We start from the raw sequence: 56,973 nt of genomic DNA, 5'->3' as shown, positions 1-56,973 counted from the left end.
GGTCATTTACTACCTCCCTTCCGTTACCAACGTAGTCGCGGTAGCTGTCGTCTGGAGCTATTTGTACAACCCGGCGTTCGGTCTGTTCAACTACGTGCTGGAATCGGCCGGTTTCGATAAGGTTCCGTGGCTGACCGATCCCCTGATCGCGAAAATCTCCCTGATCCTCCTCGCCTTGTGGCGGGCCGTGGGTCTGAACATGATTATTTTCGTCGCCGCTCTCCAGGGCATTCCGAAAACGTATTACGAAGCCGCACAGCTCGACGGAGCCAGCACATGGAAGCAAATGATCCATATTACGGTTCCCATGCTGCGTTTCGCCATTTTCTTCGTGTCCATCACGACTATGATCGGCTGGCTGCAATTCTTCGAAGAGCCGTTCGTCATGACGCAAGGCGGACCGCTGGACGGCACTACGTCCGTGGCCCTGTTCATTTACAACAACGGCTTCAAGCTGAGCAACTTCGGTTACGCCGCGGCGGGTTCGTTTATCCTGTTCGTCGCCATCATCATTATTACGCTCATTCAATTCCGGTTTCAGAATAAAGATACGGACATGTAAAAAGAACGGAGGAAAAGCTTATGGCTGCAAAAGCTGCAAAATTACGTCCGGCTGGCGCAGGGACATCGGGATCGAGCCCCTTTTTCCAAGGACTCGTGTTTGTCCTGCTCGCCTTGGGCGGCATCGTCTTCCTCATTCCGTTCGTTTGGATGATTCTGTCGGCGTTCAAACCGGAAAGTGAAGTGCTGCGTATCCCGCCCACCCTGTTTCCCGAGACGTTTACGATGGAAAATTTCAAAAACCTGTTCGAACGGATGAATTTCGGCGTCTACCTGAAAAACACTCTGATCGTCGTGCTGTTCTCTTTCGTCGGCCTGTTCCTGAACGCGATGGCGGGCTTCGGCTTCGCCAAATACCGCTTCAAGGGACGCGAGGGTCTTTTCTACCTCGTGCTCGCCACGATGATGATCCCCGGACAGGTCACGATGATTCCCGTGTATCTGATCCTGAACTCCATCGAGCTGACGAACACGCTGGTCGGCGTCGTGCTGCCCGGCCTCGTCGGAGCGTTCGGCGTCTTCCTGTTCCGCCAGTTCATGTCCACGATTCCGGACGAACTGCTGGAAGCGACCCGGCTCGACGGCGCCAGCGAGCTGCGCACCTTCGCTCAGATCGTGCTGCCGATCTCCAAGCCGATCCTGTCGGTGCAGGCGATCCTAACCTTCATCGCGGGCTGGAACAGCTTCCTCTGGCCGCTCATTATCGCCAACGATGAGAAGCTGTACACGCTGTCCGTCGGCTTGTCGCTGCTGAAAGGCCAGTATGACAGCAACTTCGCCTTGCAGATGGCCGGTTCGGCCTTCATGGTCGTACCGATTCTGATCATCTTCGCGATCTTCCAGAAGTACATCATCGACAATTATTCGATTTCGGGGATGAAATAAGCAGAACGATTGAAAAATCATATAGGTTCGAGGATATAGCCGGTACTGCTTGCAGTATCGGTTTTTCTTTTACCATTTTAATGGTTAATTTCGTAAAATTAGGTATCACTATTTACGGAAAAGCGAGAACCGAAATGAAATTAATGAAATGGGGCATCTTATCCCTCCTTTTATTGATCATTTCCTGTTCAACTGTAGAGAAGCAGTTATGTTACTGCCTCTAACGGCATACATTAATTTCCAGGACCATACTTAAAGATAAAAGGAGATGGACAGTTTGAAAAACATCATTAAAAAGGTTTCAACGTCTTTGTTAGCAATAGGATTATCTCTAACCATGTTAACTACAGGCGCATTAGCTTCTGAGAATCAAAAGCTCAACAGTATCACCTCCCAAGATGAGGTTAATCCCCTCGTCGGAGTAGACTATTCAAACTTAAAAAAGGGACATTCAAAACTTCTTGGCGGTTCTTCATTTTCAATTGTTTATGGCTCAAATTATGTTTCAGTTTCTCCAACTGGCTGGACTACAGGTTTGGCAGTTGGAGACGCAAGAGTTGACGCTTACGATGCAAATGGAAATCATTATTGGACATTTTATATTCATGTAACTAATTAACAATTGAATAATAAGCCTGGGAAATAGCCTGAACAGCACAGTCGTGATCAAAGAGGTTCAAGGCATAGACGCTGACGGTAAAGTCATTTACCGCAGAGGCTGGTGAATCTTCAACTTCATCTTAACCGACAAAAAGGCCAGAACCGGGGGAGCTTATGCCCGCGGTTCTGGCCTTTTTTCTTGCTTCATTAAGACGGCTAACAGATTGGCTTTCTTTACCTTACCTTGCCGGATCGGAAGCTCAACACTGCGTGTCCAAGCTCCTTCGCCAGCCTCTTTACACAGAGCTTTTATGGATAGAGATTCCCGAACCGCGTCCGCTGCGCTCTTGTTCCTTGCCCAGTTCCTCCTGCTCCCCGTCTTCCTGCTTCATTTCCCGCTCCAGCAGCAGGAGGAAGTACATCGCAAGCGTCATAAGCAGCCCGATCACCGCATGCCCGTGGAGAGGCAATTGAACCGGAGCATGAAACACCGCGCTCAAGCAGGCCGTACCGGCCGCCGTTAGCAGGGCGTACAACAGTGCGCAGCCTATCCGCTGAGCGGCTTCCTCTCCGTACACCGCCCTCCTGATCAAAGGACTAAGAAGCACCGTGATTCCGATCGATACGGAACCGTACCAGACGAGAGCTTCTTTGGATTCGGGCAAGCCCAGCACCGGAAACGATTTGGCTAGAATAGTCCCGACGAATAGGAACTTGCCCAGCACGACCGCTACCGACAAAAGAGCGATCCCTGCCGCCTTTGCCGTTTGCATAAGCGGATGCGGCCCTTCCTCCCGCAAACTCCCTTTTTTCCAGGCTTCCACTAACTCGCCCAGCATAACCAATACAACAGCCGTTCCTATCCAAATCAAAGTACCGGCGGGCATTTCCCCGCGTACCAAACTCACAAAAAAAGCTCCTACTGTTCCTATCGCTGCACTTAACATACTTCATTCCCCCTTAAACTGTAACCGGATCGTATCGGGTGAACTCAGTATACCAAGGGAGACAGGACGAGTTTTGACCGTTCTTGCTTTTTCGGGGATTTCAGCGCCAAACACGACAGCGGAACCAGCAGTACAGCCGGTTGTGCAATTGCCTAAGCAAGTCCGGGTCCGCTATTTCGTCACTTCCTCCACGTCCTTCGCGCTCACCTTTTCGCCGCCTTTATCGAAGCGCGCCACATATTTTACATAGCTGTTCTTGTGTTTCTCCCCCTTGTCATCCATCAGGTTCGCGTTAATCGTGACGCGCCCGTAATCGTACCCTCCGGCATCCAGAACGGCCGCGATCTCACCCGCCGCTTCGGCGATCTGCTGCTTGGAAGCGCCCGCCGCATCCGTCACCACGTGGATGTACAAAGGTTCATCCAGCTTCAGGGACGGAGTCCAGGCGGTATTCTCCGCCAGTTGTCCTTTGACGACCTCAAGCTGGACAGTGACCTCGCGGACAGCAGGAACCCGCCGCGCAAAAGCGGCCTGAAGCTCCGCCTCCGCTTCCCCGCTCAGCCGCTCCATCAAAACCATATCGAGATTGGCGGACCGGATGCCGTCCACCTTCACCCGGGGAATCCAGCCTCCTACGGAAAATTCGTATTCCGGCGGCTCCCCTTTGTCCGCTTCCGCTCTGATTTCCTTCACCCGAAATTCATAATGCTTGAATTTAAAGTTATAAAACTCTTTCTCAATCCTCAGACGCTTCTCCGGATAATGCTCCACCATAAACTGCTGCAACTCGCGCTGAGCCAGCCATTTGCTGAGCGGATTCCCGTTCAGCGAGTTATACAGCGAACCGACAAGCAGACCAAGCAGACCAAGCAGCACCAGCAGGGCGATATACATGCCCTTTTTCTTCTTACGTGTCTTCATTCGGACTCTTCCCCTATCTTTCTGATCTTTAATGCCAACAGCCCCATCAAACTTCCGATAAAGGCAAACAAACAATGAATGGAGGCCATCACAACGGCTGCCAATACAGGCGAAAAGACGATCACGCCCATTCCCCCGTCCCCCGAACCGTTTACGATCTCATAAATGCTGTCTCCTATAGACCATAAAAAAACAGGCGCAAACGAGAGGAAAAACACAATCTTCATCTGCTTATAAAACAAATACGTGACGAAGCCGAGCACGGCATACCACAAAACAAACTCGAAGCTTTCGTTAAGCAGCGACGTGCGGATGGCCAGCACAAACGAAATCGCCATAAACAGCAGTTGATAAAGAGACAGCTTCCGGTTGATCTTCGCCATCATCTTCGCATAGTCTTCGGTCGGCTCCGGCAGCTCCGGCTTGGGCAGGCTCTGTCCCGACAAGCGGACGAGCTTCTCGTAATCGGCGTCGTCCGCGGTCTGCGCTTCCAGCCACCTGGCCGTCTCTTCGCTCAGCAGGCCTTCCTCGTAAAGCGGCAGCAAATCCTCGATAATGTGCCGTACCGTATGTTTATCGTTCATAATATCCCTCCAGCTCTTTGTGCAGTTGGAGCTTGATCCGGTGGAATCTGACCCGGACGCTGTTTTCCGTAGCGCCGATAATGTGTCCGATCTCCCGGAAAGACAACTCGGCATACATGCGCAGCGTGACGATTTCCTGGGAAACCTCATCCAGCCGGAAAATCCGTTCCAGCAAAATATCGCGGTCCTCGCGGTCCAGCACCTGCTTCTCCGGCGTGACGGATTCGCGGCTTTCCGCCGCAAGCTTCGCCGCCAGTTCCTGCCCGTATTTTTTGGACCGGTAATATTTGCCCAGCTTATACTTCGCGATTCCGAACAACCAGGTCCGGACCGTCGAATCTCCCCGGAAGGAGCCGTGCCCTTTGACCGCTTCGTAGAAAACCTCCTGGGTCAGGTCTTCGGCCGCCTCTCTGCTTTGCGTTTTCACATAGAAAAATGCGTACATTTGCGGTTGAATCTCTCGATAAAGCTCTTCAAGCCCCATGCGCCCTCCCTTATCCGAAGCCTCATCCGATGGGCGTGCTTTTGTCGTTCTTCTTATTTGTACCAGACAGCGTCCGTTCGTTACAGGATTCAGGAAATTTTTTTCGTTTTTGCGCAAAAAAAAGCCCCGGGGTCCGAATCGAAATTCGGTCCCTGAGGCTTTTAAAGAAAGTTATTTGCCGCCGGTAAACGTGACGCCTTTGATGAAAAAGCGGTTGAACACCGCGTAAATCAGCAGGGCCGGAAGCGTGAAAACCATAGAGGCGGCCATGATGTAGTTCCAGTTGCTGATGTATTGGCCCTTGAACGTGTTCAGACCCAGCGTCAACGTGAACATCTTCGCATCCGAGATGAACATGAGCGGCTTCAAGAATTCGTTCCAGGCGCCCATGAAGACGAAGATCGTCTGGGCGGCCAGGGCCGGAAGGGCCAGCGGAAGCGCGATCCGGAAGAAGATGCCGAACCGGCTGAGACCGTCGAGCTGCGCCGCCTCTTCCAGTTCCTTCGGAAAGCTGACGAAGAACTGGCGCATCATGAAGATGAACGTGGCGTTCGCCATCATCGGCAGCGTGAGCGACGAATAGGTGTTGAGCAGGTTCAGGTTCTTCATGATCAGATACGCCGGGACGATCGTCAGCTGCGCCGGAATCATCTGGACGGCCAGAATGAGCACGAACATCAGCTTGTTCCCGAAGAAATCGATCCGCGCCAGCGAGTAGCCGGCCATGGAATTGAACAGGATGTTGCAGACCGTGGCAATGACGGCGACGAGCGCACTGTTTAACATCCACCGGCCGAACAAAGGCTCTTTGACGAAGATGTCGTAATAATTTTGCAGGGTAAAATTTTTCGGTATGAAGTTAATGCTGCCCGACACGATCTCGCCCAGTGTCTTGAAGGACGAAGAGAGCGCCCATAGAAACGGAATGAGCGTAATGCACGCGTAGACGAACAAGATGGCGTACAGCAGCACCTTCACGAATTTGGATGATGAAGTCGTCATGAGTACGCCTCCCTAGTTTTTGTCTTCGGTGAACAGCCTGCGCTGGATCAGCGTAACGATCAGGATGACGGCCGCCAGGACGACCGCAAGCGCGGAGGCGTAGCCGAAGTCCAGATTTTTGAACGCGTACTGGTAAATGAGAAGCGCAACCGTCAGCGTGGAGTTATTCGGGCCTCCCGAACCGGCCGAGAAAATGTACGACTGGTCGAAAAGCTGGAACGTCCCGATAATGCCCATCACCACGGTAAAAAAGGTCGCCGGTTTCAGCAGCGGCAGCGTAATGGACCAGAACTGGCGCCATTTGCCCGCGCCGTCAAGCATCGCGGATTCATACAGCGCGTCGGGAATGTCCTGAAGCGCCGCCAGGAACACGACCATAAAGAACGGGGCCGTGGACCAGATGTTCATCATCATGATCGCTTTAAGCGCTACGGCGGGGTCCCCCAACCAGTTGTAGCCGTGCAGGCCGACAGCCTCCAGGATTTTGTTCAGCAGGCCGTTCGTATTGAAAATCCACATGAAAATCAGCGTCAGAACCGCTGAGGATGTAACGGTCGGCACGAAAAATACGACCCGGAAGAAGTTCTTAAACTTGAGTTTGGCGTTCAGCACAACGGCAAGCAGGATCGCGAAAGCCGTCTGGACCGGCACGACGAAAAGCACGAACGAAGCCGTATTTTTCAAAGCGATCCAGGCCCGCTCGTCGTGAGCCATACGCGTGAAATTATCGAGCCCCACCCACTTGTAGCTGACCTGGCCGAGCAGGCTGACTTTGTGGACAGATAAATACATCGAATAAAAGACCGGCAAAAATAAAAAGGTTCCCAGCACGAGCAGAGTGGGAAGCAGAAACAGATAACCGGTCACCGTGTTGCGGAGTTTCCGTTTCCAGGCCGCGTGAACGGTCATGAGCCTTACCTTCCTTTCGCGGAAAAGTTAAAGGGCGGCAAGGAGGAGCATCACCGCTCCTCCTCTCTTCCCTTCTTGCTTTACTTGGCGGCCGAGATTTCCTTGTTGGCCGTATCCTGGGCTTTCTTCATCGCGTCCTCCAGCTTCGCCTTGCCCGAATACGCTTCGATGAACTGGTTGTTAAAGTTGTTCATGATCGTCGGCAGGGTCGCTTTATCCACCCAAGGCGTAGCGTAAGAGGCGCCCGCCACGATAGCCGCGCGGAGCGGGTCCTTGTCGTAGCCGAGCTCGGCCGCGACAGACTTGCGCGTCGGAAGCGCAAATCCTTTGCTGGTCCAGGTTTTCATGCCTTCTTTTCCCGTCAGGTAGGAGAGCAGCTTCCAGGAAGCGTCCTTCTGCTTGGAATCCTTGTTCATCACGTAAGCAACCGGGAACGCCATCGTGCCTTTTTTGCCGTTTACCGTCGGAAGCTCTGCCGTGCCGTATTCAAGGTCCTTGTAGTTGGTTTGCAGGAACGGAATCGCCCAGTTGCCTTCGAATACGATAGACGCTTTGCCCTGGCCGAACATTTCGCCGGTCCAGCCTGCGCCGACTTCCTTCGGCTCGCCGGACGTTTTGTCGACATTGTGCATATCGGTTACGAGCTGGAGACCTTTGAGCGCTTCGGGGGAAGCGAACGTTGCGCTGCCTTTGTCGTCCGAGACTTGGCCGCCGAACGCTTTCATCATGTACATTTGGCGGGCGATTTCCGGAGCGGCTCCGAAACCGTAACGGACCACTTTGCCGTTTTCGGTTTTGGTCAGCTTTTTGGCGGCGTCCTGAAGCTCTTCCCACGTCTTCGGCGGGTTCACTATGCCCGCTTCTTTAAAATCTTTTTTGTTGTAAAACATCGCCAGCGTCGAGAAATCCTTCGGGAAGCCGTACGTTTTGCCGCCGTTCTGGAAAGCCGCGAGAAGCGGCTGCTCGAAGTCGGCCGTATCGAAATCGGCCGTTACGTAGCCGTCCAGCGGTTCGACGACACCGGTCTGGATCAGGCCGGGCGCTTCGAAAGCGTCCAGATAGAACACGTCCGGTCCGTTTCCGCCGATCAGCCGGGTTTTCATGACGTCCATATACTGGTCCGCGATAACCTCGTAGTTGACTTTGATGTTCGGATTTTTCTTTTCGAACTCATTTAGAGTCTGCTGCAAAAGCTCTTTCTCGTCCGCGCTGGACGTCCAGCCGGCCAAGGTAACGGTTACTTTCTCGCCGGAAGCGCCGCCGGACGGCGTTCCGCCCGGAGCGGGCGTTCCCGTGGAAGAATCGCCGCTGCCGCAGGCGGAAAGCACGACGACGGAGCCGAGGAGCACGGACGTTAAGGTTGCGAAAGATTTTTTCATCATAAACAATAAACCTCCCTAAAAATATCTGTAGGCATATATTCATTCGGATTTATTCAATCGAAGGGAGCTGCCCGCAAAAGGTTTCGTTACAGCGCTTCTTCGTGCCGCTGAAGCCGCTCTGTCGTGCAGGACATTCCCTTCGGCAGTTGCCGGTCCTATTCGTTTCACAAGATTTCCAGCTCGTAGCCCGTATCGTTGCCCAGCACGCTCACATCCACGCGGCCTGTTCTCGCATCCCGCTTCAGCAGCAGGTGCAGGCGACCGCCGCCGATTCGCAGCCGGTCCACCTCCAGCTCGCTCATGTCCGGCAGAAGCGCCGGTTTCAGCGTCACGCGCCGTTTCAGCGCATCCGGCACGATACCGAGCATCGCCTGCACGAACGTCAGCGAGGTGCCCGCTGCCCAGGCCTGCGGCGAACAGGCGACCGGATACTTCACCGGGTATCCGAGCGAATCGTCATAGCCGCAGAACAGCTCCGGCAGGCGGGCGTACTCGAAAGCCTGCGAGGCTTTCAGCAGCCCCTGCATGACGGTGAGCGCTTCCTCCCGATAGCCGCTTCGGCTCATGCCGAGCAGGCAGAGGGAGTTATCGTGCGGCCAGACGCTGCCGTCATGATAGCTCATCGGGTTGTAGCCCGCCGCCCCCGTGCTCATCGTGCGGATGCCGTAGCCGCTGAACATGTCGGCCGCCACAAGCCGCTTCGCAACCGCTGCCGCTCTTGCTTCCGAAGCTATGCCGCTCATCAGGATGTGACCGGCATTGGAAGTCACGGAGTGCACCCGGCTCTTCGCTCCGTCCAGCGCAATCGCGTAGAACTGCTCGTCGTCCATCCAGAAATCGCGCTCGAAGCGCTCTTTAAGCTCAGCGGCCTGCGCTTCCAACCGCTCCGCCCCGGCCTCCCGGCCAAGCGCGCGGAACAAAGGAGCCAGACGCGTCTTTGCCTGGTACACATACCCCTGTACCTCCACCAGCGCAATCGGAGCCTTCGCATACTCCCCGTCGGCATGGACCACGGAATCCGCCGAGTCTTTCCAGCCTTGATTCGCTATGCCTTTGGACGATTTCTGGACGTATTCGACGAAGCCGTCGCCGTCCTCGTCCCCATAGGAGTCCACCCATTCCAGCGCCGCCTCGATATGCGGCATTAGCTCTTCGATGAGCGGCGTATCTTCGGTCCAGTGGAAGTATTCCGCCGCAAGCAGCAGAAACAGGGGCGTGGCGTCGATCGTGCCGTAATACGGCGTAAACGGTACTTGGTTCGTTCCCGCCAGCTCGCCGTAGCGGATCTCGTGCATGATTTTGCCCGGCTGCTCGTCACGCCATTCATCTTCCTTCGTCCCCTGGTAGGAAGCCATCGTCAGCAGCGTTCCTTTCGCGATGGCCGGATTAAGCGGCAGCATCTGAAGCGCCGCGATTAAGCTGTCGCGTCCGAACGGAACCGCGAACAGCGGCAGGCCCGCCACCGGAAACGGCCCGTGGCCCACGTCCGTCAGCAGGACGCGCAGGTCCTGGACACTCCGGCCGTACAGCTTGTCGAAGGCCGGAAGGTCGCTGCGCACGCCGGTGCTTCCGCCGTTCCACTCCGCATAAGACGCGTCCAGCTTCGCCATCGCTTCCAGCGGATCGTGGAGCCGGGGCTGTTCGCCTTTAATCGAAGGACTCACGGTAAAGGCGATTTCACAGGATTCCCCGTGGTTAAGCTTGACGGGAAAATGCACACGTCCATCGCCATCCACCGTATGGACCGGACCCTGCCAGCGAATACGGGTTTCCCGGTCCACATTGTCTGCCCCGCGGTATTTGATGACCCGGCCGTTCGAAGAGAAACTGTCACCGGTTTTGTGCCCGATTTCTCCGTATTGGAAGCCGCGGACCACAAACATGTCTGTAAAATCGGCGTCCATCGCCACGGAAAAAACAAATTCAACAGCCTTAGGATAGTAACTGGTAATCCGAAACGTTTCGTATAGAGATCCATCGTATATAAAGCGCTTTCTTTCAATTTCGACCGATTCTCTCCATAAAATAAGCTCTCCGTCCCGCTCCATATGCGGATTCGTAAGCCGGATGACCGCAATGTAATTTTCATCCGCGACCGACGAAAGCAGGATGGGCTTCTCCCCGTTGATTCCGATCTCGAAACGGCTTAAAAACCGCGTGTCGGAAGTATACAAGCCGTTTCCCGTCTCGGGGTTTATATCTCCGTTTACATCGGTAATCAGAAACAAATTGTTCTCTTTAATCACACGGTAATCCAAAATATGACCTCATTTCTCTCGTTGACTTCATGCCGATTCATTTATCCGAAGCGTTTCGGATAACGAGCAAAAAAATACGAGACCGAAGCCTCTTTTTCCCAATCAGCCCTTTCCAAAACGTTTCGGATGAACTATAATTGCATTATAAGCGAACGTGTAAGCATTTACAACCCCAATTTTAGACACCGGTTATAACCAGTCGTTCGATAACGCCCAAAACGTTTCTGAATAAAAGGAGAACAACCATTGGTCACTATCAAAGATATTGCCAAAGCCGCGCAGGTTTCCGTCACCACCGTATCTCGCGCGTTAAACGGGTATGACGATGTAAACGAAGAGACACGCAAGAAAATCAAGCGTTTCGCCGACCAGCTCGGCTACAGCCCCAACATGGCGGCCCGCTCCCTCGTATCCAAGAAAACCAAAACGCTCGGCCTTCTGCTTTCCAACGTCACACGCGCGAGTTCCAAAGATAATATCGCCTTCGAAGTGCTCTGCGGAATGAACGACCGGGCCGGAGAGCTGGATTACGATCTCGTGCTGTTCAGCACGACTCCCCAGAAGCAGAAAATCAAATCCTACAAGAACTTGTGCCAGGAACGGGGCGTCGACGGCGTCATTATTATGGGCATCCGGCTGGACGATCCCTATTTGGAGGAGATCGTTTCCTCGGACATCCCGTGCGTTCTGATCGATATTCCGCTCCAGGGTCCGAATGTCGGCTATGTTACCTCGGACAATATCAAAGGCGCCTATACCGCCGTAAATCATCTGATCGAGAACGGCCACAGCCGCATCGGCATGATCAACGGCCACGCCCAGGCGGACGTCAGCATCCAGCGGTTGAAAGGCTACACGGACGCGCTGAATAACAGCGGCATTCCGTTCGATCCGACCCGCGTCCTGGACGGCTCTTTCTCCGAATCCGGCGGCAAAGAAGCGATGTACAGGCTGCTGTCGCTGCATCCGGAAACAACCGCCGTGTTCTGCTCCAGCGACCTTATGGCGCTGGGAGCCGTGCAGGCGGTCAAAGGGCTGGGGCGGCGTGTGCCTGACGATATTTCGATCATCGGCTTCGACAATATCGATCTGACCGCGTACACCTCGCCATCCCTTACTACCGTCAACCAGCACAAGTACGAGTCCGGCTATCAGGCCGCGCAGCTCCTGGTCGATTTGCTGGAAGGCCGGAATGTAAGCCATCATATCGTCCTGAATACGGAGCTGGTAAAACGGGAGAGCGTTAATCGCCTGCCGCTCTGAGGCAAAAATAAAATCCCCTTAGGGACCGGGGAAGCATGAAGCTTCCATCGGTCCTCAAGGGGATTTTTGCGGCAGCCCGCCGGCATTCTTCCGTGCTATGCGCACCTCGCAAGGCATCGGCGCCGGGGTACCGAGCCGTATGACGGGCGACCCGCCGTCCGGCCGCTTGCAGCCGCACTCGCGAGACCACGCAAATGCAGACGCAGGCGCAGGCATTCAGCGGCCGGTCATGCGCCGGATGATCTCGCGGCTTTTTTCCAGATAGCCCACGGATTTGTCGTATTCCCGGCTGGCTACGCCCAGATACAAAATATCAATGACATTCAGCTGCGTCATCCGCGATGACATGGCTCCGCTGCGGATTTCGTTCTCCGTCGAGGAGGTATACAGCGGATAATCCGCATGCGAGCTGACCGAATTGTTGCCGTATTTCGTGATGGAAATCGTTTTTGCCCCGCATAGACGCGCTTCTTTCAAACATTCGATGACATGATCCGTTTCGCCGGAATAAGAAATGCCGACAGCCACGTCGTCCTCGTTCAGCATAACGGCGGAAGTCAGCTCAAGATGCGGATCGGTAAACGAATAGCTGGTCTTGTTGATCCGCAAAAACTTATGCTGGGCATCCTGAGCGATCAGATTCGAAGCGCCGAGGCCGTAGAAGTACGTCCGGTTCGCCCGGCTGAGGGCCTCGACCGCTCTTCTCACCGTATCCGCATCCAGAATGGTCACCGTATCTCGAATGGACTGGATATTATTGGCCGATACCGTGTGGATAATCCGGTCGATGGAATCGTTCGGACGAATTTCCCGGTACTCGTATCTTTCCTCGCTCTGGTTCAAGTCACCGGCTACTTTGAGCTTCAGCTCCGGGTAGCCTTTCACGCCCATCGACTTGCACAAACGGATAATCGCCGCCTGGCTGCCGCCGCTTTCGGCCGCTAATTGCGCTACGGACATTTCCAGCATTCGATGCGGATGACTGAGCACAAATTCCGCCACCTTGCGTTCCGATGGCGTGATATCGTCCAGAATCTCGCGCAGCCTGACTAATCCTCCGTTCATAATTCCTCTCCTTTGCCTGCGTGCCGCGCTTTAGAAAAATTGTACGCGTTTCGAAAGCGCGCCCGTCGGTACCGCGAACGCTTGAGCCCGCTTGAAGTTAGCCGGTGCGCCGCGCACGATCGTCAACGCTTTATAGTATTCGATGAACGGAAATCCGTAAGTTTCACCGCGTGCGTAGGCATACACATTCATCGCTTTAACCCAAGTCTCGTATGCTTCATCGGGAATGTCAATAAAAATTTCAGGGTTGAAATCGTACGGATCTTCCCAGTTATCCGCGTAGTAGAGATGGTTCGCATAGTGGGACGGAAGCTCGCGCTCGATCGTCTTCAATCCGGCGTAAAAACGCGCGTCATTGACAATATAATGCGTATTCGCGTGGTCTTTATGAATGCTGCCTTTCCAGTGGGTAAGAATGATATCCGGTTTCACCTCGCGGATCACATCGGCGACCTGGTATTTCACTTCTTCGTCGACCGGAAGTTCGGCGTCTTTGTAAGCCAGAAACTTGACGTCGGCTCCGACGATATCGGCGAATTTATGGGCTTCTTCGATTTTCTGCTTCGCATATTCTTCCGGAGTCAGACGGGGATGCCCTTTCTCTCCCGGCGTCAGATGCAGGAAGGTAGCTTTATGGCCGGCCTGCGTATATTTCGCGATAACGGCGCCCGCCGTCAGATCCAAGTCGCCGGCGTGACCGCCGATCGCCAAAATATGATGCTTTTGCTCTGTCATGTGAAATCGCTCCTTTGGGTTGGATTACTCGATTTACCGTCCAATCAAAATCTTTGATTCGTCACGACCGCTGCCGCAAGCGCGTTATGCACGCAAGCGCGAAGCACCTTCACCGTTTTGCCCCGTCCGTAGTAGACCCGGTTCGTCAGCAGCACGACGGCCAGATCCCGCTCGGGGTCCAGCCACAGGCTGGTGCCCGTGAAGCCCGTATGGCCGAAGCTGCGCGGCCCCATCCAGTCGCCCGAGGCATCCAGCGGGTCGCCCTTGAGCGCCCAGCCGAGGCCGCGGCTCGCGCCGGGGATGCTCTCCGTGAAGCTGCGCACGGAGGCAAGGGCCGCCGCCCGCGAGAGGAGACGCGGCCGGGGCGTTTCCGCTCCCGCCGCGTCATGACGCGCACCGGCGGCCGGGGCGGGGACGAGCCCGCAGCCCAGCCACATGCGGGCATAGCGGACCAGGTCGCCGGCCGCCGCGCACAGCCCGGCGTGGCCGCTTACGCCCCCGAGGGCGCGGGCGTTCTCGTCGTGGACGACGCCGTGCAGGCGGACTCCTGCGGAGGCGTCGTACTCCGTCGGCGCTATGTCCGCCGCCCGCCCGGCAGGCGGGCAGAACAGGGCGCTGTCCATGCCCAGCGGCCCGAAGATTTTGTCGCGCGCCGCCTCGTCCAGCGGTACGCCCAGCATCTCCTCGGCTATGCGCCCGAGGGTCATGTAGCCGACGTCGCTGTATGCCATCCGCGTGCCGGGTTTGGCCTGCAGCGGGGTGCGGTACACCGTCTGCCACATCTCTTCCCGCGTCAGATGAGACGAGTACAGATTGACGAGCGGCGGCAGTCCCGACGTATGCGTCAGAAGCTGGCCTACCGTGACTTCTTCTTTGCCTCCGCTTGCAAACTCAGGCAGCAGGGAAGCCGCCGGTGTATCCAGGGTCAGCCTGCCCTCGTCAATGAGCCCGAGCACCAGCGGCAGCGTTACGGTCACCTTGGTGAGCGAGGCGCAGTCGTACAGGGTGCCGGCATGTACGGCCGCCGGTTCGGAGGCGTCCGGATCGGCAACCCCCGCCGCGTATACGAGTTCCTCGTCTCCGCGTACGACGGCCAGCACCGCTCCGGGAGTAACGCCTGCCGCGATCTCGCGGTCAACAGCCCGGCAGGCGGCGATTACCCCTTCCGGCGAAAGGCCCAGTGCCGAAGCCCCGGAAGCGGCCGCCTCATACCCCATTGCCACGGGCCTCCGTGGCGGAAGCCCCCGCTGCCGCTTCCGGTCCATAGAGCAGATACTTGCTGCGAATGCCGGCCCATTCCTTCCCGTCGCGTTCCCAAGAAGCGATAATCGCTTCCAGAGCGCCGGGCTCGTGCAGGGTCAGGCGAATCCGGTCGCTGCCGCTCAGCAGGTCGATGAAGGTGGACTGGCCTACCTTGAAAGGCGCCAGCCATTCGAACTCATCGGGATGAAGCCTTTGGATCCTACTCAACAAGTGAAGGCCGGTGACGGCCGATTTGTACACTTTCGGGTCCGTAACGAACGTCATCACGCCGTTGCACAACTGACCGGCATGCTTCGAGAAGGTCGGCGTAAACGTGACCGGGTGGAACCGGACGCCGGGAAGATTCAAGGCATTCAGCTCACGGCAGGTTTCCTCCGCCTTAAGCCAAGGCGCTCCCACCTGCTCGAAAGGCTTGGTCGTACCGCGTCCTTCCGACAGGTTCGTTCCTTCGAACAGACAGTGCCCCGCGTAGATCCGAACCGTATCCATGGTCGGCATGTTCGGGGACGGCGGAAGCCACGGCAGCCCGGTATCGGGAAATTCCATCTCCCGGTCCCAGCCCTCCATTTTAACGACATACAGCTCGCAAGGCGTCTTCATTTGATCGGCCGCCAGCAGAGCGAATTCGCCGATGGTCATACCGGTACGGGCGGGCATTCTCCACGCGCCTACCATCGACAGCAGGCTTTCGTCCAGCAGGCCGCCTTCCCACTCAAGTCCGCCCAGCGGATTGGGACGGTCCAGCACAATCACGCGGACACCGGCTTCGGCGCAGGCTTCGAGCGTATAGATCAGCGTGCTGAGATACGTGTAAAACCGGACGCCGAGATCCTGGATGTCGAAAACCATCGCCTGAAGCCCCGAAAGCATGTCGGCCGTCGGTTTTTTATGCTTGCCGTACAGGCTGTAAACCGGAATCCCGAGCTCCGGGTCGATTTCATCTTCGAACCGGACGCCTGCCTGGCGCTCCCCCCGGATACCGTGCTCGCAAGCGAACAAAGCGCCGAGCTCCGCTTCTTCCAATGAAGCGCAAACCTGAATGGTGGACTGAAAGTCGCGGTTGATCCCCGTCGGGTTCGTCAGCAGTCCGAATTTACGGCCTTTGAGCAGCGCGGGCGCCATTTCCGGAAACCGGTCGGCTCCCGTTTTCACCTTCCCTTGCATGAGGTTCCCTCCCCTGTTGGATAATAAAATCGGGTCTTCTTTTTCCAATTATCTGTAACCGCTTTCTATGTGTCATTATACCGTTTACGAAATTTTATTTCAATTATTTTTTACAATATAAAATTTTGTTTCCTGTACGTTTTAAAGAAACTTCCCTTTGTTAAGCGACGATTTAGGGCCTCCGGAAAATGACCTGCCGGCCTCTTTTCAATCAAAATTTTATTTCAGAAATTTTAAAAATATATAAACTTTTATTTTACAACTTTCCTGTGCTTCCGCTATACTATTGTCAGGGACTTCAACTGCATTCCCCTTTTTTTCCTCCAGTTTCCACGCCACACTTTTCTTTGACGGCCTGGAACTTCTTTTTATGTTTGCCTTACAGCCGTTCTCAACAGCGAATATCCCGAACCCGCCCGGCTCTGACCGCGGCAGGCAATCGGGCTGAGTTTTATACATCATGCTGGCATTCTTTCAGTTTCTACAAAAATAACGGAAGAAAAGGTGACTCCCATGGATTATGTCATCGGCCTTGACGGCGGCGGCACCAAAACCGAAGCCCTCGCAATCGACTTGAGCGGCGCAGAGCTCGGCACTTGGACGGGCGGCCCGGGAAATCCTCACGCCGTTACTTTCGCAACCGCTTCGACGGAACTCGGCCGGCTTCTCGCCACGGTCAAAGATGCTCTGCCGGGACGCAGATGCCTGGCCGTTTGCGCCGGCCTTGCCGGAGTAGACACCGCCGAGGAACGGAGCACAATGGAGCGGTATCTGACCCAAACGCTTACGGGAAGTGCTTACGAGGGTGTATCTCTTCTGATTAAAAACGACGCCGAAATTGCGCTGAAAGCCGCCCTTGGCTCCAGCAAAGGCATCATCGCCATTGCAGGCACCGGTTCCATCATTTACGCCTTCGATTCCGAAGGGAACAAGTACCGTGCCGGAGGCTGGGGGCATTTGCTCGGCGATCAAGGCAGCGGCTACGACATCGGGCTCTCCGTTCTTCAAACCGTCATGAAAAGCTACGACGGCGTACTTCCCGCGACCGTGCTTACAGAAGCCGTCCTTCAAAAACACGGCATCCGGGACGCGGCGGAGCTGCGCGGAATCGTTTATCGGCCCGGCGTGCAGAAGGCGCAGATTGCCGAGCACGCGGAGCTCGCTGTCCGTGCAGCGGCGGCGGGAGATATGCTCGCCCGCCAAATCATCGTGCGCTCAGCCGAAGATCTCGCCGACCTCGTCGTTGCGCTCCGGAACCGCCACTCTGGGCTTGACCGTCTGAAAATTGGCGCGGCCGGGTCGATTTTCGCGCACTGTACGCTCTTCTACGATACTTTCCGGGTGAACGTATCGCAGGAAGACGATTTATCGGACGTCGTCTTGTCCGGACGTCGCTCATCTGCAGGTGCCGCCGATTATGCCAGGGAGCTTGCGGCCTCCCAAGGGGTGAAGTAAGCGGCCGCCTAGTATGCCGCATTGCGACTGCCTTTATATCCCTTTTCAACTACCGGAGGTACCTTATGAAAGAAAATATACACAGTCTCACGACCGAGCAGCAAAATCCCCGGACCCGCCAGTTGGACCAGAGATCTGCTTTGGATATCGTCACGCTGATCAACCAGGAGGATTTAACCGTCGCGGAAACGGTCCGGCAGGTGCTTCCAGCCGTGGCCGAAGCGGTTGATTGGATCACACAGCGGCTTTCCGCGGGCGGCAGACTCTTTTACTTCGGGGCGGGAACAAGCGGCAGGCTCGGAATTCTTGACGCATCCGAATGCCCGCCTACTTACGGAACCGATCCCAAGCTGATTCAAGGAATCATTGCCGGGGGACCCGATGCGATTTTGAAAGCCGTCGAGGGAGCGGAAGACAGCGAGCAGCTCGGACGCGACGATGCGGATGCCTGCGGCGTCAGTTCCAAGGATGTCGTTGTCGGCATCGCGGCAAGCGGCAGAACGCCCTACGTGATCGGCGCCATGAAGCGCGCCCGCGAACAAGGGGCAAAAGTCATCGCCTTGTGCAATAATCACGGCACCCCGATGGCAGCCATCGCCGATCTGGCCATTGAGCCTGTTGTCGGTCCGGAAGTCGTCCTCGGGTCGACCCGCATGAAAGCGGGCACCGCTCAGAAAATGGTACTGAACATGCTCACAACGGCCTCGATGGTACGTCTAGGCAAAGTGTATGATAATCTGATGGTGGACGTTCAGCCTTCCAATTACAAACTGGTCGAACGCGCCAAACGCCTCATTGCGATGGCAACGGGCTCGGACAGCGAAGAAATTTCCCGGGCTTATGCGGAATCGCAAGGTCACGTCAAAACCGCCATCGTCATGATTCTGGCTAAAATGTCCTATGAAGAAGCTTCACGCAGATTACAGGAAACCGGCGGCAAAGTCCGCATGGCGGTTGAATCGTCCGAAAGTGCCTCATAAGCGTTTATTTCTCAGCGAAAGGTTGCATGCACATGAATGTCCGCTTAGTGAAACCTGATGAAATGACCGAAGCCGCGGCGCTTGCCGACTCGATCTTCCGGGACGGCGAGCAGGTATCGATGGCCGCCGGCTTCCCTTATTTGTTCTCCGCCGTCACTTCCTCCTCGTTCGGAGCTTATGGAGAAGACAGCCGCATGACGGCTTTTATGGGACTTCTCCCGTCCGCCGTCCGGATCGGCTCCTCGCAGCTGAACGTGTTCTCCGTCGGCGCGGTCTGCACGGCCCCGGAAGCACGGGGCCACGGGGTTGCCGGCAAGCTGCTCGATGCCGTGAAGGATCAGGTCGCCGCATCGGACGGCGACCTGATCCTCGTGTCCGGCACGAGAAGCCTGTACACGCGCGCAGGCTGCCGCGAGTTCGGGACGATCCGGCGCTACACGCTTACGCCGGAAATGGCCCCGGCGCTGCGGGAAGCAGCCGCTGAGGCTCCACAAGCCGGCGTAAGCGAGGGCAGCACGGCCTCGCTTACGGGTGCGGGAGCCTCTGCCCGTCCGGCCTCGCAGATCGGCGCCGGCGCTTCCCGCGGCACGGATGCGGCCGGACCGCTCCTCTGCCGGGAGTGGACGCACAGCGACCTGCCCGCTCTCGCCAAGCTGGCCGCTTCCCGCGAAGTCGCCTTCGAGCAGAGCCAGTGGGACCTGGCCGTGCTCATTGACGCGCAGGCTTACGCGCGATGCGTGAAGCTTGGGCATCGCGTCTACGTTGCGGAACGCGGCGGCGTCCCAACCGCGTTCCTGGTCGCCGCGCTTCCGGGAAGCCTCCGGCCGAAGATGACACCGTTCGCCATCGAATGGGCGGGCGAGCCTTCGGCCGTAGCCGCTCTGCTCGCGCATGCGCTGGAGACAGCGGCCCCGGAAAAGCTGGACGTGCTCGCTTCCCGGCACGATGCCGGACTGGCCGCTCTGCTGCAGAAGCATGCTCCGTACGCGGACGAGCGGATTCTGGGCACCGTCTATGTGCCCGATGCGGCCCGCCTTTTCCACCGGCTGAAGCCGTACTTGGCTGCTCTTCAGCCGGAAAAAGCTCCCCTGCCGGAAGGCAGCTCCGGCGCGGCCGAACGCGGCATCCGGCTGTCCTATCCGGGGCTGGACGACCTGGAACTGGATGCGGACGCGTGGATCGCGCTTCTGTTCGACGGTCCGTTCTCACTGCCGGCAGCGGACGCGAATGCGGCGCCGGTCCTTCCCGAAGGTACACCGGCACAATGGCGTGAGGCGCTGACAGGTCTGTTCCCTGTCCCGTTTCCGTCGACCTCCGGCCTCAATTACATCTGACGCGCACTTTATCGCCTCCCCGTCGATACCGGAGTTTTCATTGGGGCGGCGGGATATGCGGTATTGTGCTGCCTATACAAAAAAAGCGCCACCCCTTTAACGGGCGGGCGCTTTTTTCCGTTCCTAACGTTACGTTCGGCACAAACATGTACAGGCGCTCGCCTCTTGCCTAAATTCCCCCAGTCGCTGAAGTTTCTCCGTGAACACATGTTTTGACGGCACTGCTTGTACTGTTCATTGCTTGTACTGCTCATTGCTTGTACCGTTAGTATTGCTAGTACCGCTTGTACCGCTAGCACTGCTTGCATTGCTTGCGCTTCTTGAATGACTTGCCTCTCCCTCCCCACTTGCCAGATCATTCAACGTTCCCCGCGCTTAACCGCCAGTACGAAAATACCGTCGCCCGCTCCGTTTGCAGCGGCCATCATTCGTCCTTTTCGGTTTACCCGGTGTGCGGGAAGCAGCCGGACGGAACCTTTTCTGTCCAGCACAAGCACGTTTATAGCCCTGTCCGGTTCCAGACCGTCCGGCAGCGGCAGGGCCAGCTCTATATCCGGCAGGTTCTCCAGTTTCCTTTTCTTATCCCCGCAGGAAACGATGACGGCAAAATCGACGGGCCCCGAAAGAAGGCGGTATCGTCCTGAACCCGCCTCCCCGGTCAACAAGGCTTCCCGTTCTTTTCGGCCCATGCTAATCTCGAACGAAACAGTCATCTCCGACAGCCGGACTCCCGGACCGAACTGTCCCGTGGCTGCACCAATACCGATTTGACCGGCGGGTATGCGGAAACTTCCGGCCCAAGTATCCAGTTCAATAGATGCTTCCCTTATTTGGAGCAGCCGGATCATATCCCCGGCTATGCTCACGGATGCGTTTTCCGCTTGCGGCGGCAGGTTTACATGAACATCCCATACAGCGTTAGAGAAGGAGGAGGGCTGTCCTCCGTTATATTTCCCACCCGGCTTCGCCTGCACAATAGTTTGCTCTCCCTTCACTATAGCTTGGTGAGCCCGCTGCCTCCATCCGGCACGAAAACTCGCGGCAAGTTTACTAAGAGCTAATGAAATTATCCATTAACTTAAGTTAACTTGGAGCTTGTTTTTTTATATAATGATACAAAACAGATTGGAAACGACCGCGGCTGTCTGCCGCTTCTGGAGGACTTATGACCGATACGGCTTCCGATGCCCCCGTCATTTTAAAAACCAAAATAGCCGCGCCTCTTCCAAAGCCGAATCTGGTTGCCCGCGAGCGGCTGACCGATTCTTTATCCCGGGGAATAAACGGGCGGCTTACGCTTGTGTGCGCCCCCGCCGGATTCGGCAAAACGACCCTGCTTACCCAGTGGGCCCACAGCAGCGGGCATACCTGCGCCTGGCTGTCCCTGGATGCCAGAGATAACGATTTTATCCGCTTCTGGCGCACGCTCATCCGCTCCCTGGCCGATAAGGCCGGAGACCCGGCCGGACAGCGGCTTGCGGCGCTTACGCTATCGCTGCAGGATATTTCCTCCTCCACTTTTCTGGATGCGCTTTTAAACGAGCTTTATGAGATTCCCGGAAAAACGGTGCTTGTTCTCGACGACTACCACCTGATCGGGGACGCGCGCATTCACGACAGCCTGGCTTATTTTATCGAATACCTGCCGCCTGCGCTTCACGTGCTGATCGCAAGCCGCAGCGAGCTTCCTTTTTCGACTGTAAAATGGACCGCCAAGCAGGAACAAAACGAACTGCACACGGCCACTCTCCAATTTACGGCCGATGAAACCGCCGCATTTTACCGGGACATCCACAATCATCCTTTGACGGATGAACAGATCCGGCATCTCGCCGCACAGACGGAAGGCTGGGTAACCGGCCTGCAGTTGGCGCTGCTGTCTCTTCAATCCGGGGCAGACGCGGCCCGTTTCCTCGAGGAATTCCGCGGAGACCACCGGGTTATCTCGGATTATTTATTCGAAGAAGTTGCCTCGAAATTGCCGCCGGACCTCTATTCCTTCGTGCTGAAAACGTCCGTTCTTCAAGAGATGGATGCCGGTCTGTGCGATGCGGTCACGGAAAGCGCCGACTCCCGGGTACTGCTCGAGCGGGCTAAAAAATCAAACCTCTTCCTAGTGCCCCTGGACGAGCGCGGCGCCTGGTTCCGGTACCATCATCTGTTTGCCGGATTTCTGCAGGAGCTGCTTAAACGCAAGCAGCCGGAGGAATGGCGGCGGCTGAACCGGCTGGCAAGTGCAGGCTGCATTTCGCGCGGATTTATGAATGAAGCGATGGAATACGCCATAGCCGGCGAAGATTATCCTCTGCTGGAAAGCTCCCTGAGAACCCACATGCCGGCCGTATTGGAAAGCGGAGAACTGGGCAACCTCCTGCGCTGGTTCCGCAGCTTCCCTCCGGATTATGCCGTGCCGCCCGCATTGTCTTTGCACCATGCTTTCGTCCTGCTCATGACGGGTCATGCGGAGCAGGCCGAGCAGCTGCTTGAGCGGGTGGAGTCGTCACTGGACGCTTCCATGGAGCCGGAAGAACGGAAAGAACTCCAGAGCGGGCTGCTTTTCGTGCGTTCGAATCTGATGTTTATGACCGGCATCTTCGATAAATGGTTCACTCATATCGGGACTCTGCTGCATGAGATTTTACCGGCCGATCCGGCTTTTTACACGTTTAACTATAACCGGACCGAACCGCTGGTCAGACGGACCCCGCTCGGCCTCAAAGGCGTACTCTCGTCCGATACGGAAAGGATCGGCGCCTTGTTCACCAGTCTGCTGGAAGCCAGGGGATGGCACGGTTCCTACATTTATCTGTACGTCATGCAGTCGCTCAGCGAGGGCTACTACGAGTGGAACCGGCTGGAGGACAGCCGCAGATTGGCGGTCCTGGTCTCCCGTTCCGCCCCAGCCAGGGAGCTGCCCGGCTTGTATGTGCCGATGCATCTGACGCAGGCCATGCTGTATGCGGCGGAGGGGCGCTTCGAGCTGGCCCATGCCGCTGTGGACGAAGCTTTCGAGGCAGCTTCCGGGCTGAGAGACAGCCGCTGGCTGCAGCTTTTGCAGGCGGCCAGAATCCGTCTGTATCTTAAAGAAGACCGCTCCGCAGACGTGAAAAAGGCTCTGCCGCAGCTCGGTTTGTCCAGGAAGGACAAGCCCGGTTTCCGGCAGGAGTTCGAATACGTCACGCTGGCGCGCGCGCTCGGCAGCCAGCGCAAGGAGAAAGAGGCGCTGCGCCTGTTGGAGCTGCTTAAACCCCAGTGCGAGCGGGAGCAGCTTCTGTCCGGCATCATCGAAATCGGCATTCTGCAGGCGCTCCTGGAAAATCAGCGGGGTCAGCGTACGGCGGCTCTGCGCCATCTTCACGAAGCGCTGGAGCTGAGTGCCCGGAACGGCTACATCCGGAGCTTCCTCGATGAAGGCAAAGCCATGGAAACCCTGCTGCGCGCTTATGCCAGACAATACCGCTTGGCCCGGGAAGCGGCAGGACAGGGAGGCGGGATGCACGATTACGTATTGAAGCTGCTTAGCCTGTTCATGCCCGCCTCCCCCCAGCGCAAACCTGCAGCCCCGGGGCTCGTGGAGGAACTGAGCCGCAGCGAGATCAGTCTGCTCCGCCTTATCCGCCGGGGCGCTTCCAACAAGCAGATGGCGGAGCAGTTGACGCTTTCCGAGGGTACGGTCAAGGTCTACCTCTCCCGCTTGTACGAGAAGCTGGGCGTTTCCTCCCGTACCCAAGCGCTCGTTACCGCGCAAGAGCTTAAGCTACTGGATGCGGAATAGCATGCCGGCTTGGCTGAAACGATGCTTGTTTCGGCTCTTTCCGGCCCGCTGTGCGCCAAGGCCGCTGCGCCGCCTAACCCCTCCGGGTCATATCCGGAGGGGTTTTTGTGTGGCTCTTGGTTCTGCTCTGTTCTGCTCTTGGTTCTGCTCTTGGTTCTGCTCTTGGTTCTGCTCTTGCTTCTGCTCTTGCTCCTACTATTGCTTCTGCTCCTGCTCCTGCTTCTGTTCCCTGTGTCAATCTTCGGCCCGTTCTTCGCCTCGCTCTTCTATCCGCACTTCACACCCGTTTTCGAATTTACTTTCCCGGCTGCTCTATACTGTTTTTTGCTTTGCAGTCTCCCCTTCAGATTTCAGAGCAGATTCAGGTTGATTTAATCCCGTTTTAAGAAGTGCCGGATACAATGGGTTCAGGACAGCGGATCAAACGTTTGCCTCAAACCGTTTTAGAACGAAATTTGCCGGGTAATAATTCCGGCCGCGCAACGGAAACCCGTGTGCTTCGTATAAGACTTAGAAGACGTCCTTTCAACTTACATACGAATTACTCCATTCGCTTATCTGCCTACTTACGCTTATAGATACCGTTGCTCGTCTGATCCCACCTATTCGTTTACAGAAAAGAGGAAATACACATGAGACCCAAACATATTTTAATCGCAGGCACTGTCGCTTTTGCCATCACAATCGGTGCGGGATTTTGGAATGAAGAAAGCACCGCGGAAGTACAAATTATGATCCCGGATAATCCGGCCGCATTCGATAAAGTAAAAACCGCAGCCACACAAACCGCAGCCGTGCCCGTCCAAGACGAACTGCATCAGGCCCTGGGCGTCACTTCCGACGAAGAGATTTACGACGCTTTGTACAACGGGCAGTCTCTCGCTGAGGTAGCGGCCAGCCATTCGCGCGATGTGCAGGATGTCATTGCCCTGCAAACGGCGCAATTGTCCGCACAGCTGGATGACCGTCTCGCCGGTGGAAGCTTGTCCCGGGAAGCTTATGAAGCCCACAAGGCAGAGCTGGTCGAGGTCATCACCCGTAGCGTCGCGAACGTAACTTGACCGGTCTTTGCCGGTCCGCCGCCACCCCCTCAAGCATCACACGGTTAAAAAGAGAAAAGGCGCCCCCCGATTTTACGGGGGCGCCTTTTTTGATCGAATCTGCCGCATGCCTCATCGGCACTGCGGTTAATACTACTCGCCGGCACGCGATCAAGACTGTCACCGGCGTAACCGCGTAACAAGACCGAGCCTGCCGCAGCAGATTGATCACGAGACTTACGTCTGCTGGAAGTGGGTTGCGGCGACTTGGCATTCCTTGCATACGAACGCATAGGTAATTCCTTCGCCGTAATCATCCGCATCCTCCCAGGAGAATTGGGCCAGGAAGGTCATTTTCCCCGAGCACCTGGGACAATCCGGGTACTCCGCGTCCTGAATCCACGTGGGATAGCCCCCCACCTGCGAAGCCACCGCCGGCTCCTGAGTCCAGACGGCGGCGTAGTACGTTCCCCGCTCCTTGCCGGAGAACCGCAGAGCGGGCCGCTCTCCGGCCTCCAATGGCCCGTCCTCTTCCGGTACCGGCGAAACGGCGGGGGCGGCATTGTACCGGCTCCATCTGCTCCCTCCCTTACCGTCTATATCGGTAAAAAGAAAGCCATAGCAGGTGCAGCTCAAGCAGGTCGCAATCTTCAATCTCTCGCCTTCCATACCCAGGAACCGAAGCGAAGGATGTCTGAGGTCCAGATCGAACAGAACAGTCATTTCGCCGCCACAGCCTCTGCAAAACTCTTCGGTTTTTCCGAAAAGCGATACAGGTTCGCCGCCGGAGGGCATGCCTTTTTCAAACGTCCGGCACTCCCTGTAAAACAAGTCGCTTCTCGAACCTTCCTCGTTCAGCGTCCATCCTGCCTCAAGCGAGTACTGGTGTGGAGGAACATACAGTTCTTCGGCCCAGACAGGCGGAGTTTCCCTCCATTGGTTAAAGCGGGCCGCCACCGCCTCATCCCCGATCCAGGCCAACGCGAGCAATAGGAAATTGCGGTTCTCCGCATCTTTTTCCACTTGGTCCAGCAGAAAGTCCCGGATAGCGGCGGGAGCCTGTTTGTAGAGAATACCCGGATGGTAACATTCCTTCCGAATAAGCGCGGGCAGACAATCGTGCACCGGTATTCCCGTGAAGCATGCCAGCGATAACAAAATGTCTTCCGCGATATCCGGCTCATCTTCCGATAGCAGCGCCGCCGCGTAAGCTTTCATCCTTTCCGCATCCGATGCGGACAAAGAGGCATACAGCTCCTCGGCCGTTTTCTCGTATGCCGTATAGCGGGTGAGAGGGTCCGGAACCCTCGGCTCGCACATGATTTTCAAAATCTCCACGGGGTCCGTTATCCCCTCGTAGAGATTCACATCCCTGCGGTTCCGGCGGATGAACTCCTCCCGCTCCAGCCGCTGCCGGTTCTGTACGCAGGGCATACAGTAACCGCCCGTCTTCTCGGCTGTCCGGGGAAGAATCGTCGCCCGGCAATCCGCGCTTTTGCACGGAATACGCTCCGTCATCGCACTTCATCCTTTCACCGTCCGGCGAGCTTACATGGAGAGCGCCGCCGGATTTTTCGCTTGAAATTCTTCCCGAGAACAGGAAGCCTGCCTTCCGCGCTCCTATTCTTTCTCCCGGGCTGCTAAGCTTTACTGCGGATTTCTTCGAGAATCCGCCCGCAAATCTCCTCAATCGATTGCGGGCCCAAGTCCCCTTCCCCGCGTTTGCGGACGGCTGCCGTGCCCGTATTTTTTTCGTTTTCGCCGAGGACGAACATGTACGGCACTTTTTCCAGCTGCGCTTCACGGATCTTGTAGCCCAGTTTCTCGTTTCTCAGATCGGCTTCCGCGCGGATGCCCGCTTCGTCCAGCGATTTCTTCACGAGCATGGCGTAATCGGCGTAATGGTCGGACACCGGCAGAAGCTTCACCTGCACCGGCGCCAGCCAGAGCGGGAAAGCGCCGCTGTAATGCTCGGTGATGATGCCGATGAAGCGGTCGACCGAACCGTACACGGCCCGGTGGATAACGACCGGCCGGTGTTTCAGGCTGTCCTCGCCGATGTACGTGAGGTCGAATTTCTCCGGCATTTGAAAATCGAGCTGGATCGTCCCACACTGCCAGCTGCGCTTGAGCGCATCGAGAATATGGAAGTCGATTTTCGGCCCGTAGAACGCGCCGTCGCCTTCGTTGACCCGGTATTCGATGCCCCGGTTATCGAGCACGTTTTTCAGGGAAGCTTCCGCCTGATCCCACAGCTCCTGGGAGCCCATGGAGTCTTCGGGGCGCGTGGACAGCTCGATTTTGTACTCGAAGCCGAAGACGCCGTAAATATAGTCGATCAGTTCGATCACCCGGCCGATTTCTTCTTCGATCTGATCGGGGCGGACGAACAGATGCGCATCGTCCTGACAGAACGTGCGCACGCGCATCATGCCGTTCAGCGCACCCGACATCTCGTGCCGGTGCACCTGCCCGTACTCGGCAAGGCGGATCGGAAGTTCCCGGTAGGAATGCAGGCTGTTTTTATAAATCAGCATATGGCCCGGACAGTTCATGGGCTTCAGCGCAAAACTCGTATCGTCCACATCGGTAAAATACATGTTGTCCTTGTAATGGTCCCAGTGGCCCGACTGCTCCCAGAGGCGTCTGTTCATCATGAACGGCGTACGCACTTCGTCATATTCCCGCTGCCGCTGCAGTCCGCGTGCGAAGCTTTCCAGCTCTGTGCGGATCGTCATCCCTTTGGGCAGGTAGAACGGCATGCCGGGAGCTTCTTCGGAGAACATGAACAGGCCGAGTTCCTTGCCCAGCTTGCGGTGGTCGCGTTTCTTGGCCTCCTCCAGCAGATGCAGATGCTCGTCAAGCTCCGCTTTTTTCGGGAAAGCCGTGCCGTAGATGCGCTGGAGCATCTTGTTGGCGGAATCCCCGCGCCAGTAAGCGCCTGCCACGTTCAGCAGCTTGAACGCTTTGATCCGCCCCGTCGAAGGCAGATGCGGTCCCCTGCACAGGTCGAGAAATTCTCCCTGTTCGTAGACGGAAATTTCCGCATCCTCCGGAAGGTCGCGAATCAGCTCCAGCTTCAGGGGATCTTCCATGTCGCCGAAAATGCGGAGAGCCTCCTCCCGGCTTACGACCCGGCGGATGATCGGCAGGTTTTCACCCGCGATTTTCTCCATCTCCTTCTCGATGGCGGCGAGATCTTCGGTCGACAAGGGCTTTTCGAGATCCAGGTCGTAATAGAACCCGTCTTCGATAACCGGGCCGATGCCCAGCTTCACGGCTTTGCCGCCGTAAATCCGCTTGATGGCCTGCGCCATGAGGTGCGCCGTGCTGTGCCGGTAAATGTTCAGCCCCTCGGCGCTATCCGGCGTGATAATCTCGACCGCGCTGTCCCGCTCGATGGACGTGTTCAGATCGACCGGTTTGCCGTTTAGTTTGCCGCCGAACGCGTTCTTACGAAGTCCCGGACTGATGGACTGGGCCACCTCTTCAATCGTCGTCCCTCTGGAGTACTCCCGGACCGATCCGTCTGGCAAGGTTACTTGAATATTCATCGTCTATCCCTCCACGAGTGTTTTTTGTTGAACGCAAAAAAACGCAGCTCATCCACAAAGGGACGAGTGCGTTCAGCTCGTGGTTCCACCCTCATTTGATCTGCCGCGAAGCACGCAGAATCCTCATTTGGCATCCGGTAACGGAGATGATCCGGTGTCATCTACTGCCGCTCGGATCTTATGCGGGTTCGATGCCACGGCTGCAAAGGGGTAATTCCGCATCCGTCGGCAGGAGAAGCTTTCAGCATGCGCTTCTCTCTCTGGGCAGCCCGTGAAGGGAATCGTGTCTTTGGTCAATGCCTGTATGGGTAGAAATTATAGAATCGGCCGGGAAGGATGTCAAGCCGCCGATTTCTATTTTTCTCCATGCCAGGTCACTTCGTGCCGCCTGCCGTGCTGATTTCGACCGGTTCGGAATTATTTCTTCCCCCGACGGCTTTAACGACAAACTCATAGGTTTGCGCGGAGTCGGTGCCGCTCAACGTATAGCTGTAGGCGGTCTGCCCGCTGACGGCCGGAACGTAGGCGCTCCAGTTGATGCCCGCCCTGCCGTTCTTCTCGTAAATGCGGTAGCCTCTAACCGGCTCGGATGTGCCGGCGGGAGCTTTCCAGGAAATAACCGCCTTGCCCGACTGTTTGACGGCGCTCGCATTTTCCACCTTGGCGGGCTTGCCGTCCGTCCGCTTGATGCTGTAGGACTCATAAACAGCGACGGGTTTGTCTTTTACGGCCGTATAAGACGTGAATTTGAGCACATCGCCGGTGATCGACACATCCACGAACATCTTCTTGTTCGGCTGCTCGTTCTTGGCGGCGAAGAACGTATCCGCGTTCGGGTTCAATTCGTAGAACTTCGAAGCGGCGGAGTTGCCCATCAGGTACACGGTGCCTTTCGGATTCACGACGTGGCCCTGCTCGTCGATAATGACGTTTTTGATGGGAACGTTATTCAGCATCTGATAGGATCTCATGTACATATGGTCATGCCCTTCGAAAACCATGTCCACGCCCAGTTCGTCGAATACCGGAATGAGATACTTGCGGTAAAATTTCACCCGGTCGTCTTCCGCCGACGCGTTGTCTCCCGAGGAATAAGGTCCTTTATGCATAGAAACGAACTTCCATTTTTTATCCGACTTGGCCACCTGATTCCTCATCCATTCCAGCTGCTTCGTAAATTGGGGATCGGCCTTGTACGGGGAAACCTCCCCTTCGTACTGGGAATTGATCTGCATAAAGAGCGCATCGCCGTATTCAAACGCATACACCGATCCGTCATGGGCGCCTGTCCCGACATCTTTGGGCAAATTGAAGTGGTTGTAAAAATTGTTGTTCGGGTAGTCCTCCACCTCGTGATTGCCGATAATCGGGGCGAACGGCACGTTGGCGAACTCTTTTTTCGGAACGCCCAGGAACCACTGCCACAGCTGCTCCAGATCCCCGTCATCCGTCAAATCCCCCGTCAGCAGGACGAATTTGGGATCTACCGTCTTCTCGATGGCTCTCTTGAACGTATCCTGCCACAGCTCGAAGTTGGATTTGCTGGAGCCCTGCGTGTCGGTCACGTACAGGAAGTGAAAGTCCTGATTGTCGGCCCGGTCCGTCGTAAAAGATCCGGTCTCGCTCCAGCCGTCCGCATCCCCGTTGCCGGCCCTGTAGACGTACTTCGTACCCGGCTTAAGCCCGCTAGCAGTCGCTTTGTGACTGGCGAATTTCTTGTATTTCTTCGAGCTTCTGTCGCCCTCGGTCATCAGCGTGTCGATGACGGTGACACTGCCCGTGTAGCTCTGCGCCAAGTCAGCCGGGAACGTGCCGCCCGGGGCTTTGGATGCTTCCACCACCTGGACAACCGTGCCTTTCACCGTTTCGGCCGTATACCAGTCGAACGAAATGCTTGTTTTCGGGTCGCCGTTGAACGTCATGTTCAGCAAAGACGGCGTTTTGATGCCGGAGTCCGGCAGCCTCGTCGTGAAGCTCCACGTAATGTCGGCGGACGGGGCTGCGCCATCCTGGGCGCCTTTTACGAGTCCCTTGGGAACGGTGACCTTGTAAGTTTTTCCGGCCGCCAGATCGGGATGGCTGATTTTGAGGACACTGCCGTTCACCGCCGACGAGACGCCGGAAAGCGGAGCGCCGCCGCTGTCCGTGATCGCCGCTTTATACGCGTTGTCCTGTACCACGGCTTTGTTGAAGGTCACGCTGATTTCGGTGTTCACAGCCGCGTCGGCCGCACCCGGAGCGGGAGTTCTGCTTACAGCCGTCGTCGGCTGTTCCCCGGGTTCGCCGCTGCCGCGTTCGCCGGTCACGAGCACATCTTTGATCCGGCTGGAACCCGAGCTGGATACCGTGCCGCCGCTTACACTGGCGGTCGAGCTTACGACCCAGCGGATGTAGAGCACATCCTGATCGCCGGTCCCTTGCGGCAAAGAGAGGTTCGTTAATTTGCAGGTATTGTTCGGACAGCTGAAATTATTTTGGGCAAGGACCAGCTTCCCGTTCGGAATGTCCGTCCACGTCTGCTGATCGGTGCTGAATTGAACTTTGAAGTCACGCGGACCCGTGCTTGAGGAAGTGTGCTGCGATGATAGGGTGATGTTCTCGTACCCTTTGGTGGAGAGTGCCGCGAGCCAGTATTTCTTGCCGCTGCCGTCGTGCCAGCCCTGATTGCGGACACTGTTTTCGCCGGATTCGTATGTGTACTGGTCGGTATTGGTACCTATGTCGCGGATCGAAGAGGCCGATTGGAACACGCCGCCCGTGGCGGGAAATACACCGTTACTGCCTTTGTCCTTGAAAATCCACTGCGCCAGCGTTTCTTTAATCGCCGCCGCTTCCGTCCGTGCGCCATTGCTCGCTCCCGCCGTACCGCTTGCCGAAACGGCTCCGGCCAAGTCGAGCGCCAGCAGCAGGAACACGACGAACAGACTGATGGAACGCGTCATTCTTTTTCCGGGAAAAGCTCGATACTTCCGCATTTCGCTTCCTCTCCTCATGTGATCAGATGGGTAAAGCGGTGCATTCACAAAATTAAAGCGCTTTAATTTTGCTTCATTTATCTTATCACGGATTCCAAATTTTTGTAAATTATCAAAGATAAGCGAGTAACCAAACAAAAGGGCGCGGGCATGTTCATTCTCACAGTGGCGCAGCACAAAAAGCACGGGTCCTCGCGGACTCGCGCTTTCGACAAAGCCGTGCGGTTGTAAGGCTCCTCTGCCTTTCCTATAAACCGAGCGGGCCGCCCGGCTCGTCAGCCTTTCATAACACTGTCGGAACTGTACGTATCCGAGTATTGAGTCTCGCCTTCCTTCAGCCACACATCCGCAAATTCGTCCGGATTTTGCTTAAATTGCTCCAATACGTACGAGCAGGCGGGAATAATTTTTCTGCCGTTCTCGCGGGCCTCGGCTACGACATAATCCAGCAGCATTCGACTCAGGTTACGGCCCCGGTACTTGGGGTCGATAAACGTATGATTGACGATCCATGTGTCCACGTCGACCATGTGGTACGTCATTTCTCCCACTGTGCCGCCTATGCCTGTCAGGATATAACTGGTTCCCTGCTTCTGGACCACAACGTCCACATATCCCTCTTCGCCCGTCTCGCGAGGGACGGAATTCTTATCCTCCGGCGGGTTCTGATTCAATTCACTCATTTTATCGCACCTCCTGAAAAGAGTTCTCGTTCTGTAGGCAAGCGGATGAAACCGCGCTATAGAACCTCTTTACCCTAAGAGGGGGGTTGTGAAGCTGATTTTAACCGATGACAGCCTTCCAAAACCTCTCTTCAACTCTCCGAAAAGAAAGGGGATTTTTGGCGAAAAAACGAAGGTTCCACGCCTCTATTCCGCATTCGGTGTCGAATGGAGCTGATTTCTACAAATAAGGACAAAAACTGAACAAAAATTGTCGATTACTTTTTTAATTGGTTATGGTACTATAATTTGTAAAATACTTTATCTAAGTAAAGCTTTAGGATTCATGATTTTTGCAAGCGCTTCGATTATCTGAAAATCACGTTTCCCCCCAATTAACGATGAAAATGGATGAATGGACATCTTATTTTAGCAAGGAGGTGAAAACAGTACTATGTACCTTCCAAAATGGAGCGGCTTGTACGTCCACGTCAAATGGTTTACCGAAGACCACGTCTGGAACCCGCAGCCCATGACCAAAGTCATCACGCCCGCTTTTCTGCTGTGGCTCGGGGTCACGCTGGCCGCTCTGCTCGTCTGTGTCCTCTTCAGCGAATCGTTGGAGCGGATCGGTCTTGTACACCGGGTTCATCAGTTTTTGAACGGATTAAAGCGCTATCAATTGCTTATTCTGCGCGTCGGTGTCGGTTTGGGTCTGCTGATGCAGCTTTCTACGGGCACGTATCTCGCGCCGGCTTTCGTATCGGACCATGTCTGGGTATACGCCGTGCTGATTCTGGCTATCGCCGGGCTTCTCCACCGCAGGCTGCTGGTCGTGAGCGGTGCCGCTCTCGCTGTCCTGTATGGGTATTCCCTCATTACATACGGGCTCTTCCACGGGCTTGATTATTTTTTCTACGCCGGCGTTATTTATTACCTGCTCGTCACCGAGAGCCGCTGGAAGCAATCGGCTACACCCATTCTCTACCTATGCACGGGGCTGTCCCTCGCCTGGCTTTCCATGGAAAAAATGACACTGGCCAAGCTCGCCTGCTCGCTTATGCACGAGTACGGACTCCCTACGCTCGGCTTCACGGTTGAGGATTTCGTGCTGATCAGCGCGTTTATCGAAATGGGGCTCGCCTGGGCTTTTATCATGGGGATCATGAACCGCTTCACCGCTCTTCTGCTTACCGGCGTTTTCCTCATGACGACCACCTTTTTCGGGTTCAAAGAAATCGTGGGCCACACCATTATGCATACGATTCTTATTTTGTTCATTATCGAAGGGAGCGGTGCCGCCAAAACGTTATACCAGTTCCACCGTACACCCGTCATGCGATGCTTGTTCGTTGCCGTTAACTTCTGCATCGTCGTGTTTGGTTTGATGGGCATTTATATCTGGCTGGGACAATTTAATCTACTCTAATTTTCGGAAAGAAGGAAACTGATACCTACTTCTCCCTCGACAAAAAAAGGACGCAGGCTGATCGGTTGGAACAGCCCCGTCCTCTTTTACATGTCCGTTATCGGCCCCGGTTGGCACGCAGCCCCAGACCCTCCAGCTCCGCCAGGGCGTCTTTCGCGCTCCGCTGCGGATTTAGCGCCGCTATAAGCTCTTCCGTAACAGCCGCATCCGCGAATAGCCCGCGTACCGCTTCAAGATCGACCGGTTTCTCGTAGTAGGACACGGCCCATTCCGCATGTTCTTCCGGTGTATTCTTCAGATAGCCGAGCAGAAAATCGGACCCGTCGTCCTCCCCTTCGGCTTCCTGAAGATCTCCGGTCTTCCACGCCGAATCGCTGGCCTGCCGCCAGATGCAGAACGTAACGTCCTCCCGTTCGAACAGGTCGTTGTCCAGATAGGCCAACAGTCCGGCGGGTGCCGTCTCATACATGCCCGGCCATACGCCATACTCCTCACGGGCATGCGGGCTGAGGGGCGACATGTGGTCAAAGCCCTTAATGATAACTCCCTCTTCCGCGAAAACCACGTACACGTCATCGCCCGCCCCGTTCTCGACGATCCCTAGAGCGGCGTCTGCTTTCCAGTCCGGCACGTACCGGTACACTCTCAGCCATTCTTCCCCGCTCATGATTACATCCAAAGCGGCCATATGCAGCAGCTGCCTTTTCAGCTCAGCCGGTTCCGGCAGCGGACGTTCCCAGTTTTTCATTCGTTCTCCCCCTGTCGGCAAGGTTTCTCCGGCTCCTCGCGTGAGCCTTTTTATCCGAATGTCCTATTCCTCGTTCTCTGTTCGGATCATCCTTATCGTACAAAAGTCTTCCTGCCTGTACAAGCCGCAAGGTCCTGTTGAGTATCCCCGTCTTATCTCACCTCAAACGACGCACTCCAGACCTCGCACTTAACGCTTGAAAAGCGTTATTCGGCAGCAGCCCGGTGTTCCACCGAGTCCGCTTGAGCACGGAATACGCTCATTTTAATCAGGATCAGGAAGAACGCCAGGACAGCGAACAAGATCCCGCTCCAGACAAGCTGATGCACACCGAGCCGGAAAATAAACCAGCCTCCGGCCGCGCTTCCTATCGTAATCCCCAGATTCGAAAACGATACGAAAAGACTGTTCCCGAACTCGGGAGCTTCTCCCGATTCCTTCATCATCCATGTCTGGCTGATAATGAGCCCGCCTGAGTGTACAATCCCCCACAAGACAATCATACCGATCATGGGAACCAGATAGGACCCGAGCCAGTAGTTCATCAAATAAATGACTACGTACAGAAGCGGAAACAGCAGAACTGTCTTCGTTACGCTCTTCTGCAGCAGAACACCGAACAGAAAATTTCCCATAATCATAACGACACCGAACACCATCAGCATCGCACTGATTAACGAACCTGTCATCCGGGTCACTTGGCCCAGATACTCCGCAAAGTAGCTGTAAACCGAGAACATAGCCGCAAACAAGCACATCACGGCAGCAATATTCAGCCATAAACCCGGTTTCCTTAAAATACCAAGCTGTTTGCCGTACGACATTCTTTCCTTAACCGGCATGGACGGCAGCCAGAAAAGGATGCCCATAAATGCGGCCCCGTTCACAAGCGCCCCGAACAGAAACGCCGCTTCCAGCGAAAGCTGCTCCGCCAAATAAGAAGTGAGGGGAACGCCGAAAGCGAACCCGACCGTAATGCCGGCAAAAACTTTGGTCACCGCTTGGCCGCTCTTTTCCGGGGGAACGAGTTTGGCTGCAGTCACCAGCGCTACCGAGAAAAACACCGGGTGGAAGAGCGCCGGGAGGATGCGGAACAGCAGCATCACGTTGTAGCTGGTCGTCATCATATAAACGAGGTTGGAAATCGTGAAGACAAGGACGGAAAGAAGCAAAATCCGTTTGCGATTTATTCCCGAGGCAAGCAGTGTCAGGAACGGTCCGGACACAGCCACCACGAGGGCAAACAAGCTGACCAGCAGGCCGGATTGGGAGGCCGTTACCCCGAATTTCTCTGTAATTTGGGGCAGCACTCCGACCACGCCTATTTCTGTCGTAATAATGCCGAAAACGCCCAAGGCGAGAATCACAATGAGCAGCGTATTTCTCTGTTTCATGCAGTAAACACTCCTGTCTGACTCGTATTTTGTATCTATGTGGAATGAGAAGTGAATTCTCATGAATAAGACGAATTCATACTTTTATTCATATATCTAAATATATAGATATATTTAAGTAAAAAAAAGCGCTCCTTCCTACAGTTCATTCCGGATATAATCGGCAAACTCCCGGATTGTTTTTTCATTGCGTCTGTAAAACGTCCACTTGCCTATCCGTTCCGATTCGACTAGACCCGCCTTCTGCATAGTAGCTAAATAGCTGGAAATTACCGATTGCGCGAGACCCGTCTTCCCCTGCATATCCGCTACGCAGACCCCGGTCTTGAATTCGATGCCGTGCTGGATGTACGGCGCCGGGTCGAAATGTTCGGCAGGATTTTTGAGCCAGTCGAGAATTTGCCGCCTTGTTTCGTTGGCCAATGCTTTGTAGATCAATAAAGGTTCCATGTTCCCTATTATATCTAGAATTGTAGATTTGTAAACCCGGGACAGATATGATTATACTCTTTAGAATTTAGTTCTAAACTACCAATTTTTTTATGTTATTCATTGGATATTGTCCTACAAAATTCCTGTTTTATCATTTTAAAATTTGTAAATATTTGCATTTATATTTAAATGTGGTAATCTATGCGTAAGCCTATTTAATAAAATTAATAGGTAGGAACTGGCCAGTTTCTAAAAAATAGTAGTGGAGGCGTTATTATGAAAAAAATACTATTAACTTCATTAGCTACTCTCTCTATCGCAGCCTCGATTGGCGGAAGTGCCCTGGCCCAAGAAGTACAAGTCACTCAAACAAACCTTACTGCAAGTAATGTATGGACAATCCACACCTACCATGTCGTCGGAGGCACCAAGGGTTGGAGCGTTCCCAGTTTCGGAAAAGTTTCTTTCCAACTGGTTGAAGGGTCTTCCAGCGGCTTAAAGTTTGAAGATAATTATATTTATTTCCTCAAGCCCGGTTACTATGTCGTTAACATTTACAATTCTAGCGGCACTCTTATTGAGATCAATCAATTAACTGTAACTTAAACAACTCTATTCTTCAAAATTTAAGATAAGAAAAGCTGACTCCTACCGTGGTAGAAGTCAGCTTTTCTTCTATGAAATTTTTCCACACGCCTCTCCTTCCTAAGGCGCCAAACACCCCCTGTTCACCAACTCCGCGGCGGGCTATACTTAGGGAAAAAGCGGTAAAGGGGCAATCTACGTTGAAAAAAGCGCTTGTGATCATCGACATGCAGGAAGTGTTCTACACGTTGCCGGAGAATCACCTGTACCGGAAAGACGAGCTGGCCGGCCGGATTAACGTCCTTATTGACAAAGCCCGCTCCGCCTCGGTTCCCGTCGTATTCATCCAGCACACCAGCTCCGATCCCGGCGATGAATTTTACCCGGGCAGCTCGGATTGGCAGCTTTATCATGGATTGGCGCGGCGTGAAGATGACACGGTGATCCGCAAAACGACGTGGGATGCTTTTCACGAAACGGAGCTGCCGGACTTTTTACAAAAGCAAGGGGTCGAACAGCTCGTGTTTGCGGGCGCCCAGACCGAATTTTGCCTGGATACCACCCTGCGTTCGGCTTACAGCCACGGATACAAGTGCAATCTAGTCGCAAAAGACTGCCACAGCACCCTGGACAGCTCCGTCCTGCCCGCATCCAAAATTATTGAGCATCATGAAAATATTTGGAACGGAAGGTTTGCTTCGCTGCAGCCTATGGAAGCCATCGCTTTTTAACCGCCGGCAAAAAGCAAAGAACCGCCCGCTTCTCCGACTCCGTGTCCTGTGCCTTGTCGTCGAAACCCCAGTGCTCACGCCGGAAATGCGGCGGCATCTCCGCACAAGATGACGACATGATCGGCCCGGTCAAGCAGCGCCGGATCGATTTTGTCCGACGTCTGGGCCGAAATGTCTACGCCCGCTTCATTCACGCCAGAATCCTTAACCAGAAGTACAGGCCCAGCAGGGTAATAAACAACGTAGGAACGGTAAGAAGAATCCCCGTTTTAAAATAAGTGCCCCAGGAGATCTTCAGTCCTTTGGAATTCAGGACATGAAGCCAGAGCAGCGTCGCCAGGGAACCGATAGGGGTAATTTTGGGTCCCAGGTCGGAGCCGATCACATTCGCATAGATCAACGCTTCTTTGGCGGCGCCCGCCGAGCTGGTTGCATCAATGGCGAGGGCGTCAATCATGACGGTAGGCAGGTTGTTCATGAGCGACGATATCAAAGCGGCAAGAAAACCCATCCCCATCGTCGCCGCGAACATCCCCTGGTCAGCCGCCGCCTGAATAACACCGGCCAGCAGATCCGTTAAGCCTGCATTGCGCAGCCCGTATACGACCACATACATCCCGACGGAAAAAAAGACGATCGCCCACGGAGCGCCTTTCACCACTTCCCGGACCGGAACGGCAGAGCTTTTACGCGCCATCAACAGGAAGAAAACAGCAATAGCGCCGGCGATAACCGACACGGGAATGTTCAGAAACCCGCTGACGAAATACCCGGCCAGCAGAACTCCCAGCACCGCCCACGACAATCGGAACATGGCGGGATCTTTAAGCGCATCCGCCGGTTTTTTCACCTGCTCCGCGTCAAAATGCCGGGGAATACTTTTCCGGAAGAAAAGATACAGCACCAGAATGCTGGCAGCCAGCGAAAATACATTCGGCACGATCATCCGCCCGGCGTATTCCATGAAACTAATCCCGAAATAGTCTGCCGAAACGATATTCACCAGATTACTGACGACCAGCGGCAGCGACGTCGTGTCCGCAATAAAACCGCCTGCGATAATGAAAGGGAACACTTTCTTCTCGTCGAAACGCAGCGCCCGCACCATGGCCAGCACAATCGGAGTCAAAATCAAAGCGGCTCCGTCATTGGCAAAAAGCGCCGAGACAAACGCTCCGAGCACCGATACATATATAAACATGCGAAGACCGCTGCCTTTGGCCGCTTTGGCCATATGCAGCGCCGCCCACTCAAAAAAGCCGATCCGGTCCAGAATCAGCGAGATCAGAATAATCGCCACGAATGTCAGCGTTGCGTTCCAGACGATATTCGTGACATCCCACACATCCTGAAAGGTGACCACACCCACAAGAAGAGTTGCCGCCGCTCCCCCGCACGCTGACCAACCGATAGACAAATTTCGGGGCTGCCAAATAATCAGCGTCAACGTAATCAAAAAAATGAGACACGCCCACACTACAGTAATCACCGATCCAACCTCCAATTTAACGCTTCGTTCACGGTTACCAATAATTATTCATTATAAGAGCCCTGTAATCCGGAATATCCTAAAACAATTTCGAGCCGACATTATTATATAACCATATACTTATATATACAACCTCTTTTTCTTGATTTCAAATATACTTGCAACTTGCAATAATTCATTGTATAACAGATTCAGGAGGTGATTCCTTTGCAGGATGAACGGGAGCTTTTTCAAAGGATGACCCGGCGTTTCGGGCTGCTGAACAAAAACTGCTGCACAGTCGGCGGATGCGATATTTCCCTCGTCCAAAGCCACATTCTTTATGAAATCGACCGCCGGCACAAGCCTTCCATGCAAGAGGTAGCCGAAATACTCGGAACCGACATCACAACATTCAGCCGGCAGGTGCAGTCTCTGATCAAAATGAAACTCGTTCAGAAAACACCCGATCCTGTCGACCGGCGTATCCACACGCTCTCTTTGACCACGGAAGGAAAATTCGTCGCGACCGCGATCGATACCCAGATGAACGATTACCTCGAAGAAATTTTTTCTTATATGAGTGAATTTGAAAAGGAAACGCTGATCCGCTCCATTAAGCTGTTTAACGACGCAATGGGGAAATCAAGCCGCTGCTGTACCCCGGTTTCGGGGTAAGCTTTTCCAACAAATAGTTGCATTTTGCAAGTATATCAACAGACTATTCATTTATTCAGGAGTGATTATAATGACAAAAGAAAAACGCGACCACGATCTGATTCGTCACAATGTACGCAGCAAATACAAAGAAGTAGCCGTCAAATCCATCCCGTTGACCTCCTGCTGCTCTCCCGGTGCGCCCGCGGAAAGCCAGGCAGAAAACCAGACGGAAAGCTGCTGTGATACCCCCGCCGATTTCGATGCCATCTCGGCCAGGCTGGGCTATTCCGGAGAGGAACTGACCGCCGTGCCCGAGGGTGCCAATCTGGGTCTGGGATGCGGCAATCCTCAAGCCATGGCGGCTCTGAAGCCCGGCGAAACCGTGCTGGATTTGGGCAGCGGCGGCGGATTCGACTGCTTCCTGGCCTCCCGGCAGGTAGGTGCCGCCGGCAGAGTCATCGGAGTCGACATGACTCCCGAGATGGTCACCCGTGCGCGCCGCAACGCGGAGAAGGGCAATTTCTCCAACACCGGCTTCCGGCTCGGAGAAATTGAGCACTTGCCTGTCCGCGACAGCTCTGTCGATGTGATTATCTCCAATTGTGTCATCAACCTCTCGCCGGATAAACAGCAGGTATTCCATGAAGCTTTCCGCGTCCTTAAGCCGGGAGGCAGACTCGCCATTTCCGATATTGTCACCACGGCCGAGCTTCCGGAGGAGATCAGAAACGACATAAACGATCTCTACTCCGGCTGTATTTCCGGCGCTTCTTCCATCGCCGATTTGGAGCGTCTGCTGCAAAACAGCGGCTTTACCGGTATTTCAATCGAGCCGAAAGATCAGTCCAAAGCTTTTATTAAAGACTGGGTTCCAGGCGCGGCGATTGACCGGTACATTGTCTCGGCGGTCATCCAGGCCGTTAAGCCTTCAGGCGCAGACAGTTGACAACAGGAATGCTTCAGCGTCTCTCCATACGGCGGATGCTGCAAGAATCAGATGTTCCTCGTAAACCATCGGCATCCTGCCGAGCCCGGCACTATGCCTGCCTGGGCTTGCCCCGAAAGCTGCCTACCACCGGATCCGCCGGATCAGATCGAGAACCTTCTCCCGGGCCTCCGGTTCCATCGGCCACTGCTTGATCTCTCCGGCAACCCGCTCCAGGCTCGTGTAGCCTTTGGCCAGTCCGTTCAGCCTCGCCGCCAAAGTCGAATTCACCAGCTCGCGGTGAGAAGGATACAATGTGCCGAGTTTGTCGACGGCATCGGGAAATCTTTTCAAATAATATTTCTGGTGCCGTTCTTCAGCCGGATAAAAAACCGAATAGGGAGCCGCTTCCGTCTCCCTTTCCGTGCTTCCCTGCTTCTTACGCCGGGAAATCACCGCTTGTATGGCCTCCTGCTGCTCCCTGTTATGATACAAAATCAGCGACAAATACTGCCGCCCTTTATACCCGTTAATGTTGACGGGATTGTGGTTGTCCCAAAACACGTCCAGAATATCCTCAAACGTAATCACCGCCGGGTCAAACTCCAGCTCTACCGTCTCCGAATGGTCTCCCATTTCGCGATAAGTCGGCTGTTCGGTCCTTCCTCCGGCATAGCCTGTCCTGGTGCGGATTACACCGGGCAAATGGCCGAACAAGGCATCCGGGCTCCAGAAACAACCCATTCCGAGCGTTGCCGTTTGCAGATTGTTTTGCGGAAGCGTACGCTCCGCCGTTTCCTTTCCGGCACGACAATCGTTCATTCAATCCGGCCTCCTCCGTATGAATAAGTCTATCCGGGCTAATGTTCCCCATCCGCAGGTGCAGCTAATAAAAAAACACCTATCCAGGTGTTTTTTACCGCTCTAGCAGCTCGTCTATTTCCTTTTTCAATAAAAGGTACCTATGAACGCTTCTCATGATCGGCACCTTGGTCAGCGTGCTTTTATCTACATAAGTCTTCATCTGATCTTTGGACAGCCCCAGTAAATTTCCCGCTTCCGTGACCGTCAAAACAACCTCGTTACTCGTCGCATTGAACGTCTTTTTTACCTTTTGATTCCAATCCTGGAATGCTTGCATAGGGACGGCAACCTTCCTAATCTTAGCCAGTACATTTCTTGACTTATTGTTTAAGTATACCACATGAATGGAGGTTTACCTAAGCTCATCGGAATTTGGCAAAGCCTATTTTACATCCGTCTAAGCACCAGTTATGACAGAAGCCCATACAATACCAAGGTCAAATACCTACACCATTAGACAGGGAGGCAGCACATATGAGTTTTCACGGAGGATTCGGAGGCTTTGGACCCGGTGGTTTCGGGCACGGCGGCTTTGGGCACGGAGGTTTTGGGCACGGAGGTTTTGGAGGCCCGTTCGGGTTTGGAAGTCCGTTCGGATTTGGAGGATTTGGAGGATTTGGAACTCCGTTTGGGTTCGGGGGATTTGGTAGTCCGTTTGGGTTTGGAGGCTTTGGAACCCCCTTCTTTAGTCCTTTCTTTTTCCGCGAACATAATCAAGGAACAGCTAACCCGTATTTCCCTGGACAATCAACCCTATCTTACACAGGAGCTTCTCACTACACATACCCCGGGCAGCAAACGGCACCTCAATTTTACACCGATCAACTATGACCGCCTTGTGAAGAAAACAAAAAAAGGAGCTGCCGCCGCAGCTCCTCTACTCATTTAACCGGCCAATTTCAACCCGCCGACAGAGAATATAACGCCGATAATACAACCGATCCGTATCCAGCCTCTCGGTTCCTTGAAAAATAACATCCCCACTACGGCGGCCCCGACCGTTCCGATTCCCGTCCACACCGCGTAAGCCGTCGCCAGAGGGATCGTTTCCATTGCCCGGACAAGCAGTTGGAAGCTTACGAGAAATCCCCCGATAAGGATAATGTTGTTGGTGACATTGTTCTTTTGGGCGACCCGTTTAATCCCGATCACCCCGATCACTTCCAGCAGGCCCGCCGAAATGAGCAGCAGCCAATCCATCACGCCTCACTTCCTTTACCCGACAATTTCAAACCGACGATACACGTCAGCAGAAGAAGTATAAAAACAATCCGTACCATGCTGACAGCCCCTCCGGACATGACGATTTCCACAATCGTAGTCCCGAGCGTCCCCATACCTGCAAACACGGCATAAACCGTCCCCACCGGTAAAACCTTGGCTGCTCTAATGATTAAATCGAAGCTCGTCAACAGGGCGATAAGCACGACAATACCCGGGATAGCCTCATATTTGAATCCGCTTGCCCACACAATCTCCAGCAGTCCCCCCAGAATCACATAGGTCCATGCTCTGGCCTCACTCATCCGCACTTCCGATTTGGCTCCCATTCTACGACTGCCCCTCCTCCAAATGCTGTAAATGCCAGTCGACAATCCGGTCGATATAATCCATCACGTCGGCTTCCATTCCGTACACCTTCGCTTCTTCACCTTCTTCGGGACGGATTAATGCCCAATATTTTTCGATGAGCTGCTCATCCTGCTGAAACCAATCCATCGAAATTTCTACGATCCGAGCCGCAAGCTTTTGAGAAACGGCCGCAGACGGAGGCTCATGCAGATGCTCCTTGACCTCCCGGATCAATTTAGCCCACGCCATATTCCGCGGATCGTCTGCACTCAGGTCCGGTAAACTTTCAATGATCCGGATCTCCTTTTCCGTAAAATGTTGAGCCAGGAACGTTTCCCGGCCCTCGGATGGAGAGCTTAGAGACCGGATGAATAGAAAAATGTCCTCCGACTCGACATCTCCCTTCATCTCGAACGCGTGCCGTGTGATCTGGAGCAGTTTTTCCATCTCATCCAGCCGCCTTCTCTCTTCCGCAACCGCGGCCAGTTCAAAATCCAGATAAGCTCTCCAATTAATCTCGCTTGTCTCTTCCTCGGAAGAGAGCATTTTTTTGATCGAGGCCAGCGTAAAACCCAGCTCCTTCATCGCCGCAATATGCTGGAGCAGCTTAATTTCCCTGCCGGAATAGTACCGGTAGCCCGAATCCGCTACCTTTGCTGGCTTTAGCAGCCCGATTTCATCGTAATATCTCAGCGTTCTTATCGATATGTTCGTCTTCTTGGACAACTCTCCGATACTGTACATCTATGTCCCTCCCTACCCCATAATTATACAGTCTCCAGTATAGGAGAGAGTCAAGGGAGCTATCTATTAAAAATTGAACATACAAAAAAACCAGCAGAGTTACTCACTGGTCTTTTAGATATTTCGTTGCTGCTTCATCATGAGGTTGGAGAAAAATCAGGGCCGAACAATCCGCCTTTACTTTATCTGCGAACAACTTAAGGCTTCTCCTGATCTTTAACGTCTTCCCTTACATAAGTTACTCTGTACTTCGTGACATGGCCAAGCTCTTCAAACACCAGCTTATTTCCCTTTAAAACATACTTATCTTTATTACCGTAAAAATCCCTCGTTAGTGTATTTCCTGAGATTGCAAGATCAAAATTTAAAGTAGCAATATCGGAAAATTCCACCATTTTATTGTTATAAAAATCGATGTCAATATAATCATAAAATGGTTCTTTGCCGAAAGGACCATAGGTTTTATCAGATTCTACCGTTCCTCCAACCCATTGGTCATAACGGATTTTATACCATCTTCCATGCCATTTAAGTGCGGTTGACATGTTTTCCGCTTTTGCGGCCGAATCCTTATAATTGCCCAATTCTTTGAATATTTCTCGTGCTTGCTCAAGCTCTTTACGGCTACCTTTCATATTGGCGGCAATCTGATATTTACTTTCAATCAGTTGGTTCTTACTATCCTTGTAGTCTCCAAGTTTTTCAAAATTGGCAGCCGCTTCGTTAAATTTCTCTTTTTTAAGATGAACAAGCGAGAGCTGATATACACTTTCCGTGTATTTTTCGGTAGCTTCTTTGTAATTTTTGATCGGGTCGAACTGTGCTACCGCCTTATCATATTCCTTATTTTCGAAGAAAGAATTCCCTAATTGTAGCCGACTCTCTTTCTCTTGTTCCAAACTATCACGATAATCGCCTAGTTGATAGAACGCTGTAATGGATTCGGTGAATTTACCCGTTTCTCTAAAATTCAGTGCTTGGCGGTAATCCGACTCCCTAACCATATTTTTCGCTTCCTTGAAATCCCCTAGGTTTTTAAAAAGCTCTTTTGCCTCTTCATAATTTCCTTCTTCAAGCTTTTGATTGGCCATAGCAAATTGGATTCTAGGCTCGGCTATTTTATAACCTATATATACTATTATACCAATCACTACAATTAGAGAGCCTATCCAAACAATTCTTCGTTGCTTTTTTACATTTGCTAATTTATTCTGTTTTTCTTTGTCAGCCTTTAATTTTTCATCTTCTATCCGTAAACGCTCTTGCTCATTCCTCTCTTCACGTAACTTTTCTTTATACTCGTTAAGGGAGTTTTGCAAAAATTCATGATTCACTTTTTTTAATTGCCAATCTATTGCCCTTCCACATCGTACGCAATTTGTCCTTTGATACTCATTAATCCTTCCACATAAACATGTCCAGGTACCATCGGCATATAATTGTGGTTTGACTTTTTTCTCAAAAGAATTCGTTTCGGGAACTATTCTTTCCAGTTCTGTAACAAGCTCTCTTCCTAAATCGTCTAGTAGTATTTGGCTTGGATACGCCTTAGCGTCAGACTCTTCAATGATTCTAATTTCTCCATCCGTAAACATGACCTTACTAAAAAGAATATTTACCTTGCGTACCCTCGGATCTCCCAAAAAAATAGGATTCTGTTCACCAAAGGTAGTTCCAGAGCCTATATTCAGATCTTGAAAAGCAAACTCTACTATATTGTTTTCCGAAATTGCTTCACCAGTTTCATCAAAACACATCACTTTAATATGAACAGATGAGATATTTTTATCGGAAATGTTGCATAACCTTAGCTGCAGTAGGACCTTCCCTTCTATTTGGTCAATCAAAATGGCTCCTTTGATCACTTCTACAAGAGACGTAGGGCTCCACGTTAGAGGGTGGTAATCCGCGAGTTTTCTATACCTGGATTCAGTCATGTTGTTCACCTATGCCTTTATAAAGGAGGTAATTCGTGCGAGATTATTTTTTCTTGATCTATACCATTGCTTCTAACTTCGGATAATACTGCCCTTTCTTGATCCTTGGATCTTAGATAAAGAGCCGTACAAAAAAACATGGTCGCGCAAATAAAAGCCGAACAACCCAAAACGCCATACCCCGTAAAATAATTGGAATTTATGATGTAATTGTAAGCATCGCCGCCAACATAGGCATTTCGATTTAAATCGGTAAACTTTTCGCTACTGTAGTAATTAAACTTCTTATCGAACCCTAAATAAATCAGCAAACATCCGGCTGTTAAAAGTATTGCCGCAAAAGTAAAACAAAGGCGGTATGTTTTTACCATCTCTTTCTGCTCCCCTTATACTAGTATCACTCGCTGTACAATCATGATTCCCTTAAGTCTGGTTAATACTGCATCCTTTTCCTTGATAATACGCCTGACGCCCCTCCTCAGTTTATTGATTTAACTATTATCGTCTATTTGGTTTTAAGTTTTAATAGTTATGCCCTTATTTAGTTCTTTATTTAAAAATTTCCTCATTATCACTATTATGATCCTATAGTCCCAGCTGTTGCATTAGCTTTAACAATAACTCTAGTTGCCATAAAAAAACACCTCCAAGTTGTCTACCGCGTCGTAAGACGTGGGAGCATTCTTCTTGAAGGTGATTTGATTTGTTTCACATTAAGGGTCAGTCCGTCTTCATCGGTTTTATACACAGGGTATTTATTTTAATTGTCCATAAGGGGTGCACTTCGTTTTCCCTCCAGCCCTTCATCTGAGACACTCTGCTGGGTCGGAAGGCGAGACGGCACGGGATTCGACACCCATCGTAGTCACATGACTAAACCGAACTCCCGGTTTCATTGAAATTCAATCGTTCCAACCGATCAATGAGCTGCCGTAGGCTTGTTTGGTCCTTACCGTAGGACCTGACATCCTCTCCCAGCATTTTTTCTGCCTTTTCCCTTGTGAGCGTAAAGCTGTACGCCGGGTCAACATTCGGACTCGTAGGGTCCGCAATCGAATAGGTGATCCAATCGACGTTATCAATCAGGCTCAGTAGCAGGACGGAATTCCGGTAAAAAGCTTCTCCGCTGATTGTTCCGTCTTTTAACACAACCGTATCGTCGTTCACGACATAATAGACCGTAACTCCGTAAGGCTGTGCCTTCGTTTGAAGCTCGATGCCCCTGCCTTCCAAGCCGCTTGGCCTGGGCATTCCGCCGATGAGGCCGCCTACCTTTATGTGGTTGCCGACATAGAGCGTTTTGTTCCCCATAAGCATGTCCATATCATACCCGGAATAGAGCGGCTGCGAGGATAACTGGGACGAATGCGACAAAGGCTTGGGATCGGCCGCACAACCTAGTACCAAGGCTGCAATAACAAGTATGGAGCCTATGGCTATCCAAGAGGAGGGCTGACGATAGGCGAGAATATTTTTAATCCTTGCCTTAATATTCCCCTCCCCAAAAGCAAGCGGACTACCGGTCCGTAACCCACTCCCCCTTACCGCAAGTGAAAGCAGAGTTGTGGAGTAGCTTCCTTTAATCTGGTCGCCCATCTTGTCCACGACACACTCATCACAGGACATCTCCATGTCCTTGCTCATGAGCGCATAAGACAGCCACATAAGAGGGTTAAACCAATGGACAGTCAGAATCACGAACGCCACAGGTTTTATCCAATAATCCCGTCTCCGGATATGTGTCTCTTCATGCAGTAAAATATACGACAGCTCATGCTCGCTAAGACCGGTCGGAATGTATATTCTCGGCTTCAGAAAACCGCATACAAAAGGTGTGGTGATCCGGTCCGTTTCGAAAATATTATCCTTTACGAGTGTCGCCGTTTGGATTCTGCTCCTTAATTTCAAATAAGACAGGACGCTGTATAAAAGGAGAACGAACGTGCCCGTTACCCAGATTATACTTGCAATCCACAAGATGATTTGCATGGGATTTGCGCTTGACGAAGGCGCGGCAGCCGGGAGAGTCGAGTTAATAAAATGGCTTATTCCGCTTATTCCGGCATCCACCACAGGATGTTTTTGCATCCCCATATCCTGCGGCACAAACTCCATGAAGCCTGTTCCGGACCTGCCTTGGGGCTGTACCAGCCGTAACAGGCTAAAGCTTGAAGTGAAACTAACGGGAATGACCAGTCTTACGGCTACGGCAAGCCATAATAGATAAGAAAATATCTTAGGAGCTCGTTTCAAAAGAAATCTCGTGATAATAACCGCAATTGCGACATAGCTGGCCGTAATGCTCATATTAAGGATCGTAAGGAACAGGCTCGTCATCGGGTTGCCTCCTCAATAATCCGCTTCAGCTCCTCAGCCTCCTTCTCCGACAGTTTCTTTTCACCCAGAAAAGCGGTTAAAAACTGCGGCAAAGATCCGTTGAAGGCTTTATCGACAACCGTCCGGCTTTCGTATTTCTGCGCGTCGGTTTTCTTAATGATTGCGGTGACCGTCGCTCCCTCGTTTTTGAGGATCCCCCGCTCACAAAGCTTTCTTAACACGGTATAGGTTGTGGACTTCTTCCAGCCAAGCTTTGTTTGGCTTAGCTTTACCAGATCGGTAGAGTTGACCGGCTCATGATCCCAAACCAGACAGGCAAATTTGTATTCGGCATCGAACAATTTGTACGGTTCCAATCGGATCGCCCCCTTGCGGGTTTATTATGATAAACCTTGATGTAATGAGTTTATTGTAGTAAACCTCTGTTGTCAAGAGTGGGGGCAGCAAAAAGACCCAGCCTGTCGGTCGGGTCTCTTGTATGTATGGGGCGGTTCGTAAAGTGTAAATTCAAAATCCGTCGCCGCGTAAGGTTTGAAATATTCTGGGATAGCGCAGCTAAACCCCCGCGCCCACAGTCAATTCTTTAGAATTGATCACTAACCCCGCAGCCTGGATGAAATCAAAACCTAGTATTCCGTCAATTTCCAACCCGTAATTCATTTCTCCTATCTCTACTTCAAAAACTTCCAAAGAAACCTCGCCTGTCCTCACGAAGTCAAAATATTTAGAGTAAACGACTTCTACTCCCCCTACACCCCTTATCTTATTCAGAACATCCTCAGGTTCAACCTTAACTCCGATCGCATCTACTACATCTGCACTGAAAATTGTTCCCGCCGAACCAGTATCGAGCAAAACGTGCTTCAAATGAAGTTGTTCGCCCCGATAACAAATCACAACTTCTATAAATGGTAACCCGTACTTTACCTCAATATTCATCTGGGCCCTCTAACCCCCGCCCACTTCTCGCGAAGCTTCAGCTTTTCACGAGATGTGTGAAAGAAACCATACTCCCGGTAAGGCTGTTCCCGATGCAATTCGTAATAACGCTTCATTGCCACTGCGGAATCGTCGAATCGATCAATAAGTGCCACTTCATCAATGAGCCAGTAACCGTCTTCTGAATGAGACTTCAAAGCCTCACAGACCACCCACTCGTCTGGAAATTGCTCTCTAACCTCTTCCCAACGCATCTTCGTCACCTCTGAAAGTTAGTACTTTTTTACTTTAAGTATAGCACACTAAAAGCTTTGCTCCTCTCAATTACTAATAACCATTCATGTATAACTCAACCTTATTTTGAATGTTCTCGATAATATGCTGTATTTGTGAAACCGAGACTCCGAGGTGCCTAGATATCTTAATCAAATCGCGATCTTCTATTAAATGGAGGACAACTCGCTTCTCTATTATTGACAAATTCTCTATAAAATAATTCACTTCAAAAACAGTTTCATCGTGAGAGTTTGAACCTAAGAAGTTAGACAAGGCGGAGAAGGTACTATTGTTGTTGAACAACGGGGCGTCTAGAGAGAGCAAAGACTCCAACTTCCTTGCCTTCCATGCCTCTTTATTTTTGTCCCTCATAATGAATTTCAGTTGTAAAAGCATGTATTCTTCAAAACATCCATACTGCACCTTATATGTACGTATTGCATGGATTAGGGCAAGTGCACCTTCTGCAATTCGGTCCTCTAACTCCAAGCCTTTATAGGAGTCTTTACATTCCTGTGTGACAAGAGATATATAATGTCTCACAACATCATCTTCAGTAATTTTTTCCATTGCCTTATTTCTTCTTTGGAAGCATAGCTTTAAGTCCATTTGTTCTTGGTTTTTTAGGAGTCGCTCTTGGAGTTGTTGGTGCAGGGGTAGAGGGAATTAACGTGGCTAGCCATAGTTCATCTATTTTTTCAACTGAATATCTAGCGGGCAAACGAATCCCGCGTTCCTCAATGCAATGAACCAAGTACTCATCCCTGACTACTCCATTCTTCGGAATGCGATACCCCTCTTCTGGAAAGCCTATCAGTCCCAGTCTGGTACCATCTGAATTGACCCCAATTTTAATTTTTTTGGGGATATTTTCACAAAGGTTCTTATTAAAAGTAATCGTTTTCTCTTTTGATATTGTTATATATAAAACCGGCTTAGGAGGACGTGGTAAAAACCATTCAAATTGTGGTAAATCAATCTTTATATTATTTTCAAATCTACCAATCATTCACTCTTCCCCTTTTAGGTAAAATTTAGTATTTATAAACTTATATTACCTTTGAAGATGGCATGTATCAAATGTATAATAGATATATACATCGAACATATTTGATAAAATAAACCATCTATATTATGCTTGGATTGTCGGATAGATGGTATTTATCTTTCTGCGGATTGAAATGATGTTTATATTTATTCGGAATAGGTCAAAGAAGCTACCTCGAAAACAGTAACTCTCTGTCCGAAGTAGCTTTTTGATTTATCGGGTTAACCTATTAATTGTAGAGTCACTCCATTTCCGTATTCCTTCACTCCGCTTCGTCCATGTCCATGTGGCTTCTACCTCTGTCTGAACTCAGCAAACTTCATGTTATGTTCACGCCTCCATCCCCTTATAACGAAAAATCGGTCACGCCCTTCTTGTAAGCATATTTCAGGGTGTAGGCGTCTCCGTTCTCATAGGGCATAGCTGCAATTTTAATGCGAGTATAATCCAGCCTGTATTCTCTTAAAACTCTCTTGATCAAAGCAATACCGCTTGCTTCATCCGTAACGACGCAAAATATGTTAAGAGCATAAGCAGTCGGGTCGGAAACGCATTTTCCCATATCAAACCCGTCCACATAGCCCAGCTCGGCATCCGATAAAAAAATCCCCAGATACTCCGTCACTTTGTCTTTTAACCAGTGGTCGCGCTGGCTGCCTTTTACGCTTTTTAAGGGAAACTGCACGACTAGCCAACTTTTTTCATTCATCTAAGTCACCGCCTAAACACTAAGTTAATTATCCCGTTTTGCGCGGGAAAATACTTCCCCCGAAGATTTCTATATATTAACAAGTCTTATAGTCAAGTTTACACGCAAGCTATATCCAACGCGACCTATTTTTGAGTTTAAAAGAGTTTGATCCCGCGCGCTTACCTCCCTGCTCCCGGAACAGCAAAAAGGCGCCGTTCCGCCGAGACCTTCTGCATGGTATAAAACGAGACTCAGCTCGGTAAATCCATAAACTCGCCGCAGCCATGACAAATGTCCAACTGCATCCTCCCCTATTCGTGCACTTGACGGAACATATCCGCTCCTGTGACATAGCGATATTTTTTCGTTCCACCCTTACCGGTGATCTGAAAAACTTGGTTATCCGGGTTATAAGTTACCGCATCTCCATATCCAGCCTTCAACGCCGCTTGAACATCGACCGATTGGATCTGGCCTTTTATATTTTTGTAAATATAGATTTCTTTGGCATAGGTCGATGCGACAACCTCGGTTACCCCATCCTTATCCAAGTCTTGTTCGTAAATGGTCCATGCATCCATTTGTTCGTAGGCCACAACCTCATCTTGGTTTAAGGCAATCCAATACACACATCTTCTTTCGGGGCCGCATTTGCCATCCAGTCGAAGATCCATCAAACCAAAAGCATCACTTTTTTGAAGTTTCGCTTCACTCATTTTTCCATAGCCAATCTCGTAAAACTCATCCTCGGTAGAACCAGGATGGTTGAAAATCTGAAATCCGAAATAAGAGATTGAATCCTCGTCCGATTTAATGTAATCCATGTACTTGCCGATTCCTTCAATAGACACCGTCTCTTTTACATGTACAGACGTCAACGGCAGCCGCGACAAAGTATATCCCCTAATTCCCTTATCTGTATCAGGGATGGCAGACAGTTCCTTTGCGGGCTCATAATGCAGGGCGATGTCTTCGCTGGAAGTTCCGTTGGCTCCCATTATCGACTTCTCCATTGTTTGAAAGACTGCCGGCAAACTATCAAAGACCGGAAAGAGCAGGAGGCAGATCAGAAGTCCTGCCAGCGGAGCAGTCATATAAATAAACGGGATTTTCAGTTTCTTTCTTTGATTCTGTTCAACCCGGGTAAGCACCGTTTGTTTCATCTGTTCAGTGAATACGTCTCTTCCGACGGAGCTTGCCTTAACCAACGCTGCCCAATTCGGTTTCTCACGATTCATGGTTCAGATTCCCCCATCTCTTTTCAACTTCCTTACGCGCTCTGCTCATTCTTGACTTTACCGTTCCTTCAGATATGTGAAGTAATTCCGCTATTTCTTGAATAGTCAACTCATGTTCCAAACTTAGAATAAGAACCTCTCTTAGTTTTCGAGATAAACCCATAATAATTTCACGGAGATCTGCAGCCGCCTGATTCGCCATATAGGAAACCTCGGCTGACTGTACTGTCCGAGTGCTTTTCACATTCCCAAACAGCAAAATCCTTCGAAAATAACTGGATTTCATTTCATTAATCGCAATATTTCTCGTAATGGAAAACAACCAGGTTTTGAAAGAGGATTGTCCTCTAAAGGTAGACATCTTCAAATGAACCTTAAGAAAGACTTCTTGCGCAATATCATTGGATTGTTCGTAATTACCGGTCAATGCATAGGCATACCTCCACACATCGTCCCCATATTGAGTCATCAGATTGTACAATTCCGTATTATCGACTTCTTGAAAATATTTTAGGTACTCCGTTTCCATCTATCTCCCCCCTCCCAACCTATTAGACAAGATAGCGTGCTCAAAGTTCCCTAAATTGAATCAACGCTATGAAAATATTTCTAAATACGGAGGAGAGTCTACGTACGAGTGGTAGTATGAGGCAGAAAAATTGCCATGAATGAGCTCCTGACCTGCTAAGGGGCAAAATAAAAACGCCTCACTCGGATACAGTCGGCTTACACGCTTAAACTCAGCCAAGTGTGCCGAGCAGCTCCCACTGCGTTCATGACTTCATAATACATAAACTCGCTTCTCCTCCCACCACCCAGAACAGCAAAAAAAACCCAGCCTCTCGGCTGGACCTTCTGCTGTGTATGGAGGCGAACTGCAGCTTTGTAAAACCACAATTCGCCGCAATATGCTGATTCGGATGTTTTTCTAACGGCATCTCTTTTGCTGTCTCTAAAAGACTACCAGATTCACAGAAGCTCTGCCCATGCTCTTCTAGCCATGCAATCCCCCCGTTAAGCGGGGGCTATGACGATAGGATCCTATCGGGATTTGGATTAGGCTCGTTAATCCTTGCGAAGTCATCTTGTAGATCTCATCACATAATCGTGCATCAAATCCGAGGAGCGGATGTCCTCCTAATCCGATAGCCGATGCTGCTAACAACAGACGCTGCAGGAGCATCCCCGCTTCCATCTGTTGGATGCGGTATCCCCTATACCCCATCGCTGTTGCAAGATGATCCTTGTCCCCTGCAATATGAAAGCATAGCGGTACTTGGAACAGGTTCACATTATCGGAAGGCATTCCTTCCTGCAACTGGAGCCGATGATCCCCTTGACGTATTGATCTTAACGCATGAGCAGCACTGTCATAATGGTAAGCACCCTCCGGAATACCCTCAACGTTATACAGACATACGTATAGCGAGACGCGGGAAACAGGGTTTTCACGCGCTCCATCCAAATCATTCCGATATCTGAAGGAGGCCGTGGCCTCCCGCAGCAGTAAGGCCAGTTGCTCTTGGCTTACCTGGCTCATCCTAAAATCACTGTCCGGTGAATACCGCCTTCGGCTTACTGACGCCAGATCATACGACAATCGCTTCACATAGGGCAGAACCACCACATGCCCCCCGCAGTGAGCGATCTTCTTCTCTCCGGGTCGCGGTATCGATCGAAGCGATTCCAATAGGGATGCTTCGTTCATTTTGATCAGCATCGGAAATTCATTAACCCTCCGGGACCGGACGTAATGGTCATGCTGAACCGTTGGCAACTCCCGGCATAATTCGGCAGCGGAGACACTCCCCTCTCCCTCATTCCCATTGGCAAACCAAGAGATCGCTGGCTCCACAGACAACGGAATTACCGAATAAACACTTTCCTCTTGTTCGGATATCCCGAGAAGATAACTCACGGCCCGATCGAGAAACCGGAAATACACTCCCGACGCAAAGCCAAACCGTTTGGCTACCTCCAAGAGCTGCCCGATCAGCGCACCCGCATCCAGTCCTTGCAGGCGGTAGGAAAAATCATTGTATTTAAAGAAATTTTTCCAAAACATGGTCGATACAAAAACAGTGCCAAAGCAAGCCGAAGCGTCATAGCGATTACCCATAGCCCCGGCTAAATATGAATCGAAGTTGCCTTCGCGCAGCAACACTAAGCGGTGGTGTGCCACATCATAATGATATACCCCTGCAGGCAATTCCTCTATCTTCAGATACACATATAATTCATTCGGATATAACGCTCCCCCGGAGGGAGCAAACCGTCGGTACATCTGCAGTAGGCCCATCGTTTGTACCATGGAATTCGAGGCAAGAACGGACTGGGACAATTGAGTGAGCCCGAATACATACCAGAGGAAATGACCCACCCGGCGAAGGTCGGGCTTCATTGGAGCTTCACCACCTTCGAGCGTCAGCGGGATTTCCGGAGATAACGGAACCACAGGCAAACCGCGATAGAGCTTATATGCAAGCGGCCCGTCTTCCCAATCCACCGCCAAGTCCGGAGGTTTGGTCTTGTCAATGTCATAATGCAAATTGTCCAGAAACGCCTCCAGACTCATCCTTGTCCCTCCTTATATGAACGAGGGTGGCTCACCACGCCACGTTTTTATACCTATGGAAACGGATGCGGATGTGGATTGAGATCTTCCAGCCTCAGCGGCTTCTCCGCATACCCGAGTTCCACGGGTACCCGGAGCACCCGCTCCAGCCCTGCTAAGCGGGTAAAGTGATGTCCGAATGTCATCGGCAGCATCCCGGGGATCAGCACCTTCACGCAATGCAGTCCATTACGCATGATTTCCGGCGCTGTCACATCCACCACGATCACATCAAGATTCAGTCGGTGGAATGCCTTAAGAAGGTCCTTCAGATCATCCGTTAAATCGGCATGCCTTGCCTCTCGCTTGAATTCCTCTTCAAACGTTCGCAGCGGGCGATTGTCATCCAGCAGAAATTGCAGGCGCTCCTGCGCTTGCGGCAGTCCGTAGAGCAGTGAATGATCCTCCATCTGCTGCACCAGGGATGAATCATGGAACATTCGAACATACGTCTCTCGGTTCGTATCCAATTTCTCGTCGAGCGACTGCACCATGCCGGCCAACTCATGAACCGCGCTTTTCACGGCCCGTACCGGATCCGGATGAGCCCCGGCCGCACAGATGAGATTCACTCCGGTTTGTTTCCTGTTTTTCGCCACTCCCCAAACGCTTGGGATTCCATTCTCCATCGTTGAGTTAAAGAAATGCACATCAAACCCCGCCACCGCCCGCAAACGATCGATCATCAACTGCAATTCTTGGTCATTAGCGGAATAAAGGTCAAGGCGCGGGAGCGGCAGCTGCGCATACCAAGTCATCAGAAACGAATCCCGCTCCACCACTTCCAATATGCCGTAAAAAATAGCCTCCTCCAAACTTCCGCCTAATGCGCATCCGTTGGAAGTTTCAAACACAAAGCTGTGCCCGCAGCCCATACTGTAATAGGCAAGCTGTTCCGGAACTAGAATCGGACGCTCTTGCAAAAACGAATACCCCCATACCCAATCGATTGGGTGGTCAGGATTAAACGGTGTATACGGAGCCCCCGGTTGAGCATACTGTTCTCTCGTGTGCTCCCCCACTTTCACAGGATCGAACGCTTGATCCTTCAGATTGCGGTAGCTATCACGGATTACCGTCCGTTTGCTTCGGGGTGCCAGACCGCAGTACCGCTCCAACCCTTCCAATATAGCGGTCAACTCGCTCACCGCATAGGAATGTGTCCGACCTGCCGTTCCCACGTCCTCTGCAAGCAACGGCAGATTCACACTCACATCAGCAAACGGCGACTTGAGGTCAACCATTTTCCCATTCAAAAAGCCGGTCCGGTAATCCAGATAGTCTTGGGTCAGAACTTTATTCAGCTCATCCATCCCGCGGCAGCGGTAACTGTCTGCGCTGATCTTCGGACTGGGCTGCAACGAGATATCCGCTGCCGCCGACGAATCATCAAGCAATTGACTGCAAACCGGACACAGCGGGTCAGGGAGAACGAGGTGAAGTGTACTCTCCAGTGTTTTCAGGTTGATCAAAAACACCCTCTCTGCCGAGTGAACCGTTTGGCCTTGTAACACCTTCCGTGCCTCCACGGCCAGCAAGTGACCCACCTGCAAAAGTCCTGTACGTGACGCCCATGCATCACGCTCTACTCCCCCGCGTGTCATCAGTCTCTGCTGCAGCCCCAGCATTTCCTTGCGTTCGCGTCCCGCCATGAGGCGCCGCGTGTCTGCACATTGGGAGCACCCTCGTGTACCCGGACGAACCAGCGGTCCGATCACGCCCTCGCCAAATGAAACGAAACCGCGCAGCCAAGGGATGCCGGCTGGCTGCAGCAGCTCTTCTGCCTTTTGATGAATGTAAGGATTCCAGGCATCGTTCAACACCAGAACCAAATCCGCCGCTTCCGGTACTCCTGCCTCGAAATCGCTCTGACGAACGACCTCAAATTGGGTTGACAGTTCTCCGCACACACAATCCGCCAATACCCCTTCTCCAACAATCACAACAGCAGCGCTCACCGGGATCCCTCCTCTCGCAGCACTACACCAAACACCCCGGCCACTTCCTCTTTCAAGAACGGTTCTGCCGCCAGATCGAAGACCAGGAGCCTCTTACGGTTTCGATTCAAAACTTGTAAGGCGGACTGTAGAACCTCTGGTTGTGACGTTGCTTCACATGCAGGGATCTCAAGATTTAGCGGTGCCTGTTCTTTTAAACGCACGGGCGAAAACTCCAATGCTTGCGATTTGAAGCCATCCGGTTGGTTTTGCGCCCCCAGCAGAGCCTGCTGCAATGCTTTCCGCAGCGCCAGGGTCACATTTAAGCCTACACTGCGATACCAGCAATCACTCGTACGGACCCACACCACAGGAAACCCAGACACTTCCTCTCCCAAGGCGATCACCGGCGCTCCCTTCATCGTCGTCAATGCTTCCAAATAAAAAAGACAGTGTTTATCTTCTACCGTACGCAACTGTACCCGAGAAACCAAAGGCAGCTGAGACGCCTGTTGCTTGCCCAGCACTTCCTCCAAACACCTTTGCAACCCTCGGCAAATGCCTTCCGCAACCACCTCTCCCGCTCCGATACCGATAAATTCCTGC

55 protein-coding genes and 1 pseudogene (2 of these 56 running past the window's edge) are annotated in these 56,973 nt (G+C 52.6%); 15 read left to right on the top strand and 41 right to left on the bottom strand.

From position 1 onward, the window contains the following. The 3 genes from HMPREF1207_RS14870 to HMPREF1207_RS29295 form a co-directional block, all read left to right on the top strand. Nucleotides 1-562, top strand: the 3' portion of a protein-coding gene (locus HMPREF1207_RS14870; protein WP_009675359.1) for a carbohydrate ABC transporter permease. 326 nt of this gene lie to the left of the window's left edge; 562 of the gene's 888 nt are visible here — the last part of the coding sequence; its start codon lies off the left edge, out of view; the stop codon is at nucleotides 560-562. A 20-nt stretch (nucleotides 563-582) separates the two neighbouring features. After that, a complete protein-coding gene (locus HMPREF1207_RS14865; RefSeq protein WP_009675348.1) occupies nucleotides 583-1,446 on the top strand; it encodes a carbohydrate ABC transporter permease in 864 nt (287 codons plus the stop codon). A gap of 277 nt (nucleotides 1,447-1,723) precedes the next feature. Then, complete coding sequence (locus HMPREF1207_RS29295) at nucleotides 1,724-2,065, top strand: hypothetical protein (protein ID WP_138918209.1); 342 nt, start codon at nucleotides 1,724-1,726, stop codon at nucleotides 2,063-2,065. 277 nt (nucleotides 2,066-2,342) lie between these two features. Here the strand turns inward: HMPREF1207_RS29295 and HMPREF1207_RS14860 are convergent, their stop codons facing one another. From HMPREF1207_RS14860 to HMPREF1207_RS14825, 8 genes are all read right to left on the bottom strand, one after another. Continuing rightward, on the bottom strand, nucleotides 2,343-2,954 hold the full coding sequence (locus HMPREF1207_RS14860) for a hypothetical protein (protein WP_016423779.1): 612 nt from the start codon (nucleotides 2,952-2,954) through the stop codon (nucleotides 2,343-2,345). Nucleotides 2,955-3,164: 210 nt separating this feature from the next. After that, nucleotides 3,165-3,914, bottom strand: coding sequence for a YfjL-like protein (locus tag HMPREF1207_RS14855; RefSeq protein ID WP_009675351.1), 750 nt, complete (start codon nucleotides 3,912-3,914; stop codon nucleotides 3,165-3,167). Continuing rightward, on the bottom strand, nucleotides 3,911-4,498 hold the full coding sequence (locus tag HMPREF1207_RS14850) for a hypothetical protein (protein WP_009675347.1): 588 nt from the start codon (nucleotides 4,496-4,498) through the stop codon (nucleotides 3,911-3,913). The genes HMPREF1207_RS14855 and HMPREF1207_RS14850 overlap by 4 nt, the downstream gene beginning before the upstream one ends. Next, nucleotides 4,488-4,982 carry an RNA polymerase sigma factor gene (locus HMPREF1207_RS14845; protein ID WP_009675339.1) on the bottom strand — a complete coding sequence of 165 codons (495 nt, stop codon included), beginning with the start codon at nucleotides 4,980-4,982 and terminating at the stop codon, nucleotides 4,488-4,490. The genes HMPREF1207_RS14850 and HMPREF1207_RS14845 overlap by 11 nt, the downstream gene beginning before the upstream one ends. Nucleotides 4,983-5,153: 171 nt before the next feature. After that, nucleotides 5,154-5,984: a carbohydrate ABC transporter permease gene (locus tag HMPREF1207_RS14840; protein ID WP_009675326.1), complete on the bottom strand. Its 831-nt coding sequence runs from the start codon at nucleotides 5,982-5,984 to the stop codon at nucleotides 5,154-5,156. Between the two features lie 12 nt (nucleotides 5,985-5,996). Next, a complete protein-coding gene (locus HMPREF1207_RS14835; RefSeq protein WP_009675340.1) occupies nucleotides 5,997-6,893 on the bottom strand; it encodes a carbohydrate ABC transporter permease in 897 nt (298 codons plus the stop codon). Nucleotides 6,894-6,973: 80 nt separating this feature from the next. Continuing rightward, complete coding sequence (locus tag HMPREF1207_RS14830; RefSeq protein WP_009675324.1) at nucleotides 6,974-8,275, bottom strand: ABC transporter substrate-binding protein; 1,302 nt, start codon at nucleotides 8,273-8,275, stop codon at nucleotides 6,974-6,976. Between the two features lie 164 nt (nucleotides 8,276-8,439). Then, nucleotides 8,440-10,533 (bottom strand): amylo-alpha-1,6-glucosidase, encoded by a 2,094-nt coding sequence (locus tag HMPREF1207_RS14825; protein WP_009675328.1) that lies wholly within the window; start codon nucleotides 10,531-10,533, stop codon nucleotides 8,440-8,442. Between the two features lie 246 nt (nucleotides 10,534-10,779). On the opposite strand from HMPREF1207_RS14825, the gene HMPREF1207_RS14820 reads away from it, so the two are divergent. Next, nucleotides 10,780-11,796: a LacI family DNA-binding transcriptional regulator gene (locus tag HMPREF1207_RS14820; protein ID WP_009675321.1), complete on the top strand. Its 1,017-nt coding sequence runs from the start codon at nucleotides 10,780-10,782 to the stop codon at nucleotides 11,794-11,796. Nucleotides 11,797-12,012: 216 nt separating this feature from the next. Here HMPREF1207_RS14820 and HMPREF1207_RS14815 read toward each other — a convergent pair whose 3' ends face one another. Genes HMPREF1207_RS14815 through HMPREF1207_RS14800 form a run of 4 tightly spaced genes read right to left on the bottom strand, consistent with a single transcriptional unit; the run spans nucleotide 12,013 to nucleotide 16,023 of the window. Continuing rightward, the gene (locus HMPREF1207_RS14815; RefSeq protein ID WP_009675334.1) at nucleotides 12,013-12,861 is read right to left on the bottom strand and encodes a MurR/RpiR family transcriptional regulator; all 849 of its coding nucleotides are present in this window, start codon (nucleotides 12,859-12,861) and stop codon (nucleotides 12,013-12,015) included. 30 nt (nucleotides 12,862-12,891) lie between these two features. Then, complete coding sequence (locus HMPREF1207_RS14810) at nucleotides 12,892-13,596, bottom strand: PIG-L deacetylase family protein (RefSeq protein WP_009675323.1); 705 nt, start codon at nucleotides 13,594-13,596, stop codon at nucleotides 12,892-12,894. A 44-nt stretch (nucleotides 13,597-13,640) separates the two neighbouring features. Beyond that, nucleotides 13,641-14,813, bottom strand: coding sequence for a serine hydrolase domain-containing protein (locus HMPREF1207_RS14805; protein WP_009675352.1), 1,173 nt, complete (start codon nucleotides 14,811-14,813; stop codon nucleotides 13,641-13,643). After that, entirely contained in the window at nucleotides 14,803-16,023 is a 1,221-nt protein-coding gene (locus tag HMPREF1207_RS14800) for an exo-beta-N-acetylmuramidase NamZ family protein (RefSeq protein ID WP_009675327.1), read from the bottom strand. The genes HMPREF1207_RS14805 and HMPREF1207_RS14800 overlap by 11 nt, the downstream gene beginning before the upstream one ends. 513 nt (nucleotides 16,024-16,536) lie before the next feature. Here HMPREF1207_RS14800 and HMPREF1207_RS14790 point away from each other — a divergent pair. The 3 genes from HMPREF1207_RS14790 (at nucleotide 16,537) to HMPREF1207_RS14780 (ending at nucleotide 19,792) form a co-directional block, all read left to right on the top strand. Beyond that, nucleotides 16,537-17,478, top strand: coding sequence for an N-acetylglucosamine kinase (locus HMPREF1207_RS14790; RefSeq protein WP_009675337.1), 942 nt, complete (start codon nucleotides 16,537-16,539; stop codon nucleotides 17,476-17,478). Nucleotides 17,479-17,543: 65 nt separating this feature from the next. Further along, on the top strand, nucleotides 17,544-18,458 hold the full coding sequence (gene murQ, locus HMPREF1207_RS14785; protein WP_009675332.1) for an N-acetylmuramic acid 6-phosphate etherase: 915 nt from the start codon (nucleotides 17,544-17,546) through the stop codon (nucleotides 18,456-18,458). Nucleotides 18,459-18,490: 32 nt separating this feature from the next. Further along, nucleotides 18,491-19,792 (top strand): GNAT family N-acetyltransferase, encoded by a 1,302-nt coding sequence (locus HMPREF1207_RS14780; protein ID WP_009675333.1) that lies wholly within the window; start codon nucleotides 18,491-18,493, stop codon nucleotides 19,790-19,792. A 359-nt stretch (nucleotides 19,793-20,151) separates the two neighbouring features. Here the strand turns inward: HMPREF1207_RS14780 and HMPREF1207_RS14770 are convergent, their stop codons facing one another. Continuing rightward, complete coding sequence (locus HMPREF1207_RS14770; protein ID WP_009675355.1) at nucleotides 20,152-20,766, bottom strand: hypothetical protein; 615 nt, start codon at nucleotides 20,764-20,766, stop codon at nucleotides 20,152-20,154. Nucleotides 20,767-20,957: 191 nt separating this feature from the next. On the opposite strand from HMPREF1207_RS14770, the gene HMPREF1207_RS14765 reads away from it, so the two are divergent. Together HMPREF1207_RS14765 and HMPREF1207_RS14755 are read left to right on the top strand one after the other, a co-directional pair. Next, complete coding sequence (locus HMPREF1207_RS14765) at nucleotides 20,958-23,567, top strand: LuxR C-terminal-related transcriptional regulator (protein ID WP_009675329.1); 2,610 nt, start codon at nucleotides 20,958-20,960, stop codon at nucleotides 23,565-23,567. Nucleotides 23,568-24,199: 632 nt separating this feature from the next. Further along, entirely contained in the window at nucleotides 24,200-24,628 is a 429-nt protein-coding gene (locus HMPREF1207_RS14755; protein WP_009675350.1) for a hypothetical protein, read from the top strand. A gap of 216 nt (nucleotides 24,629-24,844) precedes the next feature. Here HMPREF1207_RS14755 and HMPREF1207_RS14750 read toward each other — a convergent pair whose 3' ends face one another. The 4 genes from HMPREF1207_RS14750 to HMPREF1207_RS14735 all read right to left on the bottom strand — a co-directional run bounded on the left by HMPREF1207_RS14750 (nucleotide 24,845) and on the right by HMPREF1207_RS14735 (nucleotide 31,819). Continuing rightward, complete coding sequence (locus HMPREF1207_RS14750) at nucleotides 24,845-26,125, bottom strand: hypothetical protein (protein WP_009675335.1); 1,281 nt, start codon at nucleotides 26,123-26,125, stop codon at nucleotides 24,845-24,847. 122 nt (nucleotides 26,126-26,247) lie between these two features. After that, nucleotides 26,248-28,161 carry a threonine--tRNA ligase gene (thrS, locus tag HMPREF1207_RS14745; protein WP_009675346.1) on the bottom strand — a complete coding sequence of 638 codons (1,914 nt, stop codon included), beginning with the start codon at nucleotides 28,159-28,161 and terminating at the stop codon, nucleotides 26,248-26,250. A gap of 374 nt (nucleotides 28,162-28,535) precedes the next feature. Next, nucleotides 28,536-31,136, bottom strand: coding sequence for a metallophosphoesterase (locus HMPREF1207_RS14740; RefSeq protein ID WP_016423777.1), 2,601 nt, complete (start codon nucleotides 31,134-31,136; stop codon nucleotides 28,536-28,538). Nucleotides 31,137-31,411: 275 nt separating this feature from the next. Then, a complete protein-coding gene (locus HMPREF1207_RS14735) occupies nucleotides 31,412-31,819 on the bottom strand; it encodes a GNAT family N-acetyltransferase (RefSeq protein ID WP_009675360.1) in 408 nt (135 codons plus the stop codon). A 433-nt stretch (nucleotides 31,820-32,252) separates the two neighbouring features. Between HMPREF1207_RS14735 and HMPREF1207_RS14730 the strand changes: the two genes are divergently transcribed. Next, the gene (locus tag HMPREF1207_RS14730; RefSeq protein WP_009675342.1) at nucleotides 32,253-33,227 is read left to right on the top strand and encodes a hypothetical protein; all 975 of its coding nucleotides are present in this window, start codon (nucleotides 32,253-32,255) and stop codon (nucleotides 33,225-33,227) included. A 97-nt stretch (nucleotides 33,228-33,324) separates the two neighbouring features. Here HMPREF1207_RS14730 and HMPREF1207_RS14725 read toward each other — a convergent pair whose 3' ends face one another. The 3 genes from HMPREF1207_RS14725 to HMPREF1207_RS14715 all read right to left on the bottom strand — a co-directional run bounded on the left by HMPREF1207_RS14725 (nucleotide 33,325) and on the right by HMPREF1207_RS14715 (nucleotide 35,819). After that, entirely contained in the window at nucleotides 33,325-33,975 is a 651-nt protein-coding gene (locus HMPREF1207_RS14725) for a hypothetical protein (protein ID WP_009675345.1), read from the bottom strand. A 206-nt stretch (nucleotides 33,976-34,181) separates the two neighbouring features. Beyond that, a complete protein-coding gene (locus HMPREF1207_RS14720; protein ID WP_009675330.1) occupies nucleotides 34,182-35,369 on the bottom strand; it encodes an MFS transporter in 1,188 nt (395 codons plus the stop codon). A 138-nt stretch (nucleotides 35,370-35,507) separates the two neighbouring features. Further along, a complete protein-coding gene (locus tag HMPREF1207_RS14715) occupies nucleotides 35,508-35,819 on the bottom strand; it encodes an ArsR/SmtB family transcription factor (RefSeq protein ID WP_009675357.1) in 312 nt (103 codons plus the stop codon). Between the two features lie 258 nt (nucleotides 35,820-36,077). On the opposite strand from HMPREF1207_RS14715, the gene HMPREF1207_RS14710 reads away from it, so the two are divergent. Beyond that, nucleotides 36,078-36,407: a hypothetical protein gene (locus HMPREF1207_RS14710; protein ID WP_016423775.1), complete on the top strand. Its 330-nt coding sequence runs from the start codon at nucleotides 36,078-36,080 to the stop codon at nucleotides 36,405-36,407. A 179-nt stretch (nucleotides 36,408-36,586) separates the two neighbouring features. After that, nucleotides 36,587-37,117: a cysteine hydrolase family protein gene (locus HMPREF1207_RS14705; protein ID WP_016423774.1), complete on the top strand. Its 531-nt coding sequence runs from the start codon at nucleotides 36,587-36,589 to the stop codon at nucleotides 37,115-37,117. Here the strand turns inward: HMPREF1207_RS14705 and HMPREF1207_RS29850 are convergent. Continuing rightward, nucleotides 37,095-37,311: pseudogene (locus tag HMPREF1207_RS29850) on the bottom strand (hypothetical protein); the annotation flags it as partial. The gene HMPREF1207_RS14705 and the pseudogene HMPREF1207_RS29850 sit on opposite strands and share 23 nt — an antisense overlap. Beyond that, the gene (locus HMPREF1207_RS14700; RefSeq protein ID WP_009672943.1) at nucleotides 37,308-38,606 is read right to left on the bottom strand and encodes an arsenical efflux pump membrane protein ArsB; all 1,299 of its coding nucleotides are present in this window, start codon (nucleotides 38,604-38,606) and stop codon (nucleotides 37,308-37,310) included. The gene HMPREF1207_RS14700 and the pseudogene HMPREF1207_RS29850, both read right to left, overlap by 4 nt. A 207-nt stretch (nucleotides 38,607-38,813) precedes the next feature. On the opposite strand from HMPREF1207_RS14700, the gene HMPREF1207_RS14695 reads away from it, so the two are divergent. Together HMPREF1207_RS14695 and HMPREF1207_RS14690 are read left to right on the top strand one after the other, a co-directional pair. Beyond that, on the top strand, nucleotides 38,814-39,263 hold the full coding sequence (locus HMPREF1207_RS14695; protein WP_009672936.1) for a MarR family winged helix-turn-helix transcriptional regulator: 450 nt from the start codon (nucleotides 38,814-38,816) through the stop codon (nucleotides 39,261-39,263). 70 nt (nucleotides 39,264-39,333) lie between these two features. Next, complete coding sequence (locus HMPREF1207_RS14690; protein ID WP_009672939.1) at nucleotides 39,334-40,191, top strand: arsenite methyltransferase; 858 nt, start codon at nucleotides 39,334-39,336, stop codon at nucleotides 40,189-40,191. Nucleotides 40,192-40,314: 123 nt separating this feature from the next. On the opposite strand, the gene msrA is transcribed toward HMPREF1207_RS14690, so the two are convergent. Both msrA and HMPREF1207_RS14680 read right to left on the bottom strand, forming a co-directional pair. Continuing rightward, nucleotides 40,315-40,992, bottom strand: a complete 678-nt coding sequence (msrA, locus tag HMPREF1207_RS14685) for a peptide-methionine (S)-S-oxide reductase MsrA (RefSeq protein WP_009672942.1) — start codon at nucleotides 40,990-40,992, stop codon at nucleotides 40,315-40,317. 94 nt (nucleotides 40,993-41,086) lie between these two features. After that, nucleotides 41,087-41,311, bottom strand: coding sequence for a helix-turn-helix domain-containing protein (locus tag HMPREF1207_RS14680; protein ID WP_009672945.1), 225 nt, complete (start codon nucleotides 41,309-41,311; stop codon nucleotides 41,087-41,089). A gap of 303 nt (nucleotides 41,312-41,614) precedes the next feature. On the opposite strand from HMPREF1207_RS14680, the gene HMPREF1207_RS14675 reads away from it, so the two are divergent. Further along, on the top strand, nucleotides 41,615-41,923 hold the full coding sequence (locus tag HMPREF1207_RS14675) for a hypothetical protein (protein WP_170318629.1): 309 nt from the start codon (nucleotides 41,615-41,617) through the stop codon (nucleotides 41,921-41,923). On the opposite strand, the gene HMPREF1207_RS14670 is transcribed toward HMPREF1207_RS14675, so the two are convergent. The 17 genes from HMPREF1207_RS14670 to HMPREF1207_RS14590 form a co-directional block, all read right to left on the bottom strand. Beyond that, a complete protein-coding gene (locus HMPREF1207_RS14670) occupies nucleotides 41,920-42,234 on the bottom strand; it encodes a DMT family transporter (protein WP_009672940.1) in 315 nt (104 codons plus the stop codon). The genes HMPREF1207_RS14675 and HMPREF1207_RS14670 overlap by 4 nt on opposite strands. Continuing rightward, nucleotides 42,234-42,584 (bottom strand): DMT family transporter, encoded by a 351-nt coding sequence (locus HMPREF1207_RS14665; RefSeq protein ID WP_009672941.1) that lies wholly within the window; start codon nucleotides 42,582-42,584, stop codon nucleotides 42,234-42,236. The genes HMPREF1207_RS14670 and HMPREF1207_RS14665 overlap by 1 nt, the downstream gene beginning before the upstream one ends. 1 nt (nucleotide 42,585) lies before the next feature. Next, nucleotides 42,586-43,350 carry a MerR family transcriptional regulator gene (locus tag HMPREF1207_RS14660; protein WP_009672944.1) on the bottom strand — a complete coding sequence of 255 codons (765 nt, stop codon included), beginning with the start codon at nucleotides 43,348-43,350 and terminating at the stop codon, nucleotides 42,586-42,588. Nucleotides 43,351-43,547: 197 nt separating this feature from the next. Next, nucleotides 43,548-45,287 (bottom strand): tetratricopeptide repeat protein, encoded by a 1,740-nt coding sequence (locus tag HMPREF1207_RS14655; RefSeq protein WP_016423773.1) that lies wholly within the window; start codon nucleotides 45,285-45,287, stop codon nucleotides 43,548-43,550. A 17-nt stretch (nucleotides 45,288-45,304) separates the two neighbouring features. Then, nucleotides 45,305-45,658 (bottom strand): hypothetical protein, encoded by a 354-nt coding sequence (locus tag HMPREF1207_RS14650; protein WP_016423772.1) that lies wholly within the window; start codon nucleotides 45,656-45,658, stop codon nucleotides 45,305-45,307. A gap of 502 nt (nucleotides 45,659-46,160) precedes the next feature. Then, nucleotides 46,161-47,624, bottom strand: a complete 1,464-nt coding sequence (locus HMPREF1207_RS14645; RefSeq protein ID WP_009676354.1) for a M56 family metallopeptidase — start codon at nucleotides 47,622-47,624, stop codon at nucleotides 46,161-46,163. Next, nucleotides 47,621-47,980, bottom strand: coding sequence for a BlaI/MecI/CopY family transcriptional regulator (locus HMPREF1207_RS14640; RefSeq protein WP_009676362.1), 360 nt, complete (start codon nucleotides 47,978-47,980; stop codon nucleotides 47,621-47,623). Before HMPREF1207_RS14640 ends, HMPREF1207_RS14645 begins: the two co-directional genes overlap by 4 nt. 199 nt (nucleotides 47,981-48,179) lie before the next feature. Further along, nucleotides 48,180-48,563, bottom strand: a complete 384-nt coding sequence (locus HMPREF1207_RS14635) for a retropepsin-like aspartic protease (RefSeq protein ID WP_016423771.1) — start codon at nucleotides 48,561-48,563, stop codon at nucleotides 48,180-48,182. Next, nucleotides 48,560-48,817: a hypothetical protein gene (locus tag HMPREF1207_RS14630; RefSeq protein ID WP_016423770.1), complete on the bottom strand. Its 258-nt coding sequence runs from the start codon at nucleotides 48,815-48,817 to the stop codon at nucleotides 48,560-48,562. Before HMPREF1207_RS14630 ends, HMPREF1207_RS14635 begins: the two co-directional genes overlap by 4 nt. Before the next feature lie 73 nt (nucleotides 48,818-48,890). Next, nucleotides 48,891-49,409: a DNA-directed RNA polymerase sigma-70 factor gene (locus tag HMPREF1207_RS14625; RefSeq protein WP_009676361.1), complete on the bottom strand. Its 519-nt coding sequence runs from the start codon at nucleotides 49,407-49,409 to the stop codon at nucleotides 48,891-48,893. 4 nt (nucleotides 49,410-49,413) lie between these two features. Further along, nucleotides 49,414-49,848 carry a hypothetical protein gene (locus tag HMPREF1207_RS14620; protein ID WP_036740130.1) on the bottom strand — a complete coding sequence of 145 codons (435 nt, stop codon included), beginning with the start codon at nucleotides 49,846-49,848 and terminating at the stop codon, nucleotides 49,414-49,416. A gap of 385 nt (nucleotides 49,849-50,233) precedes the next feature. After that, entirely contained in the window at nucleotides 50,234-50,596 is a 363-nt protein-coding gene (locus tag HMPREF1207_RS14615; RefSeq protein ID WP_009676352.1) for a hypothetical protein, read from the bottom strand. 293 nt (nucleotides 50,597-50,889) lie between these two features. Further along, nucleotides 50,890-51,816: a hypothetical protein gene (locus tag HMPREF1207_RS14610; protein WP_016423769.1), complete on the bottom strand. Its 927-nt coding sequence runs from the start codon at nucleotides 51,814-51,816 to the stop codon at nucleotides 50,890-50,892. Further along, the gene (locus HMPREF1207_RS14605) at nucleotides 51,806-52,345 is read right to left on the bottom strand and encodes an RNA polymerase sigma factor (protein WP_009676356.1); all 540 of its coding nucleotides are present in this window, start codon (nucleotides 52,343-52,345) and stop codon (nucleotides 51,806-51,808) included. Before HMPREF1207_RS14605 ends, HMPREF1207_RS14610 begins: the two co-directional genes overlap by 11 nt. Nucleotides 52,346-52,810: 465 nt before the next feature. Further along, nucleotides 52,811-54,391, bottom strand: coding sequence for a SagB family peptide dehydrogenase (locus HMPREF1207_RS14600; RefSeq protein WP_009676357.1), 1,581 nt, complete (start codon nucleotides 54,389-54,391; stop codon nucleotides 52,811-52,813). Between the two features lie 53 nt (nucleotides 54,392-54,444). After that, a complete protein-coding gene (locus HMPREF1207_RS14595) occupies nucleotides 54,445-56,388 on the bottom strand; it encodes a TOMM precursor leader peptide-binding protein (protein WP_009676366.1) in 1,944 nt (647 codons plus the stop codon). Further along, a protein-coding gene (locus HMPREF1207_RS14590; protein WP_009676365.1) for a putative thiazole-containing bacteriocin maturation protein crosses the window boundary here: on the bottom strand, nucleotides 56,385-56,973 show its 3' end. The gene runs 1,370 nt beyond the window's last position; only the last 589 of its 1,959 coding nucleotides appear in the window; the start codon falls outside the window, past its right edge; its stop codon occupies nucleotides 56,385-56,387. Before HMPREF1207_RS14590 ends, HMPREF1207_RS14595 begins: the two co-directional genes overlap by 4 nt.

Origin of the sequence: Paenibacillus sp. HGH0039 (genome assembly GCF_000411255.1) — a bacterium.
Lineage (GTDB): Bacteria > Bacillota > Bacilli > Paenibacillales > NBRC-103111 > Paenibacillus_F.
Note: the sequence above shows the minus strand (reverse complement) of the source record. Positions and strands in the feature narration are given on the sequence as shown.

Bases quoted from the DNA above. Each gene is read 5' to 3' on its own strand.
- HMPREF1207_RS14865 (WP_009675348.1), top strand. From the start codon at position 583: ATGGCTGCAAAAGCTGCAAAATTACGTCCGGCTGGCGCAGGGACATCG.
- HMPREF1207_RS14855 (WP_009675351.1), bottom strand. From the start codon at position 3,914: ATGAAGACACGTAAGAAGAAAAAGGGCATGTATATCGCCCTGCTGGTG.
- HMPREF1207_RS14850 (WP_009675347.1), bottom strand. From the start codon at position 4,498: ATGAACGATAAACATACGGTACGGCACATTATCGAGGATTTGCTGCCG.
- HMPREF1207_RS14845 (WP_009675339.1), bottom strand. From the start codon at position 4,982: ATGGGGCTTGAAGAGCTTTATCGAGAGATTCAACCGCAAATGTACGCA.
- HMPREF1207_RS14840 (WP_009675326.1), bottom strand. From the start codon at position 5,984: ATGACGACTTCATCATCCAAATTCGTGAAGGTGCTGCTGTACGCCATC.
- HMPREF1207_RS14835 (WP_009675340.1), bottom strand. From the start codon at position 6,893: ATGACCGTTCACGCGGCCTGGAAACGGAAACTCCGCAACACGGTGACC.
- HMPREF1207_RS14830 (WP_009675324.1), bottom strand. From the start codon at position 8,275: ATGATGAAAAAATCTTTCGCAACCTTAACGTCCGTGCTCCTCGGCTCC.
- HMPREF1207_RS14815 (WP_009675334.1), bottom strand. From the start codon at position 12,861: ATGAACGGAGGATTAGTCAGGCTGCGCGAGATTCTGGACGATATCACG.
- HMPREF1207_RS14810 (WP_009675323.1), bottom strand. From the start codon at position 13,596: ATGACAGAGCAAAAGCATCATATTTTGGCGATCGGCGGTCACGCCGGC.
- HMPREF1207_RS14805 (WP_009675352.1), bottom strand. From the start codon at position 14,813: ATGGGGTATGAGGCGGCCGCTTCCGGGGCTTCGGCACTGGGCCTTTCG.
- HMPREF1207_RS14800 (WP_009675327.1), bottom strand. From the start codon at position 16,023: ATGCAAGGGAAGGTGAAAACGGGAGCCGACCGGTTTCCGGAAATGGCG.
- HMPREF1207_RS14790 (WP_009675337.1), top strand. From the start codon at position 16,537: ATGGATTATGTCATCGGCCTTGACGGCGGCGGCACCAAAACCGAAGCC.
- murQ (WP_009675332.1), top strand. From the start codon at position 17,544: ATGAAAGAAAATATACACAGTCTCACGACCGAGCAGCAAAATCCCCGG.
- HMPREF1207_RS14780 (WP_009675333.1), top strand. From the start codon at position 18,491: ATGAATGTCCGCTTAGTGAAACCTGATGAAATGACCGAAGCCGCGGCG.
- HMPREF1207_RS14765 (WP_009675329.1), top strand. From the start codon at position 20,958: ATGACCGATACGGCTTCCGATGCCCCCGTCATTTTAAAAACCAAAATA.
- HMPREF1207_RS14755 (WP_009675350.1), top strand. From the start codon at position 24,200: ATGAGACCCAAACATATTTTAATCGCAGGCACTGTCGCTTTTGCCATC.
- HMPREF1207_RS14750 (WP_009675335.1), bottom strand. From the start codon at position 26,125: ATGACGGAGCGTATTCCGTGCAAAAGCGCGGATTGCCGGGCGACGATT.
- thrS (WP_009675346.1), bottom strand. From the start codon at position 28,161: ATGAATATTCAAGTAACCTTGCCAGACGGATCGGTCCGGGAGTACTCC.
- HMPREF1207_RS14740 (WP_016423777.1), bottom strand. From the start codon at position 31,136: ATGCGGAAGTATCGAGCTTTTCCCGGAAAAAGAATGACGCGTTCCATC.
- HMPREF1207_RS14735 (WP_009675360.1), bottom strand. From the start codon at position 31,819: ATGAGTGAATTGAATCAGAACCCGCCGGAGGATAAGAATTCCGTCCCT.
- HMPREF1207_RS14730 (WP_009675342.1), top strand. From the start codon at position 32,253: ATGTACCTTCCAAAATGGAGCGGCTTGTACGTCCACGTCAAATGGTTT.
- HMPREF1207_RS14725 (WP_009675345.1), bottom strand. From the start codon at position 33,975: ATGAAAAACTGGGAACGTCCGCTGCCGGAACCGGCTGAGCTGAAAAGG.
- HMPREF1207_RS14720 (WP_009675330.1), bottom strand. From the start codon at position 35,369: ATGAAACAGAGAAATACGCTGCTCATTGTGATTCTCGCCTTGGGCGTT.
- HMPREF1207_RS14715 (WP_009675357.1), bottom strand. From the start codon at position 35,819: ATGGAACCTTTATTGATCTACAAAGCATTGGCCAACGAAACAAGGCGG.
- HMPREF1207_RS14710 (WP_016423775.1), top strand. From the start codon at position 36,078: ATGAAAAAAATACTATTAACTTCATTAGCTACTCTCTCTATCGCAGCC.
- HMPREF1207_RS14690 (WP_009672939.1), top strand. From the start codon at position 39,334: ATGACAAAAGAAAAACGCGACCACGATCTGATTCGTCACAATGTACGC.
- msrA (WP_009672942.1), bottom strand. From the start codon at position 40,992: ATGAACGATTGTCGTGCCGGAAAGGAAACGGCGGAGCGTACGCTTCCG.
- HMPREF1207_RS14680 (WP_009672945.1), bottom strand. From the start codon at position 41,311: ATGCAAGCATTCCAGGATTGGAATCAAAAGGTAAAAAAGACGTTCAAT.
- HMPREF1207_RS14670 (WP_009672940.1), bottom strand. From the start codon at position 42,234: ATGGATTGGCTGCTGCTCATTTCGGCGGGCCTGCTGGAAGTGATCGGG.
- HMPREF1207_RS14665 (WP_009672941.1), bottom strand. From the start codon at position 42,584: ATGGGAGCCAAATCGGAAGTGCGGATGAGTGAGGCCAGAGCATGGACC.
- HMPREF1207_RS14660 (WP_009672944.1), bottom strand. From the start codon at position 43,350: ATGTACAGTATCGGAGAGTTGTCCAAGAAGACGAACATATCGATAAGA.
- HMPREF1207_RS14655 (WP_016423773.1), bottom strand. From the start codon at position 45,287: ATGACTGAATCCAGGTATAGAAAACTCGCGGATTACCACCCTCTAACG.
- HMPREF1207_RS14650 (WP_016423772.1), bottom strand. From the start codon at position 45,658: ATGGTAAAAACATACCGCCTTTGTTTTACTTTTGCGGCAATACTTTTA.
- HMPREF1207_RS14645 (WP_009676354.1), bottom strand. From the start codon at position 47,624: ATGACGAGCCTGTTCCTTACGATCCTTAATATGAGCATTACGGCCAGC.
- HMPREF1207_RS14635 (WP_016423771.1), bottom strand. From the start codon at position 48,563: ATGAATATTGAGGTAAAGTACGGGTTACCATTTATAGAAGTTGTGATT.
- HMPREF1207_RS14630 (WP_016423770.1), bottom strand. From the start codon at position 48,817: ATGCGTTGGGAAGAGGTTAGAGAGCAATTTCCAGACGAGTGGGTGGTC.
- HMPREF1207_RS14625 (WP_009676361.1), bottom strand. From the start codon at position 49,409: ATGGAAAAAATTACTGAAGATGATGTTGTGAGACATTATATATCTCTT.
- HMPREF1207_RS14620 (WP_036740130.1), bottom strand. From the start codon at position 49,848: ATGATTGGTAGATTTGAAAATAATATAAAGATTGATTTACCACAATTT.
- HMPREF1207_RS14615 (WP_009676352.1), bottom strand. From the start codon at position 50,596: ATGAATGAAAAAAGTTGGCTAGTCGTGCAGTTTCCCTTAAAAAGCGTA.
- HMPREF1207_RS14610 (WP_016423769.1), bottom strand. From the start codon at position 51,816: ATGAATCGTGAGAAACCGAATTGGGCAGCGTTGGTTAAGGCAAGCTCC.
- HMPREF1207_RS14605 (WP_009676356.1), bottom strand. From the start codon at position 52,345: ATGGAAACGGAGTACCTAAAATATTTTCAAGAAGTCGATAATACGGAA.
- HMPREF1207_RS14600 (WP_009676357.1), bottom strand. From the start codon at position 54,391: ATGAGTCTGGAGGCGTTTCTGGACAATTTGCATTATGACATTGACAAG.